The sequence below is a fragment of the Brenneria izadpanahii genome (assembly GCF_017569925.1).
GTDB lineage: Bacteria > Pseudomonadota > Gammaproteobacteria > Enterobacterales > Enterobacteriaceae > Brenneria > Brenneria izadpanahii.
On record NZ_CP050854.1, the window covers coordinates 4,665,955 to 4,723,625 of the forward strand.

Sequence of the window (57,671 nt, forward strand, 5' to 3'; positions counted from 1 at the left end):
AGCTAGCCTTGTCAGTAAGCAAGAATGTACAGCTTCCGCCACGTCTGCCGTCATGCCCACGAAACCGATTGAGTGGAGGCTTTCAAAGTTACTCATCACCTCTTTCACTTTGTCTTTGGTAATAAATCTTCATAAATCGGCGTGTGCAACACCGCCGGAGAAACGGTGATAACGTGGGTGCCAGTGGTTCCCACCTCCAGCGCCAGATTTTTGGTCAGCACATGCGGCCATTTTTCGCCATATAGTAGATCGAGAAAGGCATTCTGCCTACTATGCCCACATGGATTCGATTTTGACGATGGCACCTTTAATGCCAACGTTCATCATGTTGCGAGCTACATCACGGGATGAGCTGCCTAATACGGATGCCACCGAGGCTTTAAAGTGGTTAGTGACGCCATTAGGTGACTCTAAAGGCTACGCGCTTACTTTAACTTTTGGTTTGCTGAACATTATATTATCTGCGGGATTCTTTGGTAGTGATGAAAGCTTATCGAATTACGATTTTCAGGTATCATAGGGAATCGAACCAAAGGAACGAACCGGGTATTTCTTTATCGCATGTGACACATCATTCTGATCTATCTATAAAAACTCTGGTCAACCTACGGGTCTTGACAACTGGCACGATTAAAATTTATGCTACATTTCAACTTAATAGAAAGCTGAATGATTCCGAGTCCGGGCACCACTAATTTAAAGAAACCAGCCTAACGGCTGGTTTTTTGCTTTCTGGGATGTGGACTCTCCATCGAACTGCGTTCGATTACTCGCCTCATCCATGAGGCTCGCCCCGTCCGCACAATCATTATCTAACTCGGATAATATTTTCTTTTATCATCCCACGCGTTAATTTATTTATCGCAACCAGACAGCCAATTTTCTTTTATTATTCCTTTTCGAGATATAAATCGCGATAATTAATATATATTTCATGCATCATATTTTTATATCTTTCATCTTATTAGAAAACCAATACTCCATTTGATGTCACCTTGTGTCCTTTTTCGATTTACTTACTCAATTTTATTATTTTACATTACCTTCCCCACAATGGAACAGTAGAGCTAATTTCCAAAAAAAATTTCGTCATTCTAATTAATGATGCGCAGTGGATTTGGGGATAATAACGATGATAACTCATTCAATACCCACTGTATTATTCTCTTTCTTGTGACAATAAATATAAATACGCAGTTCTTCTATTTTCTAATCAGATGACTGAGAGCGGCGCATATCAATTTAACTGATGATATGAATTGCACAACCGGCTGAATGATAAAAGGTTCCGCTGTTATGAATTTTATGGAGAAGAGATAAAAGCAATGAAAATCAGATCCATTAATCTACATTCATCGACTATCCGTACCCGGGAAAACCGGCTGGGTTCCATCAGCGGCTATCATGGCGATCTGGCTCATCTATCGCGCCAAAGCCGGTGCGGGCAGGTAAAGAATCGGGAGCGATGTTTCAGCCAGTCAAGCACTTGTCTGTCCAGTTGCGCTATTTCACAACTGACGCGCATTATGGATGTGGCGGTGGTTTATCACACCCCGGCCGGCTGTACCGCCGTTGCTCCCAGCTCCGTGGCCATCGGCGAACAGTTGGCGGTGAAAGTCGGCAAGAAATATGAAACGGTCATTATCGGCAGCGATATGAATGAAGTGGACACCATTTTCGGCGGCCTGAATTCGCTGCGCGAGATCATCATAAAAACCATTGAAACCTACCGGCCCAAAGCGTTGTTTATTTCCTCATCCTGCGTAAGCGGCGTTATCGGCGAAGACATTGACGGACTGGTTTCCGATTTGAAAACTGAATTGGATATTCCCGTTGTCGCCGTACACTGCGAGGGATTCAAGTCCAGAATTTGGGCGTCCGGCTTTGATATCGCCGATCATGCCGTGTTACAAGGCATCGTCAAACCTCCCAGGGCAAAACGGCAGGTCATTAATTTCAAAAACTTCTACGAAAGTCAGCGCGAAGAAATTACCGAACTGTTTGCCGAATTCGGGGTGCAAACCCAATTTTTATATACCAATGCCTCGGTGGAGGATCTCTCCCACTTATCCGAATCTCTGGCGACGGTCTGCATTTGCGGCGCACTTGGCACCTATTTGGGCAACGCCCTGGAATTGTTATACGACGTGCCCTACGTGCGAACGATTAACCCGATGGGCGTTACCGGCTACGAAACCTGGCTGCGTGAAATCGGCCGGGTTATTAATAAATCCGCCGAGGTGGAAACGTACATCAAACGCGAAAGCGCGATCTATATGCCGCAGATAGCCGCGCTGGTTAAAGAACTTAGCGGGCTGCGGGCGGTGATTGGCATGGGACCGGGTTACACCTATGAAGTGGCGCGGGTCTTGCAGGAGCTCGGCATCAAGGTGGTCTGGGGCGCCGCCTGGCACTATGACTACCAATACGATAACGGAAAGCAACCGCCAGCGATGGATTTCCTGGAAAAGCACTCGGTGAACAATTTCCCGATAAGCGTGGCGGATCAGCAAAACTTTGAGGTTATGAACATCCTGAAACAGCACCAGCCTGATCTGTATTTTTCGCGCCATCCAGGATCCACGGTATGGGCGGTAAAACAAGGGATTGCCGCCGTGTACGTTGCCGATGAATACATGATTTTCGGCTATAAGGGCATGCTTTCATTCGCCAAGACCATCCTCGACACCGTACGTAACCGCAGCTTTGAAAAGAATTTGGCGGCCCACACCACCATGCCCTACACGGATTGGTGGTATCAACAGCCTGACGATGCGTTACTGCTGGAGAATGAATAGGTTATGGCAAAAATTCTGGATCAGCCGCGATATGTTTGCGCCCTGGGCGCCATGCGCACCGTCCAATCGATCCCCGGCGCCATCCCTATTCTGCATTCCGGACCGGGATGCGCGGAAAAGTTGAATAACAACGGAGCGGGGAATTCGGGGCATTTTTCACCCAACATTTTCCCCTGTACCAGCATCAGCGAGAAGGAGGTGGTCTTCGGCGGCAACGATAAGCTCAAGGCGACCATCGAGAACGCCCTCAAAGTGATTAATGCGGAACTGTTCGTCGTGTTAACAGGCTGTACACCGGAAATCGTCGGCGATCGGGTGGAAGAAATAAGCCGTGAATTCCAGAAGCAGGGTAAGCCGGTCGTCTATGTGAATACGCCGGGTTTCAAGGGCAATAACGTCGTCGGACATGACTGGGTGCTGTCGGGCATTCTTGATCAATTCCTGGACGGCCAGACCGCAGCGGCGCAAAAGGGGTGCGTAAATCTGTTCGCGGGCCCGCCCCTTTATGATCCCTATTGGCTGGGCAATCTGCGGATATTGGAACAGCTGTTGACCAGACTGGGGCTAAAACCCAACACGATTTTTGGTCATGGCCGGGGTATCGGCAACATTAAGAAAATCCCGAACGCGCAACTGAATATTCTGGTTTCCCCCTGGGCGGGCATACAAAGCGTCCGTCTGTTGCAGGATAAATTCGCCACCCCCTATCTCCATTACCCGGTATTGCCCATCGGGGCATTTGAAACATCGAAATTCCTGCGCGCGGTCGCCGAGGCCGCCGGCGTAGCGCCCGATATAGCGCATAACGTCATCACTGAATCTGAGGCGGAATATTATTATTACATCGAACGTTATGCGAATACCTTTATGGAATTACGCATTATGTCCAAGCGTTTTACGGTGGTGTCTGATGCTCAGTACAGTCTGGCGGTGACTAAATTCTTAACCAATGATTTGGGTATGTTCCCTACCAAACAATTTATTACTGATGACACGCCCAAGAAATACCGCGAAGCCATAATAGAGGAATTCAAACGGCTGAACTACGGTATCGAAGCTGATATTGAATTCTCCACCAATGGTTATGAAATCCATGAAGCCATCGCGCAAATAGATTTCGCCGGCACGCCATTAATATTGGGCAGTAGTTATGAAAAGAAAATCGCCGCCCGGCTGAATGGATTGCATATCAATATTTCATATCCGATGCTGGAAAAACTGGTGATGAATAGCAGCATTGCCGGTTACAGCGGCGGCTTAAAATTACTGGAAGATATTTATACGGCAGGCATGTCGAAACTCATGTTGTAATAGATTTTAAAACCGCCTGCGGCCTGAATGGTCAGGGACGAAAGTCTGTATCTCCTGGAGTAACGCAACGTTTATCTATCAATTATTAAAGGAGAAATCATAATGCCCGCAAATATAAAGCGTTCGATTACCGATCTGGTTGGCTCGACGCCGTTGTTGGCGCTATCCAACTATGAGCGAGAATTTTATTTACAGGCGCATATTATTGCAAAACTTGAATACTTTAATCCCAATAATAGCATAAAAGATCGTATCGCCCTGGCCATGATAAACGACGCGGAGAAACGCGGATTATTAAAAGAGAATTTTACGCTCATTGAAACAACGAGCGGGAACACCGGGATTGCTTTAGCGGCGATTGCGGCCTCTCGCGGCTATAAATTCAGAACCTATATCCAGGACTGGGTAAGTATCGAAAGAACAAAAATCATTCAGGCATTTGGCGGTGAGGTGATCAAGTTCTCGGAAGTCGAACCCTATAACACCGTAATGGAAGAAACCGGCGGTGACTTTGTCGCGGCGACCCGCGCCCTGGCAGACAAAGTATTATCGAAGGAACAGGATATTTTCTTTACTAATCAGCTCGAAAATAAAATCAATCCTGAAATTCATGAGCAGACTACCGGCCCGGAGATCTGGCGTGATACGGATGGTGAAATCGATATCTTGGTGGCTGCCGTCGGCACCGGCGGCACCATATCGGGTACCGGCGCTTATCTGCGTCAGAAAAATCCGGACATAAAAATCGTCGCCGTCCAACCTGGCCCAGGCTCTATTCCCACCGAAGAAAATCCGGAACCCGATGAGATAACCGGGGTGCATCGTTTTTCGGACGTCCTGCGTGAACGCATTCCCCCACCCTCGATTTGTCCGTTTATGATGAATCCATCGACGTGGAAACTCACGAGGCGCGGGCCGCGGCGAAAGCGGTGGCAAAAACCGATGGAATTCTGGTCGGAACGTCATCGGGAGCCGTGTTGCACGCCGCGGCGCTATTGGCCCGGCGCCCCGAAAATGAAGGGAAAAATATCGTCGTGATCCTCCCCGACTCCGGACTGAATTATTTATCCACCGATCTTTTTACATCGGCGGCATAAAGAACGGCGGCGTTAAAAGCTGGCGCTGAGCCCCAGGTTGTAGCGGGTCTGTTCGCCGTCGCCAAGTCCCCCGGTCTGGGAAACGGCGGCGAAAGCCCAAACGCGCTTGTTCAACGGCACGCTGGCGCCAAGCGTGATATCCACCCAGTTCGTATCCTGTTTCGCGCCATCGCGGCTAAACGTCAGCGACGTAGACTTCAGCCCGCCCTTGGCCCGCCAGACATCATCGCCGAACTGATGCCGATAGACGACTTCCGCCCAGGGGGAGATCCCGTCGAACCGGGCGTCGAGCCGCCATCCTATGCTGCCGATTTGCGAATGAACGTTTTGGTCGCGAAAACGCATGGCGGTGCTGCTGTCCCCTTTCTCCGCATAACCGTCGACATGACTGTAATCCCAGGCGTACTGCAACACCGGGCCGGTGGTAAGCCAGGCGGCGATGGGCACATCCCATCCCGCGGTAAGCCTGGCGCCCCAAAGGCGGGCGTCGGTATCCCCTTCCTCGATGCGATTCTGCGGCCCCAGCGCCATGCCGCGCTGAATATTGCGGTAGTCCGCCGTCAGGTAGTGCACGTCCCCCGCCAGCCACGCCGGCCCGAAGCGCAAATGACTGAAAGCCGCCGCCTGATAACCGCGCGTATCGTAGCGCAGGCGATCGTCCGGGCGCTGTCTGTCCAGCGAACCGGAAACCAGCCCGCCGATAAGCCAGCTATCCGTCAGTTGATAGTCCACACCCAGCGTGAAATTATTGGTATTGGCGCTTCCGTCGCCCCCGGCTTCATTATCGCCGTAGCGAAAATACTGACCGCTGTAACCGCCGAATATCCCCAGCGCGCCTTGCGTATTATCCGCCCGGCGCAGTTGCTGGTAACGGTTGTCCAGGGTTGCGCGGCTGTCCCGCGCCATCGCCAGCGTCCCCTGGTTCAAGCTGGCGATGCGCGCCGGCGCGTCCAGAATCGACCGGATGTAATCGGCGAGAATGGCATGAACCGCCGGACTGGGATGAAAGTGATCGGCGAACAGCCATGCCTGTTCATCGCTGAAACCGGGCGTGGATGATAAGCACTGCGATGAAGAAACGCCCGGCGGACAGGCCATCCCCGCCGTATTGGTAATGCCGAACGAGGCTGGATTGGCGATGATCTCGTTGAATATTCCATTCACATCCGCATAGACAATATTGCCGCCGCGCTGCGCCAGAGCCTGTTCTTCCGCCGAATTGTAAAACGCGGTGAGCTGCGAACCCTGCGCGGACAGCGTATCGTAAGCGGCGACCAACTGCGCGCCGATAGCCTGTTGCGTCTGCGGATCGGCGCTTGCCGCAGCGGCCGCGGCGTACAGCGCCTGATGAATCGCCTGCCGGCGGCTGGCCAGATCCGGCGTGGCGACGGCGTTCAGCGACGCATACGCCGCCTGCAGCGCGTCCGACTGCACCGCGGCCAGCCCTTGCGTAATCACCGCTTCCATCAGCGTCGGCGTCGCGCCGATGTCAGGCACGGAGGGAACGATGATCGTGCCCGCGCCGGCATCCAGCAACGCGCCCACCTGAGCCGCCGCCGCCGCGGCGCTGTTGGCGGCAATGGACAATGCCTGTTCAGGCGACAGGGCGGCGACGGCCAGATCGTTGCCGCCGACCCAGTGGATATAAAGCCCGTCGCCATCCGCCTGCCCTTGTGTCTGAGCCAGATAACGCCGCACTTGCGCCTGCGTGTTGAAGGACGGGTCAAGCGCCTCGACCGCCACGCTGCCCGCTTCGGCATAGTTGGTGCCGCCAGCGCTCGACGGAGCCAGCGTAATACCGTAATCGCCCGCCAGCCGCTCATCGTATAACAGCTCCTCGCCGCTGTTATACGTGAAACGCCCGTTGTTGCCGGTATCGCTCAGACTATCGCCGAATAAATAGAAATTGTCATAAGCGTGGGCGCCAGCGCTAACCCCGGCCAATACGGCCGCAGCGCAAAGTGAATACATAATGCGTTTACACACCTTGAGGCCTCCAGAAATCGCCGGGGTAAGTTCATCCCCGTAAGGGAATCCCATATTCAGCGCGCCATCTCATTTATGGGCGTCGGCCCATTGGAGATAACCCACTGTTAAACATGATTTTTACCCCGTAACTGTAACCCCGAATCATGACATTCATGTTATTCCGCGCTTTCGCGGCAACAAAGAACGCGAATATCCCATCCGACTCACCCGACACTTCTTGCGTGTGTTAAGATAAAGGCGCGCTAATTAAATAATGTAATGACAAGTTGATAATTAACATGAAAACATATGTTTTTGATTTGGATGGTACTATTGTTGAAAACGGAAAGCCGATAAAAAATGTAATTGCACGAAAAATAGAATGGGTATCTAACAATAATAAAATAATATTTGCATCCGCCAGACCAGTAAGAGATATGTTGCCTTTAATTCCTGACTATCTCCAAAACTGCCTTATGGTAGGATGTAATGGCGGCATGGTATGGCAGAATAAAAAATTCATTTTTTCAAACTTCTTTGACCCGAATTTTTCTGACAAAATAGTCACCTTCCTAAGAAAAGAGAATATACCTTATATATTAGACAGCGACTGGAGTTATTCAGTATCTCAAAAACATCATGATTTTCACGCATATATAAGAACATTATCAGATGATGAAGTAGCAGAAGATACGCTATTGGAGACCGGCGTCAGCAAAATACTCATTCTGGATGGTGCAAGCAGAAAAGCCGTCGATGACTTTTTAAGTATGAATGGTTATAAATTCAATATCCATCACCATAAAAGCGATAATTTATTTGACATCACTCCGCAGAAAGAAAACAAGTATCTTGCTCTGGCCAGATTGGGATTAGACTTCAATAAAGTCGTGGCTTTTGGTAATGACGCCAATGATTTCGCCATGTTAGATAATGCGCAAACGTCTGTTTTCATCGGCTCGGCGTCTGATTATCCGAATGCGGACTACTATTGCACAACGGATAATATTCCATCGCTTTTACAACAACTGCAAACAAAATAGCCATAAAAATGTCAATCACTTAGCATGATTGACATTGGAGTCTGGCTGGCGGATGTTCTGCTTGCCGGAAAATAGGTTATCCAGCGGACGTGCCCATTTTCACGGCCGGCAGCCATATGCTAGAAGAACCGTTTTAATAACCGTTCGGCCTCTTTTGGAAATGCCGTAGAGATTTCATCCAGAGAAATTTTTCCTTGTTCCAACCGTTCAATATACGTGGTCATAACCGTTTGAAATTTCGCATCCTCCAGAAAAGTGGATACGTCGATGTCGCCGATTAACCCTTCCATCTGATGCAGAGAGTTTAATTGTAAATTATCAGCATCAATCATCTTCTGTTCCTGGAGAATCTGTACCGCTTTTTGGCTTAACGGTATCCCCCGGTGCAATCCCATTGGCGTGACGCCTCTGGGATCGTTGAGTAAAAAATTCACCAATTGCGCCGTTTCTTTGGGATGGCGCGTATTTTTCCCGATGGAAAAAATCAGCCCCGGTTTGAAGAATAGCCCTGATTCTTTAGCGCCGGGCAGTAAAATGAACGGGCCAAGAACATAATCGGCAGGATCTTTCAAATTAGGCGCATAGATGCCATCCGTGGTCCAAAGATATTTTCCTCCTAGCTGGCCGTTCATCCAGGGTTTTATTTCCCAGGGATTGGACTTCCCGAAAGAGGCATAATACGAAACGGCCGGCGGAATAACATGCTCATCTATTAATTTTTTATAGAAACCAAAAAAGTCCATCCATTGTTCTTTGGTGTAATTAAATGTCTTTTTGTCCTCATCCACCATAGGAATATTATACTTTTGAACCATATAGGTGTTCAGAATGGCCACAATCTCGGAGTTGGGATAAATGGATAGCGGATAATAATCCGGCCCCAGCTTTTCTTTAAACACCTTCCCGGCCGCAAATAGTTCATCCCATGTTTTTGGGTAGCTTAAGCCCGCTTTTTTCCACGGTTCCGCATTGTAGTAAAAAAGACGGGCGGTAAGAGAAACCGGAACGCCATTGAGTATTCCCTTACGCATCGTCATACTTTTCCCGCGTTCGCTGAATTGGGATAGGTCAAGATCCTTGTCCAGTTTATTCAGATCATAAAAGCCATCGCCATTTTTGGAAAAAACCGGCAGCCAGTTCCAGTTGATTTGCATGACATCCGGCTCCGAATTGCCGGCGACCTGCGTCGCCAACCGCTGTAATTGTCCGTCAAAACCTCCCGGTTCGGATCTTACCTTTATACCCGGATACGCCTGTTCAAAAGCATCAAGCGCCTGGCGCGTAGCCTGGTGTCTCTGATTGCCCCCCACCATGACATACGCAGCTCAATGGTTTCCGCCAGGCTGGTCAACGGAAGCGACAACGTCGCCATAATTAATAGAGTGGAACGAATTATTGAATTCATACTATTACCTACCCTCATTTTCGGTTTAGGTCGCCGGGGCTTATCCTGCTGATGGCAATAAAAACCCTCCCCAAATTCTTATTAAATCGAACAGGGTGGGTTTAGTGACGACAACACTATCTAATAGTTAATATTTAATTCATAAAGACATTAAATATAAACTCTAAAGTATTCCGTCAGCGCCAGTATTGCCATTGATTGTCCATAAGGCATTGGCGTAATAGGAATATTGCGATAAAAGTCCAGATCCCGGCCGACGGCGGTGCCAAAAGAAACCTTATTTAGCTGCCCGTTATCATCAATATTATCCAATATTCCTTTAATCGCCTTTTCGCCTATTTCCGCATAATCTTTGCTAATGTAACGTTTACGAACGGCTTTCAATATTCCATAAGCGAACCCCGCCGTAGCGGAACTTTCCAGATACGACGACGGATCGTCGAGCAAGGTATGCCATAGACCGCTTTCATCCTGACATTCCGCCAATGTTTTGATTTGACGTTCAAGAACCTGCTGCAAATAACGCCGCGTCGCATTTTCGGGTGGTACGTCAAGAAGCTCAAGAAGATCGGGGATGGCGATGGTAATCCAACAGTTACCTCTGGCCCAGAGCGCATTGGCGAAATTATGATTCCCGTCAAATGTCCAGCCATGGAACCATAACCCGCTTTTCTTATCCATCAGCTGCTGCGTATGGAATAAAAACTGGTAGACGGCTTCCTCAACAAATTCAGGCCGATCCAGTAAACGGCCTATTTTCATTAAGGGCAAAGCGCACATCATTAAGGTATCGTCCCACAGCTGCTGGTGATTTTCCCGGTTGGAATTAATATGCTGCAATCCCTGATAATCCGTCCGCGGCATTGCATATAATACCCATTCCGCCCAGGATTCCAGATAACCCCGCCAACGAGAACACGGATTTTCCTCATAAAGATAAGCAAGCGTTAACAATGGGCAAACCGTATTGACATTTTTTATCGGCACGTCTTCTTTGGCGAACTGTTCGGCGAACCATTGATCCATAATCTCTTTGATATCCGGATCATTCGTTTGGTTATAATATTGGTAAATTCCGTACAGACCGACGCCTTGCGTCCATTCCCAGCTATTCCAGCTTTTCGAATCAACAACCCGGCCATCGTCAAGATGAATGAGAAATTCCCCTGTTTCATCACGTATATTTATTAAATTGTTAATAACAGCTAATATTTTCTCATTTAACGTATTTTTGGGAAGCAGAACGTCTTTCTTACATAACAATTTGTTGTGTTTCACAGGAAAAACCGTCATACAAATTCCTCTTGATTTTTTATGGCTTTTAAATCCGCCTGGCATTAAAAATAAAAACATTACTTCTTAAGCAAACAAAATGATCGTTAACATAATGATGTTCTAACCAGATAAACATTCCAAAATACTGGACTCAAGTCTCAATCCATAAAAACAATCTCTATGGAAAAGGGAATCATTTTTGTGATACCTATCAAAATAATCCAAGTTTGAAGAAAAAGACGGCGATGAAAAATATTAATTGTGGTTTTGAGCACGGTTTTTTAAACCCGAAGTACAATGGGCTGGATTGCGGCTTTTTAAATTTATGGATATTCCGTTTCATCGCACGAATTTAATATATTGTACTCGCGATATGAAATACATCACATTCTTCGCATTCGCCTTCGGAAGTGCCGGGAATAAAACCTTTGATTTTGAAGTCGGTCGCATTTCCTGATCCGCATCGGATTAAAACTGTCTCCATATTATCAAACCGGAGTCCAGTATGTTGGAAACGACGTCTGTTCCAGCGCTTACTCGCGCTATCGCCATTCTCCACTTTATTTCTCAGCGCGGCCCCTGTACGGCGGCTGAAATTATTGAGGGACTCGCCTTACCGAAAAGCAGCACCTATCTGCTGCTGGCGGAGCTGAAACGGCAGCGTTTCATTACCATGGATATTTATGACAACTACTGCCTGTGGACACGGTTGGTCGAATTGGCCGGCCATGCGCTGGAACGCATGGATATCCGCGATATAGCCCGCAAACGCCTGACGCTCCTGATGCAGGAGACCGATCTGCTCTGTCACCTGGGGATCATCGACAACGGCAACGCCTATTACATTCTCAAAATCGAATCGACATCCACCATCAGCGTTCGTTCGCATGAAGGGAAAAGCCTGTCGCTTTATCGTTCCGGCATCGGCAAATGCCTGCTGGCCTGGCAATCGGAGGAAGAACAGGAACGGATTATCGCCGGCCTGCGCTTTGCCGCGGTAACGCCGCATACGCTCAAGAATGCGGACGCCCTTAAAGCGGAATTGACGCGTATCCGCCGCCAGGGGTGGAGTTTCGATAACGGTGAAGACTATCCCGATGTGCGCTGCGTCGCCGCGCCTATTTTCAATGCCCGCAACGAACTGACGGCGGCAATCTCATTAGTGGGCACAAGTCTGCAAATCAGCGAGGACAATCGTGAATATCTCGCCAGCCGGGCCATCGCCTGCGCCAGAGATATTTCCCGCCTGCTGGGCTGGCGCAGTCCGTTAGATCAACACGCTTCATAAAGGAGTATTTAGATGACCTTGCCAAAAATTAAAACAGTCCGAGCCTACTTCGCCGGCGGCGCTACCGCAGACAACGCCGGCGGCGGCGGGGATTACCACGATCAGGGCGCCGATCACTGGATCGACGATCACATCGCCACGCCGATGAGCAAATATAAAGAGTATGAACAATCGCGTCAGTCGTTCGGCATCAACGTGCTCGGCACCCTGATTGTGGAGGTGGAAGCCGACAACGGGCAGATCGGTTTCGCCATCTCGACCGGCGGCGAAATGGGTTGTTTTATCGTCGAGAAGCATCTGAATCGCTTTATTGAGGGGAAATGCGTCAGCGATATCAAACTCATCCACGATCAGATGATGAATGCGACCATGTATTATGCCGGTTCCGGCGGTCTGGTGATGAATACGGTTTCCTGCGTCGACCTGGCGCTGTGGGATCTATTCGGCAAAGTCGTGGGATTGCCGGTATACCAGCTGCTGGGCGGCGCGGTACGCGACGAGATCCGCTTTTACGCGACGGGCGCGCGCCCCGATCTGGCGAAGGAAATGGGATTTATCGGCGGCAAAATGCCCACGCACTGGGGACCGCACGACGGCGATGCCGGTATCCGGAAAGATGCCGCCATGGTGGCGTCCTTCCGTGAGAAATGCGGCCCCGACTTCTGGCTTATGCTGGACTGCTGGATGAGCCAGGATGTGAATTACGCCGTCAAACTGGCGCACGCCTGCGCGCCTTACAACCTGAAATGGATCGAAGAGTGCCTGCCGCCGCAGCAATACGAAGGCTACCGTGAGCTAAAACAGCGCACGCCGCCGGGCATGATGGTAACCAGCGGCGAGCATCACGGCACGCTGCAATCCTTCCGCACGCTGTGCGAAACCGGCATCGACATCATTCAGCCCGACGTTGGCTGGTGCGGGGGCTTAACCACGCTGCTGGAGATCGCCGCCCTCGCCAAATCCCGCGGTCAACTGGTGGTTCCTCACGGCTCCTCCGTCTACTCCCATCACGCCGTAATTACGTTCACCAACAGCCCGTTTAGCGAAATTATCATGACCAGCCCGGATTGCAGCGAACTGCGGCCGCAATTCTATCCGCTGCTGCTGAACGAACCGGTGCCGCAAAACGGCCGTTTGCATAAATCGGCTCTCGATAAACCCGGCTTCGGCGTGGAACTCAATCCCGATGGCGTGATTAAGCGGCCATATACCCATTAAGAAAATACCCAATAGATTTCGGGTTGCAGGACAAAACGCTGTCGTTTTGAACAACGCAACGCATCGGCCCGTTATGGGCGAGGTTCATTCATAGGCCTGTAACGCCGCTTGCGGCGGCCCCAGGGGGTGAGACCAGGGATGGGCCGAGGAATTAAACGCAGCCAACGCGCCTGCGGCTTGAAAGATGAAGGGTATAAAAGGTCGCGGCCTGATGCCGTGACCGCTCAACACGCTTACAGGAAGATATTATGCACGATCCGTTACACAATCCGTTTAAAGCTGGTTTGGCGCGCGGCGACACGCAAATCGGGCTATGGTTAAGCAGCACGTCCTCATATCTGGCGGAAATCGCCGCCACCAGCGGTTACGATTGGCTATTGGTGGATGGCGAACATGCGCCGAACACCGTTCAGGATCTCTATCATCAGCTACAGGCCATTGCGCCGTACCGCAGTCATCCGGTGATCAGGCCGATTGAGGGCCAGCGCGCGCTGATAAAACAGATCTTGGATATCGGCGCGCGTACGCTGCTGGTGCCGATGATCGATACCGCCGATCAGGCCCGCGAGCTGGTGGCGGCGACCCGCTATCCGCCGGAGGGCGCTCGCGGCGTCGGCGCCAGCGTGGCGCGGGCGGCCCGCTGGGGACGAGTGGATAACTATATGGCGCGGGCGAATGAAGATCTTTGCCTGCTGATCCAGGCCGAAAGCAAAACCGCGATAGATAATCTGGATGCGCTGCTGGAGGTCGACGGCATCGACGGCATATTTATCGGTCCGGCGGATCTCTCCGCGTCGCTGGGATATCCCGACAACGCCGCGCATCCAGAGGTACAACGAATGATTGAGCAAAGCATCAAACGCATTCGTCATGCCGGTAAAGCCGCCGGTTTCCTAGCCGTCAACACGGAGATGGCGGAAAAAGCGATTTCCTGGGGCGCCAATTTCATTGCCGTCGGCGTGGATACCATGTTGTATACCGAGGCGTTAGATACCCGGTTAATACACTTCCGGCGCAATTTGAATCTTGCAACGGCAAAAACGACCTATTGATTATCGCATTTTCCGCTGAGATAACCTCAAGGCCAGCAGCATCACCGACAGACTGATGATAACGGCAACGCTGGCCATCGCCATCCCATCGCCGACCGAGCCTTGCTCGAACTGCCGCCAGACAAAAATAGAGACCGTTTGCACGCCCGCCGGCGATAGCAGCAGCGACGTGACCAACTCCCGCGTCGCAACGGCGAACACCAGCATCATCGCCGCCAGCAGGCTGGGGAACACCAATGGCAGCACGATCAGCCGCAACGCCGCCACCGCGCCGGCGCCGTGCACGCGGGCGGCGGACTCCAGATTGCCGCCAATCTGCGCCAGCGCCGCGTTGCTGTAGCGAACGGGATAAGGCAGCAGCAGGCAACAGTAGGCCAGCAGCAAAATCCCCCAGGTATTATAAGGCGTCACCGGCCAAAAACTCTGGTTCCAGGCCAGAATCAACCCGACCCCGATCACGATCCCCGGCACCGCGGCGGGCAACATCGACAAACCATCAATCAGCGCCGCGCCGCGAATACGTTTGGCGACCACCAGCCATGACGACATAAAGCCGATGCAACCGGTGATTAATGCGCTGCCCAACGCCAGCGACAGGCTGGTCGTCAACGCCGGCAAGGCTTCATTCTGCGTATCAAACAGCATCGCGAAATGCCGCCAGGTTAAATTCTGCCAGGATATGCTGCTGGAGATGGTGGCGGAAAACGCGGTGACCAGCATCGATGCGATCGGGATCTCGACGGCCAATAGTCCGACGCAGCCAAACAGCGCCAACGCCGGCCAGCGCCAGATCCCCAGCGGGCGGGCGACGATCGCGGCGGGTTTGCCCGTCGTGGTTTCAACGTTACGCCCCGCAACAATGGCGCGTTGCAGGGTAAACGCACAAAGCGCGATAGCGACCAACAGCAAAGACAACACGGCGGAACCGGGCAAATCGATAGGCCAATCCGCTAAACGCTGCTCGATATTAGTGGTCAATACCTGAATACCCGCCCGCGAGCCCAGCGCTTGCGGGATGCCGAACTCTTCAATCGCCAACGTAAAGGCCAATAGCAGGCTGGCCGCCGTAGCCGGCAGCGCCAACGGCAACGTCACCCGCACAAACGCCTGCCAGCCGTTGGCGCCATGAACGCGCGCCACATCCGCCAAACGGCTGCCGCTGGCGGACATGCTGCGGGAAACCGCAAAATAGACCACCGGGAAAATATTGAGCGTCATCACGCCGATCATGCCGGGCAATGAAAACAGCGCATCGCCCGGTTGTATCGGCAATAGCTGTTCGGCGTATCCACGAGGCTGCAAAGCCAGCATCCATGACAACCCGGCGATATAAGGCGGAACCAGAAAAGGCACCAAAAACAGCAGATCCCAGAATCGGGCCAGCGGCAGCGCAAATAATCCGCGCAAGGCGCCGAGAGGAATGGCGACTAACGCGCAGCACAAGGCGACCCCGAATCCAAGCCACAGCGTATTCTTCAATAAAGCGAACAGGCGCGCCTGCGCCAAAATCTCGGCGAAAGCGCTAAAAGGCGCCGCAAACGAACCGGCCCCCAAATGCGGAAAAATCGCCTGCAGCACAACGAACAATACCGGAATGCCGACCAGAGCAAAGAGTACCGCCACCACGAGCGGCGGCAGTAACGTAAACTTGTTCATCAGATACTCCTCAGGCTGTTGACAACCTTCGCAACATTGCCATTAATGCCCCCCACCCGGCCTCCCCCTTGTCAGCTGTCTCTTAGTCACATTCTTATGCAGACTCAGAGACAGTTTCGTGCGCGATAAAGCCGCCATTTCCCTGCTACGTCGTAGCACGCGCCCGACGCAGGGTGGTTCAAACGCCACCCCCCTACGAACCCAGGCTTCCGGCTAAATTACGCCGGGTAACGGCCAACCCCCGTCAGAGTCCCTAGATTTGTGTATAAGAGACCGCCCCTTGTCAGGGGGAGGCGCTAATCCATTAAAAAACAGCGGGCTTTCCCCCTCCCCTGCGAAGGGGAGGGTTGGGGTGGGGTTAGGTTTGTCATCAAACGCATTAGTCCGTAAATGAATGAACCGGCTTAGTGCTGGCCAAATAAGGCCGCAAAGCGATTCAGGATAGCGGCGCGGGAAGTGGAGGCGCTATCCCCTTCCGGCAACAGTTTCAGTTGCTTAAACAGAGGGCGTTTTGCATCGATATCCTCACGCGCCGGCATCAGCCAGGATTCGGCCACCGCTTTCTGCCCTTCGGGAGAGAGCATATAGTTGACGAAATCTTTGGCCTGCTGCTGATTTTTGCTGCTTTTCAAGATCATCATCGGCCGCGGCGCGATTACCGTGCCGCTGGCGGGGAAGATCACTTTGATTGATTCGCCCGCGGCGATGCTGCCATACGACACATAATCGACAGCGCCGAAAACCGCGGCTTTGGCGCCCTGCAATACCGGCGTTAACGCCTGCGCGTTAGGACCGGCGATAATCATGCCGTTGGCTTTCAACCGATCGAACATCGCCCACGCCTGCTCCTGTTGAGCGTTCTGCAGGCCGATAAGCAGATCGAGCGACGCGCCCGAAAGGGCGGGATCGGGGGTGGTCACCTTATCCTTAAACTCAGGTTTGGTCAGATCGTCCCAGTCTTTCGGCTCCGGCGTACCGCTCTTGCTGTTCCATACGATACCCAGGGCGGAAATGCCTTGCGCCACGTAGTAAGGCGTTTTGAATTGGGCCGGCACCGTGGCCGCATTCGGGCTATCGAATTCCAGCAGCCAGCCGCGCTGCTGTAGATCCGTCGCCGTATCCCAGGAGGCGGAAATCAGCACGTCCGCGCGCGGATTCGCCTGTTCGGCTTCCAGCCTGGCCATCACTTTACCGGTGGTGGCCTGAAAAACATCGACTTTCACGCCGGTCTGTTTTTCATAGCCCGCCGCCAGTTTTTTCGCCAGCGCTCCCGGCCCGGCGGTATAGAGCGTCAGCGCTTGCGCGCTGCCCGCCGCCGCTAATGAGAGAGCAATACCCATAATTACGCCTCGTTGAGTCATTTTGAACAAAGTGTTTTTCATTGTGTTTATTCCCCGGTGTTAGAGCATGGTGATATCGGTAATCTGACCCTGTGACATGTAGGCGACACGATGAGCCAGAGCATTTGCTTCGCCGCGATCGTGCGTGACATACACGGCGGTGGTGCCTAATTGGCGTAAAAGCGACGCCATTTCCTGACAAAGCGATTCGCGCAGATCCCGATCGAGATTGGATAACGGTTCGTCGAACAACAGGATGTGCGGCTCTGCGACAATCGCGCGCGCCAGGCCGACGCGCTGCTGCTGACCGCCGGATAAATCGGCGGACTTGCGATCGGCAAAACCGTCCAGGCCGACACGGGCCAGCACCTCGTCAACCCGCTGACGGCATTCGGCGCGCGGCACCTTACGCATCCGCAAAGGGAAGCCGACGTTTTGCGCCACGGTCATGTGCGGCCACAGCGCATAGTCTTGAAACACCATGCCAAGATTGCGTTGTTCCGGCGGCAGAGATTGCCGATGGTCGGCGACCAGACGATCGCCGAAATGGATGGAGCCGGCGTCCGGCTGCAACAAACCGGCCAATAACTTTAATAAGGTGCTTTTACCGCAGCCGGATGGCCCCAGCAGCGCCAGAGTCGTTCCTTGCGGAACGTGCAGGCAAATTGAGTTAAGCACCGTCTGACCGGCAAAGGATTTTGATAATCCTTCAATCGTAATCGCCGCGGGAGAAGAAGATTCGAGTGACGTCATCGTCCCCTCCCGTTCGGCAACGGCGGACAATGCGTACTCTGATATCGGTACATATCATGATCTGGCGGAGCGCCTGGCGTATGGCTGACAAAATGGCATAGACCGGCGCCCCGCATACGACGCAGGGAAAAAAACATTGGGGTATCCTCTTTGGGACTCTATATCGGAGTGGAAATTTTAGGCAGTAAATAAGTCGGTTTAATGACAAGCGGGAAATCCCGCCAGGCAGACGGAACCATGCGACGCTTCAACGCAGCGGCCAGCTTTTGCTGGCAATGCCGGATGGCGCAAGAGCGTCAGTGGAAAACCGGAAAATCACTATTCGTCTTGTCTGTCAGATATTTTCAGTCAGTAATAAAGTGAGAATGTTCTTAATATCCATTTTTCATCTGGTTTATTCCTTTTTCTTTGCTAAAAATGTTCGACGCACAAGGAATGCTCAGCCCTAAATGGAGAAAATAATGGCAGTTATTCCCCTTATGCCTTCAGGCGGTTTCCCCCTTCTGCATCAAAACATGAGAGAAGCCCGCAGAAATGGAATGCCGCGTGGTATGGCAACACCGCAAACGTATTACTGGTTTTACCAACGAGTTCGCAACGGCGGACCATGGGATTACAAACAGCAAGATCGCGCGTGGGCCAACTTTGGCAATTTTAATTACGGCGCTACCGGAACTGCCGCAGGGATCCCGCCCAATATATTGTTTATGGGAGCAGGCTGGGCGCAAAGCCGGGCAGGAACGTCACAACCTGCGTGGGGGCTCTGGTATCAAAAGCCGCCTTATGGCGATGACCCCCGCGATCAATTTTGGATTCAACAAGGGATAGACTATGCAAATAAGCACGGCTATTAAATGGGGCCACCGGTTGCTAACCGCCGCGCTATTGGCTACCGTCGCCGGATTCTGCGTTATTCAGTATATGTCGTCAGGTTCTTACAACGATCGGCTTTACAGTAAAACGTCGCTTACCGACAGCATCTGGCTTTATGTCACCCAATACCAGGACGCCGGTGCGACGGATTCTGATATCTATCGCTATTATCTCTACCACCGTATTGACGGTGACCCAATGGAAGCCCTAGGCAATTCGGCGCCATTTCTGACGGCGGATCGCGGCGATGCTTCTGTATCCGGTATGGGAAACCATATTACGGTCAGGCTGACAGGCAAAATCTATTCATTCAGCAATTCAGCGTTTTTCTATGATGGGAAAATAGCGGTAATGCCGACAATTGATATTGATGCAAAAGGGATAAACGCCTGGAGAGAATAGTGACCTGCCGCACAGAAGTATGAGTATGGCTGCCGCCACAGAATCCCAATATCCGATTCCAACTCTCCATCACGATAACCCGTTAAATAACGCGTTAATTAGCGGCATCCCGTTGCGCCAACGGCGCGATCGTCCAACCGCCGGGAGAACGGCCGGGCATGATCCACATCGGCGCCGCGTTGCCGATGCGCGGCCCGTAAGGCGAACCGGCGGCCAGCAGGCTAAGCACGCGAAACACGCCGGAATGGGCGACGATCAGCGGAGTGTCGTATTGTTGCAGCAGTTGATTAAGCGCGCCGGTAATGCGCGCGCAAAAATCGGCCCAGGACTCGCCGCCGGGCGGCGTCTGTTCATAAGGCGGCTGTTCCGCGTAGGGCCGGAGTTCCAGATCGCCCCAATCCCGTTCGCGCAGATCGGGAACGATCAGTTTGGGTAATCCGGGCACCGCCAGCGCCGCCGTTTGCCGGGCGCGCAGCTTATCGCTGACGGCGATACAGCTCCAGGCATGATTCGCCAAGAGAGGCGCCGCGTCCCGCGCCTGCTGTTCGCCGTTTTCCGTCAGCGGCACATCGGTGCGCCCGCCGATAAGCCGATCGCGGTTAAGCGGCGTTTCGCCGTGGCGCAGAAAGACAAAAGGTTTGCAGATTAGATTCATCGTTCCATCCTGATAACCGGGCGATCCATAATGTCGCATTCCAACGCCCGCCGCCAATCCGCCGTGGCGCCAATAGGCGTGAATAACGGCGCCAGACGGCGGCATTCCAGCATTGCGACCAGTTTTTGCAGGCATTGCCGCGTGGGATGGACATTCCAACGGCAGAAATCGATCTCGCCCGCCTGCCGCTGCCGCTGGGCATGCCGATTGAGGTGGCCGGTGAACAGCACGCGGTGGCCGAAACCGGGCCGGGCGCGCAGTTCGCCGACAGCGCCGCTCTGTCCATCCGGATCGCCCGCCAGCAGTACCGGCATTGCCGGTGAGAAAACCGGCAATGTCTGAGCCAGCCTTTTCAGTTCGTCCTGTACGCCGGGTTGCAGGCTCCCGTCGTCAAACTCCGCCATCCGTTCCAGCATCGCCCGGCAAGGCTCATCCAGCGTGAAGCCGGCGGCATTCCGGCGCGCCAGCAGCAAAGCCATTTCCACCGCCCGGCCGGAAGGCGGCACCGGACACAGCGTAGGCTGAACCAGCCGCGCCAGTATCGTCTCCCGCTGCCGGTTCTGGGCGGCGTCATACAAACCATAGGAAGCATCCACCAGCGCCGTCTGCGCCGCAGGGGGGCGATCAAAACGGAACAGCGCGGATTCCAGGCTGACGTCGCCGCTGTAAAACAGCCCGCCCGCCAAATCCAGATGAAACCAAACCCCGCCGTAGGCATGGCCGCAGCTGCCGGTGGTGACGGTCAACGATCCAAGATGAAATCGCCCGCGCACCGGGATCGGCCGCACATTCGTGCCTGCAGGCAGCGACCGGGCCGTAATCTCGGTGCAGTATACTGGCGTCTGCGGCGGCAAACGCGTCAGGCCGCCGATGTGATCCTCATGATCGTGACTCAGCAAGATCGCATCCAGATCGCCGGGGAGCGGCCAAAGTTCGGCGTCCGGCTCCAGCGCGCCGCCCGCATCAAGCAAAATGCGCTGCGACGGCGTGGTCACCAGTATGGCCGCCGGCGCCTTGCCGTGCAGACCGCTGAGAATATTGATACTGACGCTCATGCCGCCTCCAGCCGCCAGCCCTGGTGCAAACGCACCGCGACCGGCTGCCGCTCATCCACCGGGGAATGGTGGTAAGCGGTGAGCGGCTGACCGTCGGCCAGCCGCAGTTGCAGCAAATAACGCTCTCCCTGATAGATACAGCTCTCCACCTGCGCGGCGGCGCCGCTGGCGGCGATTTCCACATGTTCGGGACGAATCAGAATCGGCCGGCCCAGACCAGCCGCAGAGACGCGTTCCAGCCCGTTATGCAGTTGAGCGCCGTCCAACCGGGCCGCATTATCGGCCACCGGCAGCGTTAATATGCTGCCCTTGCCGATAAAACGCGCGACCCAGGCATTCTGCGGATATTGATACAACTGCTGCGGGGAACCCCACTGCATCAGTTCGCCCTGATGCATCACCGCAATATGGCTGGCCAGCGCCATCGCCTCCGCCTGATCGTGGGTGACGTAAACAAAAGTTGCGCCGGTACGCCGGTGAAAATCGCGGAAGGTCTGTTCCATGGTGGCGCGTAAGTGCCGGTCCAGGTTGGCTAACGGTTCATCCAACAGCATCACCTGCGGTTCCGACACCAGGCAGCGCGCCAGCGCGACGCGCTGCCGCTGTCCGCCGCTGAGATCCTGCGGGGAGCGATCGGCGCAGGCGGCGAGTTCAACCGCATCCAGCGCTTCCATCACGCGTTTTTGCCGGGCGGCGCCATTCACCTTTTTCAGCTTCAATGGATAACCCACATTCTCCGCCACCGTCATATGCGGCCACAGCGCATAGGATTGGAACACCATCCCCATGTTGCGCTCTTCGGGGGGAAGATGCAGCCGTTGGTCGGCCAGCGTTTTATCGCCCAGCGATAGCCGTCCCTGGCTTAGCTGCTCCAGCCCGGCCATGATGCGCAAGGTGGTGGTTTTACCGCAGCCGCTGGGACCAAGCAACGCGGTAAAGGCGCCTGCGGGAATGGTTAAGCTCAGATCGCGCACCACGGTCTGCTCGCCGAACTTTTTACTGACCTGTTCCAGTTTCAGCTCTGCCATGGGATAACTCCTTTGGGAAGATAGCGGCCTAGACCGCTTAGCAACAACATAACCAGCGCCACCAGCGCCACCACCATCACTGAAACGGCGGAGGCCAGCACCTTGTTGCCGCTTTCATCCAGATTGAAAATGACGACGCCGAGCGTTTCGCTGCCGGCGCTCCACAGCAGGGCCGAGACGGTCAATTCGTTGACCGCGGTCAGAAACACCAGCAGCGCGCCGGCGAAGGCCGCCGGCGCCAGCAGCGGCAGGACGATATGGCGCAGCCGCTGCGAAAAACCGGCTCCCGCCAGGCTGGCCGCCTCTTCCATCGCCGGATCCAGTTGCAGCATACCGCTGTGAACCGGCTTGAGGCACACCGTGAGAAAGCGCGCCAAATACGCCAGAAAAATGATCGTCAGCGTGCCGTACAGCGTGATATTCACGATGGGGAGCGGCCGGGCGAACAGCAGAATAAACGCAATCGCCAGCACCACGCCGGGCAAGGTATAGGGAATATCGATCGCGTTATGCAGCCAGCGCAGCGGCCGGCTGGGGTAACGCACCAGCAGATAGGCGAGCGGCAGGCTCAAGATCATCAGCACCCCGGCGGCTGAAACTGACAACAGCAAACTGTTGGTCAGCGCGCGCCAGGTGGCGCTCTGCCCTTCCAGCATGGTGCCGTAAGCGGCGAAGGTCAGCGTCTCGCCGTTCAGCGGCACGCCCAGAGTCGGCACCAGCGAGGTGGCGATTAACGCCAGCAGGGGCGCGGCCAGGATCATAAACAGCACGCTGCCCAGTATCAGCTCCGTCGGCCAACGCCAGGCGCCGAGCCGAAACGCCAGCGCGTGGCCGGCCATGCCGATAAGCGGCAATGCATGCCGCCGCTGCAATCGCCCCTGCAATATGACGATGCCGACCGCTAACACCCCCATCAGTACCGACAGCGCCGCGACCTGATTGATCATGGAAGGGCCGAAGCCAGCCATCGTCTGGTAGATCTGCGTTGGCAGCACAAAGTAGGAAATGGGAATGCCCAGCATGGCGGGAATACCGAAGTTGCCCAGCGCCGAGACGAAGGCGATGGCGCCGCCCGCCCACAGCGAAGTACGGCACAGCGGCAGGACGATATCGCAAAACACCCGCCACAAAGAAGCGCCGTTCAGCCGCGCGGCTTCGATTTGCTCTTTGGGCAGGCAGAGCAACTGGGTGCGCAGCGCCAGAAACACCAGCGGCGCATGCTGGATGCCCAGCAACAGGGCGATGCCTTCAGCGGAATAAAGCGGATTGGGACTGCCGAAAGTGGGCGCCATGCCCAAGCTGTTCAGCAAAATGCTGCTGGGGCCGAACAGTTGCAGCCAGCTCAGCGCCGTGACCTGCGGCGGGATCATCATCGGCAGCATAAACAGAAAGATCCAAATCTGCTTGGCGCGAATATCGGTCAGCGCCAGACAGAAGGCAAAAAGGCAGCCTAACAACAGAGAGAGCAACGTCCCCACGCCGCTGGTATATAAACTGTTGTACAGCGCGACCCAGGTGGATTGGCTGGACAGCACCCGCCACAGGCTGCTGTTCCCTCCCTGGTGCCAGTCGAACAGCGCCGAGATCAACAAACGCATGCTGGGCAGCAGGCTAAGCAGCGTAACCAGGCCGAGCAACAGCCAGAGCAACCCCCTGGGAGGGTTGCCGCTGGAAGGATAACGCATTGTAACGCCACTCATCGCTTAGTGGCTTCCGAACAGTTGGCTAAAGCGTTGTTTGTTCTGCTCGGCTTCGGCCAATGCTTTACCGGCGTCAAACGCCATCAGCTTGATTTGATCGCGCGGCGGGAAACCTTCCGGTACGGGCAGATCGGCGCGCGCCGGCAGATAGCCCTGCTTCAGCACCAGTTGCTGTCCCTGCTCCGACAGCACGAAATCGATAAAGGCTTTGGCGGCGTCGGGGCTTTTGGCTTTCTTCAGCATTGCGACCGGCTCGGTCACGATGCTTACGCCCTCCTGCGGAAACAGAAACTCAATCGGCGCGCCTTTGGCCTTTTCCCGGATCGCCATGAAGTCCACCAGTACGCCGTAGGCTTTGCCGCCGGATGAAATAGCGCTCAGCACCGCGCCATTACCGCCCTGGGGCATGGCGCCGTTCTCTTTCAGCTTCTGGTAATAGTCCCAGCCAAGCTGCGGATTATTCGTCAGCGTCGCCAGATGAATAAGCGCGGCGCCGGAATAGAGCGGACTGGGCATGGTGGTCATGTTTTTCAGTTCGGGCTTGAGCAGATCCTGCCATGAAGCGGGTTTCACCGGCGCCTGACGATGATAGGCGATCCCGGTGGTGATCAGTTTGGTGCCGTAATAATAGCCCTCCGCATCATAGAGCGAGGGGTCGTAGCGGGTCGCTTCCGGCGATTTGTACGGCGCCAGCAGATCCTGTTGTCTGAGCGACTCCATCGTCACGCTGTCGGAGATCAACAGCACGTCCGGGGCCGCGCCGCCGGCGGCCAGCTCGGCCTGCAGGCGCGCGGTGAGTTTGGTGGTTCCATCGCGGATCCAGTTCACTTTGATGTCGGGATGCGCCTGCTCAAAAGCGTTGACGGTCATCTGGGCATCTTCATTAGGCTGGCTGGTGTAAAGCATTAGTGTGGTTTCCGCTATCGCGGACGAGCTAAGCGTCGCCAGCGGCAAAGCGGCAAAGATTATTTTTTTATACATATTGACTATCCCCTGGTTTTCGTTGTGATGATTAAAACAGGGAAATCTGACAAAAATATGACCAGCTAATTTCGTAGTAATAGCTTAATACTTTCGATGTAGTATTCCGCAGGGTATCAGTACAGGGAGAGAGAAATGACACCGGAAGCACGCCGCCGCGCAATCGCCATGATGGTGACCGAACAGGGAGCGCAAAGTATCGAGCAATTGGCCGAGCATTTCGGCGTGTCGCTGCAAACCGTGCGCAGCGATGTACGGGAACTGACCGAGCAGGGTCTGTTGCTGCGCCGGCACGGTCTGGTGGCGCCTTTCGCGCGGGAGAATATCGGCTATCAGCAACGGGAAATCGTCAATGTCGAGGGCAAACGCTGGATTGGAGAACGCGTCGCCGCGCTGCTTGGCGAATATCCAAGCTGTTTCCTGGGGACGGGCACCACCGTTGAGATGGCGGCTCGCGCCCTGCCCCCCGATACCCGATTGACCATATTCACCAATAACCTGCATGCGGCGCAATCGCTCAGCCAACTGCCCTACTGTGAACTAACCGTAGCCGGCGGACGGATGCGAAAACGGGATCTGGATATCATCGGCGGCGATGCGTTGGCGTTTTTCAGCCGCTATCGGGTGGCGATAGGCGTGGTGTCGGTAGGGGGAATCGGGGAAGCGGGAGAGCTCTACGATTTCAACGATGACGAAGTGATGGCGCGCCATGCGCTGCTGGCCGGCGCCGCGCTGAAGGTGCTGGTGGCGGACAGCACCAAGTTTGGCCGTTCGGCCCTTTGTCAAAACGGCACCATGGCCGATTTTCACTACGTGGTCAGCGATCGACCGCCCTCCAGACAGCAGCGGGAAATTTTGCAGAACGCGCCGACGCGCTGGCTGTGCCGGGAAAAAATTGAGGCATGACGGGGTTTCGGCGCGAAAAAACTACAGACGCCGCCCGGTGCTCTTATCGAAAACGGCGACGCCCCGCGATTCAAACCATAAGGTAATAACCTCATCCGGCTGCGCCTCATGGCTGCGGAATGCCAGCGTGAAATCCTCGCCCCGGCACCACGCCAGCGTGTCCGCCCCCATGGGTTCAATCAGTTCGACGGTCAGATTCGGCAAACAGCCGTCCGTACCCGGCTTTGACAAAAGCATCTCCGGGCGGATCCCCAATACCAGCGGCTGACTCTCTTGCGGCATCTGCTGGAAGGGATAATTTTCGAGCGAAACCAACCGGGAGCCGCAGGCAAACGCGGGACGGCCGTCGCTCAGGGTAAAGCGGCCCGACAGGAAATTCATCTTCGGCGATCCGACGAATCCGGCGACGAACAGGTTCGCCGGACGGTGATATATTTCAGCCGGCGTGCCGATTTGTTGAATAACCTGCTCTTTCATTACCGCGATACGATCGGCCAGCGTCAACGCTTCTATCTGATCGTGGGTGACATAAATCATCGTCGTTCCCAGCTGTTTATGCAGCCGTTTGATTTCCAGCCGCAGCTCATTACGCAACTGGGCGTCAAGGTTGGAGAGCGGCTCGTCGAACAGGTAGACATTGGCGTGGCGGACCAGCGCCCGGCCGATCGCCACGCGCTGGCGTTGCCCGCCGGAAAGCTGCTCCGGCCGGCGATCGAGCAGATCGGTAATTTGCAATGTTGCGGCGGCTTCGGCCACCCGCGCCGCGATCTCCTTGCGCGCCACCTTCGCCAGCTCCAGACCGAGCGACATGTTCTGTCTGACGGTCATGCGCGGATAAAGCGCGTAAGACTGAAACACCATGGCGATGTTGCGATCGCGCGGCTCTTCCCAGGTGACATTGCGATCGCCAATCCACACCTCGCCGGACTTAACATCGGTCAGGCCGGCGGTGGCGTTAAGCAACGTAGACTTACCGCACCCGGAAGGGCCGAGCAGCACCAGGAATTCGCCGTCGTTAATCTCCAGGCTCAGATCGCGGATGATATCCTGAGAACCATAGGTGACCGTAAGATTTCTGAAAGAAAGCGATGCCATGTTTATCCTTTTACCGAGCCGGATGCGATGCCGCGAACCAACCAACGGCCGCAAACCAGATAGAGAACCAATGGCACCAGCGCGGTTAATAGCGTGGCCGCCATATTCACGTTGTACGCCTGCCCGCCTTCCGCGCTATTGACGATGTTATTAAGCTGCACGGTCATGGGGTAGTTGTCGCGCCCGGCGAATGTTAAGCCAAACAAAAAGTCATTCCAGATCCCGGTCGCCTGCAGCAGCGTCGCCACCACCAGCATAGGCGCCGACATGGGTAGAATAATCCGCCGGTAGATGGTCACGATGCCCCCGCCGTCAACCCGTGCGGCATTAAACAGCTCCACCGGCAGTGAAGCATAAAAGTTACGGAATAGAAGCGTGACGATGGGTAAGCCAAAGATGACATGCACGATCACGACGCTGGCGAGCGAGTTGTAAATGCCGCTGTAGGAAAAGACCCTGACCAGCGGATATAAAAACACCTGATAAGGGATAAAGGCGCCGGCGAGCAGCACCGCGAAAAAAAGCTCCGACCAGCGATAGCGCCAGAAGGTCAGCGTATAGCCGATCCAGGAACCCGCCAGCACCGAGAAGAATACCGATGGCGCCAGTATTTTTATCGAATTGATAAAACCGCCCTGTATGCCGTTGCAGGTCAAACCGGTACAGGCGCTCGACCAGGCGGCGCGCCAGGCGTCGAAAGAGGGCTGTAACGGCGGTATCAGCAGGCTGCCGGGCCTGATTTCATCCAGCGGTTTCAGCGAGGTGTTGATCATCACCAATACCGGCAACAGAAAAAACAGCGCGGAAACCGCTAAAAACAGATAGATGCCGATGCGCGCCGTGGAACGCTTTTTCGGCCGGCCGGCGTAAACAGGGAGGCGAACAGTCATTATCGTTTTCTTTTGAAGGCGCGCAGATAGATCCACGGCGAGAGAACCACGATCGCCATAATCAGCAGCATGGTGGCGGCGGCCATGGCTCTGCCGACATTGGCGCGCTCGAACAGATTATCCATAATAAAGGTCGCCGGCACATCGGTGGCGCCGCCCGGTCCGCCGTGGGTCATGGTTACCACCAGGTCATACAATTTAAACGTCGCGACCACCAGCAAAATCAGCGCGGTCGCCACCATCGGCTGGATCAGCGGCAGCACGATCCGGGTGTAATAACGCCATTTGGGTATGCCGTCGACCCGCGCCGCCTTCCACAAATCCTCATTGATCCCGCGGATACCCGCCAGAAGTATCACCATCACCAACCCGGCGGATTGCCATACGCCGGCAAAGGCGATGGCGTAGATGGCCCAGTCAGACTGCACCAGCCAGTCAAAGCGAAAATCGCTAAATCCCCAATCGCGGACAATCTGTTGAATACCGAAATCCGGGTTAAACAGCCATTGCCATATCACGCCGGTCACCACGAACGACAAGGCGTGCGGCAGTAGAAAAATGGCGCGCAGCGCGCTCTCTCCGCGCACCTGTTGATCGATAAATACCGCCAGTAAAAATCCCAGCGCCAGACAGCCGATAATGTATACGGCGCCAAACATCGTCAGGTGGATAACCGATTGATAGAACTGATCGTTGGCGAACAGACGCCGGTATTGCAGCAGGCCGACGAAATCATCCGTCGGCAGCAGCCGCGAATTGGTCATCGACAGGCGCACGGTCCAGAGTATCGAGCCGATATAAGCGACAAGCACCACGATGAGCATCGGCGACAACGCCAATACCAGGGAAAACTGCTTACGCCATGTCCGCCGCCGATCCATATTGCTTACTCTTCCTGAGCGATAATATCGGCAAAGCGCGCGATAAAGCGCTCGCTATCAATATTTCGATTCCAGAAACGGCTGACGTTGTCCTGTAATTCGCCCAACGTCTGCGGCGACAGCAATACCGGTACGCCGCCCAGCAGATTCCCCGGTTTTTGCAGTACGGCATGCGCCTTTTGCGCACAGATATCCAGCGATGATACATCGGCATCGGCGCGCGGCGGCAATGAGCCTTTTTGCGCGGCGAACGCGACCTGATTAACCGGATCGAAAGCCACATTAATCAAACGCTGCTGGGCCGCCTGTTGCGCTTTATCGGCGGTGCGGGGAAAGACGAAAACATCGCCGCTGAAAATGAACTCCGGGCCAAGCAGGTTGCATTCAAAATCTTTACCCACCTGTTTGCCGGCGGCGAAAAATTCCCCTTTGGCGAAGTCGGCCATAATCTCCATCGCGGCCTTTTTATGGATAATCAGGGCGGTGGTATCGCTCCAGCTGCGGCCGGGGCTTCCGGCATCCACCAATTCATGCAGGGAATCAAATAGCGTCACCACGTCCGCGAACGCTTCGCCTTTTATGGCATCAATATCATGTTCTATATATATTTTCCGATAAAGATCTCCGCCGCCATAACTCGATAGCACGGCATTAAATAAATTCTGCTCATATATTGGCACGCCTGCGACAGCTAAAGGAATAACGCCGCGTTTTTTAAATTCCCGGCCGACCTCAACCAATTCAGACCAATTTTTTGGTATGCTCAGCCCGGCTTCCTGAAATAATTCATTATTGGTCCACAGCCAATTCTGGCCGTGTAGCCCCACGGGAACGGCATAAATATTATCATCGCGGCTAATTGACTGATAAACCGGTTCATAAAGCACTTTCTTCCAGTATTCTTTATCCACAACGCTCTGCAAATCCGTCAGGAGATCGGCTTCGATTAAATCATCGAATCGGCGTCCGATGGAAAATTGCATCGCCATCGGCGGATTGCCGCCCACGATGCGATTAATCCCCAGCGTGCGGGCATTGCTGCCGCCGGCGATGGCGGTATCGACCCAATGCCCCCCGGCACGGTTATATGCTTCCGCATAGACGCGCACCGCGGCGGATTCGCTGGAGGAGGTCCATCCATGAATGACTTCCTCATTCGATTGCGCGGAAACGCCGCGAGCGGCCAATAAAAAGGATACGGCCAATATGCATAAAAGCGACTTATTTATTTCATTTATCATTATATTAAGTTTCTATGAATTAAGTTAATCCTCTGGAGTCGCAATCCTAACATAGGGGTTAGAAATTAAAATTCATATTTGGCATTAGGTTATATAATATAAGCAATAAGAAACCCGCTATAACCGACAAAAAATAATGATACATTGAAAATTGTAGTTTTCATTTCAATACAATCTATTGATTGCCATAATTAACATGCGATCGTTAATTTTTATTTATATTTGATTTTCGGATAAAAATATTTTCTGCGGATAAACACGATGACCAACCCCACCTCGTTTGGCGAAATAAATAACGCTTCTCCGTCACCGCTGCCGGCGTATAAGAATCCCGCACTGCCGGTGGAACAGCGGGTACGGGATCTGCTGGCCCGGATGACGCCGGAAGAGAAAGCGACGCTGCTCAGCGGCAGCGGCTGGATGGAGAGCGCCGCCATTCAGCGTCTGGATATTCCCGCCATCAAGATGGTCGACGGGCCGGTGGGCATCCGAGCCTGGACGGGCAGCTCGGCGGAAACCAATAATCCCGATGCCGGCGCCGTCAAGATCTTATCGACCGCCTTCCCGGCCGGGATAGCGCTGGCCGCGACCTGGAATACCTCTCTGGCGGAACGGCAGGGACAGGCCATCGCCCAGCAGGTAAAAGCGCTCGGACGCAACATGCTGCTGGCGCCGACGGTCAATATCAGCCGTCTGCCCCTGTGGGGGCGTAACTTTGAAAGCTATGGCGAAGACCCCTATTTGACCAGCCGGCTGGGAGTGGCCTATATCCGCGGCGTTCAGGACGAAGGCGTGATCGCCTCGGTCAAACATCTGGCGGTCAACAATCAGGAGTTTCAGCGCCGTCGCGTCAATGTCACGGTGGACGAGCGCGCGCTGCATGAGATCTATCTGCCCGCCTTCAAAGCCGCCGTTCAGGAGGCCGGCGTATGGAGCGTGATGTCGGCCTATAACAAGGTCAATGGCGCGCATGCTTCCGAAAACAAACCCTTGCTGCACGCTATTTTACGACAGCGGTGGGGATTCCGGGGATTCGTCATTTCCGATTGGGGCAGCACTTACTCCACGCTGGCGCCGCTGAATGCGGGCCTTGATTTGGAAATGCCCGGCGGCGGCGCGCGGCAAAAGTTTCTCGATAGCCCGCGTGCCGAAGCCGAATATGCCAAAGGCGGCTGGCTCACGGCCGAGCGGGTGCTGGCGGAGATTGACGCGGGAAGGCTATCCCAGGATCGGGTGGACGAGCATGCCGGCAATATCTTGAGAGCGATATTCTTAAGCGGACTGTTTGATCATCCGCCCGCCGGCGGCGGTGAGTTGGATACGCCGGCTCAACAGGCGCTGGCGCGTCAAATCGCGACCGAAAGCATAGTATTGCTGAAAAATGAACGGGGAATATTGCCGCTGGATCCGGCTCGCATCAAAACGATTGCCGTCATTGGGCCCAACGCCGGCGTAGCTCGTGCCGGAGGCGGCGGCAGTTCGCTGGTGAAACCGAAAACGGCGATCGCGCCGCTTGATGCCATCCGGCGACGCGCCGGCGCGGAGATCAAGGTAGATTATGCGCTGGGCGCGTCCATGGCGGGAGAGGATCCGCGTGAAGATAACTCGCCGGCCAGAGCGCGGCAGTTGCAGCAAGCGACGGATCTGGCCGCGAATGCTGACGTGGCGATTGTGGTGGTTGGCCGCTATCCCAAACTTGAAGGGGAAGGCTTTGACATCAACGCGATGGATCTGCCCTCAGGTCAGGAAGCGCTGATTCAGGCGGTCGCCAGCGTCAACCCGAATACCATTGTGGTGCTGAATACCGGCAGCCCGGTGACGGTGAGCCGGTGGCTGCCGAATATATCCGGCCTGGTGAATATGTGGTACGGCGGACAGGCGGGCGGCGAGGCATTGGCTTCGATTCTGTTCGGCGATGCCAATCCGTCGGGAAAGTTACCGCTGACCTTTCCCATAAGCTGGGAGGACTCGCCGGCCTATGGCAATTATCCCGGCGAGAATCTACAGGTGAACTATGCGGAAGGGATTTATGTCGGCTACCGCTATTTCGATAAAAATAACCTGCAACCACAGTTTCCTTTCGGCTTCGGCCTTTCCTATACCACCTTCGAGTACGGCCAATTAGCCGTAACATCCGTCAATAAAGGAGAGCAGATCGCCGACGTCACGTTACAGATCCGCAATACTGGCTCGCGCGCCGGAGCGGAAGTCGTCCAACTCTATGTGCATGATAGCCATTCCCGCATCGAACGGCCGCTGCGCGAATTAAAAGGGTTCAGTCGTGTTGAATTACAGCCGGGGGAAGCGAAAACGGTTAGTTTTGCACTTGATTTGAGCGCGCTGGCCTATTACAGCGCCGAGCAGGCGGAATGGGTGGCGGAACCAGGGAAATTTATATTGCAGATAGGTTCCTCGTCGCGGGATATCAGGCTTGAGGCCGCGCTGGAACTGAAATGATGATAGGGGGGAATAGATAGGATAATCGATGGGAAAAGGAGCCGCCGCAGCGGCTCCGGGGTTGATGACAAAACACAGTTCGAAACGTCGCCATTACGACCCCCTCCCAACCTCCCCCTTGTCAGGGGGAGGAGTTCAACCACGTAAACGCGGAATTTGCTCCCCCTTGTCAGGGGGAGGAGCTCAACCACGAAGACGCGGAATTTACTCCCTCCCCTGAGAAGGGGAGGGCTGGGGTGGGGTTAGAACCAGAAGGTTTGTCATCGGTTTGAGAGCCGCCGCAGCGGCTCCGGGGAAGGTTATTTCACCTCAACGTCAATCATCGGGGGGATATAACCATAGTCAAACTCTTCCACTACGAAGGTTTGCTCGCCTTTCAGCTTGATTTTCACCGTCGGGGCTTCGGTGCCGCCGATACGGTAGGCATCATCATCTTCATCCTCACCCGTTGGTACGGAATCGATGAAGGAAGTTACCAGGCCGTTAGGCATAACGTAGTGGGAGTAAGTCTGGAAAGGCTGGGAAGATGGGTTGCCCAGCACCAAACCAGAACCATTCAACGGCACATAAGGCCCGAACAGCTCTTCGCTGACAAAACCGTACACGCCGTCAGGCCCGGTCAGACCATCGCCATAGGTATATTTGTGGCTGATGGTGAACAGGTAGTATTTTCCATCCTGGAAAACAAAGTGCGGGCGCTCCGTCTGATCGTTAACGCCAACCGCGGTAACCAGCGGAGGCAGCATTTCCCAATCGTCGCCATCCTCATCACGGCATACCGCGATACCGATGCAGCCGGTCTGATAACGGGAATTGCCGACATCTTCATAGCCCGGAGGCACATCCCCAATCTCATCGGGACCGACGACATGGGAACCGCGTTCACCGGCAACGTTGCCTTCAAACAGCATATACAGCTTGCCGCTTTTCGGATCGCGGAACGGGCAAGGATCGCGGAAGCCCCAGTAAGGGTTCTGGCTTTCGGTCTGATACATTTTGCCATCCGCTTCAAACAGGCTTTTAACCTTATTGAAGCCGACCATTTCCACCGCATTTTCCGTGGTCACCACGCGACCGCGCACTTTGACGATGGTCGCGCCCGGCGTCACCGCGGTGTAATACAGATCGATTTCACCGTTGTCGTTCAACAGAATCGGCGTACCCGCCCATTCACGCGTTGTCGGCGATACCCCATCGGCCATCACGCGGCCGCCCATGATCCAGTCTTTACCGGTGCGCGAGTACCAGAAGTACATTTTTGCCCGGCCGTGACGGTCGTTCCAGTCGCTGGTGATATCGTAATTCCCGTCTTCATCCAGGTACTGCGGATCGGTTGGGTTACGGGAAGCCGTCAGCGTGAAGATAACCGACCAGCCGTTAACCGAGGCGATATTGCCGTCAAGATCGCGCAGCGGCATGGTATCCCAGATAAACACCTCATCGCTCATTACCGGGAAATCTCCGCTGACCAGCGGTTGGGTGGTGGTCGGATCGTCTTCCGTGACTTTCAGCGCATCAGCCCGCGACCAAATAGAGGGCTTAAACGGTTTCGTACTTTTAAGGGAGGATTTTTTCTCTTGATTAAATGTATTCATAATATTTCTCTCTTTATAAAAAAATAAAAGCAGCCCAGAACATTAAAATTAATTTTCTGGCGACTGCTTTCTTTAGATCGGATGATTTTTACATAATGATTAGGCGCAAAAACGCCCTTCCGTTGATATAACAGAAAAGATTCATTATGGGATTCAACAAAAAAATGACTTTATTTCAAACAGGTTGTTATCAGATAAACAATTTCTTACACCTCCTTTATAAAAACAGATAAAACATCGCTATAAGAAAATAACTCATCATGTAGCGCCATTACCTGATGAGTTTATTTCTTGTTTTTTTTATCGCTTTCAAAACGGTCATTTAAAAATTGCAATATCCCGCGGCGAATATGCTCGACGCCGATAAAGCCGATCATGCCGCCCAGTGCCGGCGTTAACGTTTTAGGCAGCGAGAAATACTCCAGCGACGAAACCGCCGTCAGCGTCAACGCCCCGCACAGCGCGCCTTCCAGCAGCATACGCTGCCAGCCTCCGCCGGTATAGGCAACGCGAAGTATCGCAATAAAAATGGATAGCAACACACCCCCAGTAGGGACATCACCGTGCCACCAGGCATGTATTAACTCGTAAACATCGGCCCAACTGAAGATATTGATTTGCATATTTACCCTTTTGAAAAAAATTGATTAAGCCAATAAGAATTCTCTTATATAAACCGTCAACAATAAATTAAGACATAAAAAAAGCCCCGGTTTTATCCGGGGCTTAAATAAAAAAAGCCTGCAAAAAGCAGGCTTTAAAAGTGTTTTATTTTCCGATGAGCTAATCGCTACATCTCCATCATGGAAATTAATTTAACCAATTTTGGACAAGAGTGCAAGCCTTAAATTTAAAAAAGTGGATTTTATTTTTTGGACTTTATTGTTGCGGCGCTGTAACCATGGAAAATAATTTTTCTGCTGCCGTAGATTCCTGATAACACTGGGCAACCAGGGAATCATAAAACACTTTCCAATTCCGTGACCACGTGCGTTGGGTTAAATCTGGCACTACGGTTTTAATGACTTTATATACGCTAGCCGATTTGACCGGCTTCATTCCGGAGCCGCCGCAGCGGGGACAGACCTTCTCGATGGTTTTACCCGCGGCGCGGGACGCATCCTGATCGATCACTTTCCCCCGGCCTTTGCACCGGCAGCGGTTCAGCGGGTCGTCCGCGGTCCTGCCGTACTCTTCCACCGCCATCTTCGCCATCAGCACGATGCACTGCGCCATCTGCCGTCCGGCGGCCTTCCCCACCAGCTTTGGCGCCTGCTTCATGGCGAAACGGGCTATGCCTTCTATCGCTTTGCTTTTTTCATCAGGATCTTTGTTGTATTTGGTCAGAATAAGGCTAAGCCCCAGCGCTTCATGCGATTGGACAACGCCCAGCGCCAGCAGAATATCGCTATAGCCGTCCCGCGAACCGCGTGGGGACGCGCCGCCTTTTTTAGCCTGGCCGCTCGGCCTGTTGCTGCTTTGCGGCCGGTAAACATACGAAGGTGAAACATCCCGACACGCAAATATTGACGAGGCTGATCTGGGCCCGCACAGGCTAAGCGCGTGTTCAATCTTCATCGTAAAACCTCCGCATAACAAACTGAAACGCCATATCGCTCAAACGCGCTAAACCGCGTCGATAAACCGGGTGCTGATGACCGTGACGACCGCCGCACTGACGCGCTCAGATGATACTTCCCCTCTTCCCGCCATAACGGCCAAGGGGGAAGAATTTCTGTTTGTGGCCGGTTCGAAGAGGCGGCCCTTACTCGAAACGGACGTATTTTCGGCTTACGTTCCATAGAGTCTTTCCTTTAAATCTAACGGTTAAATCATGCCGAACAGCCGCATTCAGCGGCCATTCCGTCTGGGTGCGCCGTTGCGCGCCCAGTCAATAATCCAGTCATTTTCTTGTTGATTTTATCATCCTTAAAGCAGACTATAGACAACGTAGATCAACAATACAATGAATAAATCCACACCATGTTTATTTCTTAAGTTGGTGCAAATGACAGAGCTAACCGAACGCCTGCGCTATCTGATGCGCGAAGAGGGAATGAAACAAAAGGATTTAGCTGAAATTGTGGGCACATCACCTCAAACCGTGAACAATTGGTTAAAACGAGGAACGCTGAGCCGTGAGTCAGCTCAGGCCATTAATGAGAAAACCGGTTATTCACTGGACTGGTTGCTCAATGGCAATGGTCACCCGAAACCGGAGAGCAGTAATTTCAAGTCATCCCGCCTGCATGTTACCGAGTGGGAAGGCATTAATAATGATGATGACGAATTTGTGGAGGTTCCATTGTTAGGCGTCAGGCTATCCGCCGGAGGAGGAGCGTATGATATCGACGAGGATGAAGTGTATGCGCTCCCCTTTCGTACTCATACCTTAAGGCGGCTTGGTATCCGGGTGGAAGATACCCGCGTGGTTACCGTAATGGGCGATAGTATGGAGCCCAAGCTATCGGACGGAGACAAGGTTGCCGTCAACCTGTCCGACAGACAAATCCGCGACGGTAAAATGTACGCCATCCGCATGGGGGAGCTACAACGCGTAAAGGCGCTGATCAAACGTCCCGACGGCAGTATCATCGTGCGCTCTTACAACCCGCTTTACGAAGACGAAATTGTCACCAAAGAGCAGATCATCAACGGCGAGCTGGTCGTCATTGGACGCGTGTGGTGGGTTTCCGCGCTGGTGTAAATAACCGAAGATCCGGGCCTTACCGATCCCTCAACCGCGATTTCCGCGCGCAAGCGATAGCGGCAAAGCGGCGGCCGGCCTTATCGCTAAAAGCGTGGTTCTGGCCCACCGGCGCGCGGCTACCCGTCAATTTCTACGCGGCGGGAAGCGGCAATCTGGACGCCGTTTGCGCGCGAACAGGCCCGTGGCGCGTGCGTGCCGCCGTTAACCGGCCCCGCTCAGCAGCAGAGGAAAGTCGTGATATCGTCGGCCCTTTTCAGGTAACTTCCTTTGAAGCGGCGTCCGGCACGAAATTCCGGCGTCAAATCGTTCAGTAACTTCAGTTCAAAACTCTGCCTGGCGCTATCCAACGCGACCATTCTTGCATCAAGAAAATCGAAATAGCGTTTAACCCGTGGATACAGCGCCTTAAACAGACTCTCTTTGGCGGAAAAGTTTAACGTCAGTAAACAACGAAACTCGTCATTCTGCGCGCCGAGCCAGTGGTATTCGTCTTCATCTACCAGACCGGGCCAGAGCGATTCGGCGCGTTTCGCAGACATAAAATTCTCGATGTCGACGCCAACGCAGGCAAACGCGCTACTGTGGATATGTGCGGCGCACAGCACGCTGCCGTCGCTATGGCTTAGGGAGCCGGAAACGTTTTTAGGCCACTGCGGCGAGCGATCCTCCGCGCTGTTGAGGACGAAGTTCTCATATCCGAGCTTACTCAGCACCTGTTTGGCCAGACAGCGGCCGGCCAGAAACTCAGCCCGGCGCTTCGGCACAGAGCGCTCAAGCGCATCATTGAATGGGATCTCGGCCTCGGCAAACAGCCTGTCGGAATAGGCGGCCAAATGGAAACGGCTGCGGGCGCTAAAGCCGGGGTAAACGGCGCCATCCTTGGTCTGTGGGAAGGTTATCCACTCAACTTCATCAATAAAAGCAGCAAGCATGTCACTTTACTCTTGAAGGATAAATATAAGGCAATTCAGCTCCTCAACCTTCAATGAACAACGGGCGTCTCCCGCCCATTACCACGCGATCCAGAGCCGCTAAAGCGCTAAAAAGAATCCGGCGATGCTGGCGCTCATCAGGTTGGAAAGCGTTCCCGCCGTTACTGCTTTCAAACCGAGCCTGGCGATATCTTGACGCCGGTTCGGCGCCATACTGCCCAGTCCTCCAATAAGAATAGCTATCGATGACAGGTTAGCAAATCCGCAGAGCGCGAATGAAATAATCGCTTTGGTATGGTCGGACAATACCTGTAATCCCGCGGCGGCCACCACATCGTCGGCTTTCAGGTACTCGCTGAAATTCATGTAGGCGACAAACTCATTGACGATCAGCTTTTGACCAATAAACGAGCCGGCAATCGTCGCTTCATCCCAGGGCACGCCAATTAAAAACGCCACGGGCGAGAATAGCCAGCCTAAAATCAGCTCCATCGACAACTGCGGATAGTTGAACCAGCCGCCCACGCCGCCGAGGATCCCGTTAAGCAAGGCAATCAGCGCGATAAACGCCAACAGCATGGCCCCCACGTTCAACGCCAGTTGCATCCCGGAAGCCGCGCCGCTCGCCGCCGCGTCAATAACGTTGGCGGGGCGATCGTCTTCATCGATAAACCCGGCTATTTCCTCACGATCGTGCGTATTTTCCGTCTCGGGGATCAGCAGCTTGGCAAACAACAGTCCGCCGGGCGCCGCCATAAAGGAAGCGGCGATCAGGTATTCCAGCGGCACGCCCATCTGCGCATAGCCCGCCATAACAGAGCCAGCGATGGAGGCCAAACCGCCGCACATCACGGCGAATAGCTCCGACTGCGTCATATTGGCGATATAGGGGCGAACCACCAGCGGCGCTTCTGTCTGCCCCACGAAAATATTCGCGGTGGCGGACAGCGATTCCGTGCGCGATGTGCCCAGAATCTTCTGTAATCCGCCGCCCAGCAAGCGAATCACCCATTGCATAACGCCCATGTAATAGAGCACGGCGATCAGCGATGAGAAGAAAACGATAATCGGCAGTACGCGCAGCGCGAAAACAAAGCCTCCGCCGCCGAAGACTTCAAACATTTGCTCGGAAACCAGACCGCCGAACATAAAAGAGATGCCCTGATTACCATAGGAAATAACGTTAGCCACCCCTTCCGTCATGGCCCCCAAAATCCGGCGTCCCAACGGGACATACAACACCAGAGCGCCGATGCCGATCTGGATCAGAAAAGCGCCCAGCACCGTACGGCGCTTGATGGCTCTACGATTGCTGGAAAGCAGAGCGGCAAACAAGACGAGCGCGGCCATGCCGATGAGACTCATGATGAGTTGCATGTGAAGTTCCCTTAGTTCGAGCCAATTACAATTAGCAATAAAATCATTTTATAACAATCAGTTGTTATAAAAACAGGCGCCGAGCCTCCGGCAAGGCCGGTGAGGTCAGTCGGGCCGATTATAGAGATACCCCCAGGGTAGGAACCAACTTATGTCACAAATATATACAACATCAAACAACTGAAAATACGCAATAGTGATCAACATCACATATTTACCGCCATTATATGAAATAGCGATGGCTATTTTGGCGTTACATCGGTCAAAACAGCCAGGAAATCACATCTGCGGTCTTCAGATGTTATGCAAATGTTCCGCTCGGTTATGACCATCCGAACAGACGGAGAGTGTTGCGGTAGATGGCGCCGGCAATATCGTCGGCAGATTCGGGCCGCAGTTGGCAAAGCGACTGAAAAACCGCGGCGATCCGCTCAGGGCGATTGGGCTCCCCCTGATAGCCGCTGACCGGCATGTCCGGCGCGTCCGTCTCCAGCAGCAGGCGGTCGAGAGGCAAGCGGGCGATCGCCTGGCGCGTCTTGTTCGCCCGGGGATAGGTAATGGTTCCGCCAACGCCAATGTAATAGCCCAGCCGGATAAAAGCCTGCGCCTGTTCCAGACTTCCGGCAAACCCGTGGATCACGCCGGTACGCGGCACATCGATTCGGCGCAATAGCTGCGCAAGCCGATCATGGCTACGGCGTGAATGCAGAATGACGGGAAGATCGTGCTGCCGGGCCAGCTTAAGCTGAGCCTCAAGCAGTGCGCATTGCCGCGCTAACTGCGGCGTTTGCATATAGAAATCCAGCCCTATCTCTCCCACCGCCGCCAGCTTTGCCGGATGCTGATGCAGACGATCTTGCAGTAATTCCAGATCGGCGTCACGGTGGCGGGAAATATAGAGCGGATGTAGCCCAAGGGCGGCATAAAGGGAAGGATGGTGATGGGATAAAGCGAGCACGCGTTCGAAATAACGGGATTCAACCGCCGGAATGACAATACGCTCAACGCCAGCCGTTGCGGCCAACCGCAAACTTTCCGATACGTTCTCGCTGAACGGCGGGAAATCAAAATGGCAGTGCGTATCAATAAATGTCCGGGTAATGCTGCTCCCGGCAAGCCCGCTTGCAATGGTCGTCATCTTGACCGGTATAATAGATTTATTGAATAAAACAGCCCCTGGCGCCAGTAAACCGGCAACAGAAACGCATATCGTCAAGTTTTAATCTCAGTGCAAGATCGTTTTCTCTGCAGAGGCCTTTTCGTACTCTTTGCCGTAGTCTTCCTGCAGCACGCCGGACAAATAGCCGTTGTTTCCTTCCAGCCATGCGCAGTCACTATCAAACCATTCGGCCCACATCGCCCAGAAATTCCCTTTCAACTGCTTCCATTTACCGACAACAATATCGCTATTCATCACACACACCTCCCGCTCCAAAAATACCTAATAGATTTCAAGGTGTAGCCAATCAGCAACGAAACTCCCCCCTGACGGCTGGTCCGCAAAGCGACCAGCGTGAGGCCGGGAGATGAATCAAAGCGTTCAACAAGCCAACACCGCTGCAACTTGAAAGATGAAAGGTATAATCACAGTGTGCTGGTTAAATATGACAGCCAAATGGCATTGCTGTCCATCATTCATTTTCTTTGATTTATCCGTTTATCTAAAGCCGTTTACGGCCGGTAAACAAACTCACCAGGAACAGAATGATGCCAACGACAAAAACGATTTTAGCCGCCCCAGTCGCTGCGCCGGCCAGTCCGCCAAAACCCAGAACGGCGGCGATCAGCGCGATAATTAAAAAGATAATTCCCCAACGAAACATATGCTCTCCTTACCAGAAATTAAAAAAATCATGGTGGTTTCCTGATGCCGGGAATAAACCCGGCTGCGTATTCCGGTGGGATACAGCATTTTTCAGGCGTGGGACAGGTTGTTCACCCAGGTGAACAACCTCAAACCTTTAACAAAACAGCTTGCTTAACACTGAATCCTAATCCGTCATTCCTGCGTAGGCAGGAGTCTTTCTGATATCAACGCATGACCTGAAAGCAGATCCCCGCCTGCGCGGGGATGCCGATGGAAGAGAACGTTTATCAGTAGTTTCAGGCTGTTATGATTTGATTGTCAGATCGTTTTTAACGCTTTTGACGCCGTTAACCGCTTTGGCGACGCTCTCAGCGCGCGCGGACTGCGCCTGGTTATCAACTTCACCGGTCAGTTGTACGATCCCCTCATGGGTTTCTACTTTGACCTTACGTGAAGGAACGATGTCATCCGCCAGCAATTTCGCCTTAATCGAGCTGGTCACCAGGGTGTCATCGGCATAAGAGCCGACTGACTGCGTGCTATCGTCTTTGACCTGCAGCTTGTCGCTGACAGACTTCACGCCTTCGGTTTTACTCGCTACCTGCACCGCGTGGGCGGCCACGTCCTGACTACTGACGAACCCGCTCAGGGTCACTACCCCGCTGGTGGTGGCGACGGAGATATCGCCGCTCTCGATAGCTTTATCTTCCAACAGCGCGCTTTTCACTTTTGCCGTGGTGGCGCTATCGCTCATGTAGCCTGAAGCTTTATTGACGGAGCTATCGACTTTCTCACCAGTAGTATCTGCGATGCTTTGTACTTTCCGTCCCAGCGTACCTTCGGCCAGGGCGTTGCCGCCGGCCAGAATGGAACCCAGAACAACCGCGAGCAGAGATTGAGTCAGTTTGGTCTTTGTCATCGATTTCTTCCTTTTCTATTTTTATATGCCCGGAGAAACAACCGCACCGGGCGAATTAACGCAGATGATTACGAATGAAACTCCAGTGATTCATCGTATTTCTTACTCAATACATTCATTCACTAACGTCATACAAATCAGCGAACTATCTTAAAAATTGGTAAAACAACAATACAATGAACCATCTGTAATCGCGTTAATAGTTAAACAAACCAAAAATGATTAACACATTGTTAACTATAGACCACTGAGTCGAAAATCATAGGAAGATAAAGAGAAAAGAGCCGGAACCGCTGATAATTAAGATTTGTCTGTGGCTTGCTTTTCAGGCGGAACACGTTGTCGGAATGAGTGTAATTAATTGATAAATAAACAAAAATAAAAAAAGACGCCCGGCGCAGCCACAGTTTTCCCATAACGGCGCCGGTGTTTTTCTTTCAATAAAAAGATGTGACTGCCGACAAAGCTCGGAACATTGCCTTAATGCCCGCCTCCCGGCCGCCGGCAAAATCCGCCATGAGTCCCGGCATTTGGGTGTAAGCGACAGCTTGTCGGGGAGAAGAACTAATGCATTGAAAAATAAGGGGATTCCCCCTCCCCTGCGAAGGGGAGGATTATCATCAAACGCAAAAATCGGCTTAATTAATGCTCGCGTGTTTGATGAAACGCCACGTCCGGGTAACGCTCCCGCGTTAGGTTCAAATTGACCATCGTCGGGGCGATATAGGCCAGATTATCGCCGCCGTCCAACGCCAGATGCTGCTCGTTCTTGCGTTTGAAATCCTCAAATTTTTTCACGTCGCTGCCTTCAACCCAGCGCGCGGTAGAGACGTTGACGGACTCATAGACGGCTTCCACGTTGTACTCGGTCTTCAGACGGGCGACCACCACATCAAACTGCAACACCCCCACGGCGCCAACGATAAGATCGTTATTGGTCAACGGGCGGAATACCTGTACCGCGCCCTCTTCGGATAGCTGCACCAACCCTTTCAGCAATTGTTTCTGCTTCAACGGATCGCGCAGACGGATGCGGCGGAACAGTTCCGGCGCAAAGTTAGGAATACCGGTGAATTTCATATCTTCACCCTGAGTAAAGGTATCCCCGATCTGAATAGTCCCGTGGTTATGCAACCCGATGATATCGCCGGGATAGGCCTCTTCGACATGTGAACGGTCGCCGGCCATAAAGGTCAGGGCATCGGAAATCACCACGTCTTTGCCGGTTCGCACCTGACGTAATTTCATTCCTTTCTCGTATTTACCGGACACCACGCGCATAAACGCTACGCGGTCGCGGTGTTTCGGGTCCATATTGGCCTGAATTTTAAACACAAAACCGGTGAACTTCTCTTCAGACGCCGTCACTTCGCGGATATCGGTTTTACGCGGCATCGGCGTCGGCGCCCAGGCGACCAGACCGTCCAGCATGTGGTCGACGCCAAAGTTACCCAGCGCGGTCCCAAAAAAGACCGGCGTCAAATCGCCCGAGAGGAAGGCGTCCAGTTCGAACTCGTGCGACGCCCCTTTCACCAGCTCCAGCTCTTCACGCAGTTGCAGCGCCAGTTCTTCGCCAATCGCGGTATCCAGATCCGGATTATTCAGCCCTTTTACGATACGCACTTCCTGGATCGTGTGGCCCTTACCCGTCTGGTAAAGATAGGTTTCATCCTTATAAAGGTGATAAACGCCTTTGAACAACTTGCCGCAGCCGATTGGCCAGGTGATCGGCGCACAGGCGATGTTTAATTCGTTTTCCACTTCATCCAGCAACTCCATCGGATCGCGGATGTCACGGTCAAGTTTGTTCATGAAAGTCAGGATCGGCGTATCGCGCAGACGGGTCACGTCCATCAGTTTGCGGGTACGATCTTCGACCCCTTTCGCCGCATCAATCACCATCAGGCAGCAGTCCACGGCGGTCAGCGTGCGGTAAGTATCCTCGGAGAAGTCTTCGTGCCCAGGGGTGTCCAGCAGGTTTATCAGACAATCATGATAGGGAAACTGCATCACGGACGTGGTGATGGAAATACCACGCTGTTTTTCCATCTCCATCCAGTCGGATTTGGCATGCTGATTCGAACCGCGGCCTTTTACCGTACCGGCCGTCTGGATCGCCTGTCCGAACAGTAATACCTTTTCAGTAATGGTGGTTTTACCGGCATCGGGGTGAGATATAATGGCGAAAGTTCTTCTTTTCGAGACTTCGCGGGCGTATTCACTTGGAGACATGATTTTCAGGCTTCTTCTGTTAGCCACCCGGCGTCAGCATCAAAGCACAGCGATGTCAGCGTCAGGCAAAGCGAAAGTAATAGCGTATAAGCCGGGTATTTTCCCTGATTTAGCGGTTATACACAATCAGTGGCTGACAGCGGTGAAAAAGCGCCAGCGCATCATTGTCTTTGTGGCGATAGAGGATATCGTTCAGGGCTTGTCGATCCAATAACCACGTTCACGATAATACTGTTCCAGATCCTCGGGTCAGCGATTGAACTCAATCATCATTTGATACACTCCCGATCATCAGTTATCCCGAAGGCATGCAGCATGGCGTTCAGCTTCACGCCGGTTTCATTTCATTCGGAAACCGGCTGTGAATCCGGCACGATGCCGGCGCCGCGTAACATCCGCGGGCATGCAGACTTTTGTGCGGCGACAGAAAAAGAAAATCGTCACTCGGCAGGTCGCGGGTATTCGGACCTGGAAATGCGGCAGATAACGTAGACAAGATGTATTCCTTATGTTCCTTGAACAATAACCCGATGATTGGATTATTAATTCTGTTAATAAGGATACGGCTGCTAACGCATACGCGCCCCGGCAGTGGTAGCACGGGTATGGGGCGGAAACACGCCCCGTACCCGTGGATTCGCCAGCGATTACCAGCTATAGCTGACGCTGGCGATAATGCTGCGACCGACGCCATAAAAGCAGGCTGAGGTACCGCTACAGGAAGCGACATAGTGCTTATCGGTAAGATTATTGACGTTGAGCTGCACCTCCGCCCCCTTCAAACGTGACGACGCTTCACCCAGGTCGTAACTCGCCATCGCGTCATACAGGGTATAAGCGGGAACCTTAAAGCTTTCCTTATTATCACCGTAACTGGCGCCGATATAGCGTACGCCGGTACCGACGGTAACGCCTTTCAGCGCACCGCTCAGGAACCGGTAACTACCCCAGGCGGACGCGCTATGTTTCGGAATGGCGGCGGGTGTCTTGCCCACAGGATTGTTGTCGCTGACGCTTTCCTTCGTCTCGGCGTCGGTATAGCTATAGGCCGCCATCAGGCTGATTTCCGGCGTTAGCTGAGTACGCAACTCGCTTTCCAGACCTTTGGATTCCACTTCGCCGATCTGCTCGCTGTACCTGGTCACGCTGTTAGTAGAAGTAATGTTCTTCTGGGTAATATCAAACAGCGACAACGTCAGGATTGTGTCGCTGCCTTTAGGTTGGAATTTCACCCCGACTTCTTTCTGCTCGCCGGTAGTGGGTTTAAAGGGATCGGTCCCCGGCGCGCCGGAATCCAGATTAGGTTCAAATGACGTGCTATAACTGATATAGGGTGAAATACCGTTGTCGAAAGCGTACAGCAGGCCGGCGCGACCGGTGAATTTGTTATCGTTCTGCTGCTTGGTGGTGTTGTTGGTACGGTCCAGCGTGCGTACCTCGCTCCAGTCCTGGCGGCCGGACAGCAGCAGGTTCCAGTTATTCCACTCCATCTGATCCTGCAAGTAGACGCCCACCTGATCGAGCTTTTTCTTGGTACTATCAAACAACGGCAATTCGCCGATCGTAATACCATATACCGGATTGGCCCAGTCGAATGAACACCCGTCGCAAGAGAGGCGCCAATATTTGTAGTCGCGGTTTTGCCACTTATAATCCAGACCGCCGATGGCGCTGTGCTTAACCACCCCCGTATCGAACTGCGCTTTCAACTGGTTATCCAATCCCAGTTCATCAATCTTGGTTTGCTCTTTGGCGGGACGGCGGCCCAAAATGGTATCGGTATATGTCTCGCTGCCCGCGGTATAAACCAGATATCTATAGGTTTCATCCAACTGCGAGTAACGCACGTTCTGCTGGAACGAAAACACATCGTTAAAGGTGTGATCGAAAATATAACCGATTGCCGTCTGTTCCCGTTTCGACTGGTTATAGCTCGGTTCGCTGACGTTCATATCGTAAGGAATATAACCAGCGACGCTCTCCTTGACGGTACCGTATACCGGCAAGAAATTACGGAATCCGGCCTTCGGGTCGTTCTGATAGCTTGTCAGCAGGGTAAAGCTGGTATCGGCATTCGGCAGCCAGGTCAGCGCCGGGGCGATGGCAACACGTTCCCGTTTAGAATCTTTGATGAATTCATGTTTAGTACTGGCGATTCCGTTCAGACGGTAAAGCAGGGACTGGTCGTCATTCAGCGCGCCGCCGAAGTCAAATGCCGCTTCAGCCAGATGCTGATTACCGCCGCTAAACTTCACCTTGCGGATATCCTGCGCCGTCGGGCGCTTGCTGGTCATGCTGACCAATCCGCCGGGGTTGACCTGACCGTACAGCACCGAAGCCGGACCATGCACCAGTTCCACCCGTTCCAGCAGCCAGGGATCAAACGTTCCTAGCGCCGCCCCTTGCCCGCTCAGCCCATAGCTTAGGCCGTCCAGAAATTTAGGCGCGAAGCGAAAGCCGCGCACTACCACCTCGTCATTGCGGTTGGACGAACCACGATAGTTGGTAAAAGCGCCGCTGGAATAACTCAGCGCGTCCGATACCGAGGAAACCGCCTGGGCATCCATTTGATCGCGCGTGATAACGCTAATGGTTTGCGGGGTTTTTACCAATGGCGTGCTGGTCTTGGTACCGGCGGCGCTTTCTTTGGCGACGATGCCTTTCAGCGGCGCGGTAACGCTTTCACCGCCTGCCGTCACGACGATCGTATCGCTACGTGTTGTATCGTCTGCCGTGGCGGCATAGCTCAGTGGCGACGCCAGTAACACAGAGGCGATAGCCAGCGGTATGCGGTGATTATCGGTATTGAGACTAATTAGATGGGTTAATGGTTTTTTTGTCGTTTTAAACATGAACTCATTCCTTCAGAAAACAGCCTTGTCTTAGAACATTCGGAATGTTTTGAGCTTATAAAACCCCCACAAAGGCTGGATGGATCTCCATTACCTTTGAGTAATAACAAGTTTTATTACGATGTAATGCGATAACAAACAGTGAAATACCTGGCTCAAAACACACGTTTAAGTGATGAAATAAATATCTAATTGAAAATGCAAACACATATCAATATTATTCGCATTAATAATACCATTTGTAAAGTAATCGCTTCATATCATTATTTATGTAATTAAGGGTAAAGAACCCAACACGGCAGGCACCATCAGGGAGGTTCTCATGCCAGAAAAACAGCCATCTGGTACTGCGGTAACGTTTCTTTCATCCTCTTCGGCGGGGGACGATCGCTGGTGGCGGCAGGTAGCCCGAATCGGCACGCCGCTGATGGAAGACCTGAGTGAAAAACAGGTCGGCGTGACCTTTTTCTGGCGCGATCCGGCCGGGGATGAACACCGTTCGGCTATTCAGCGCGTCTATGTCGATATCAATGGCATTACCGATCATCACAGCCTTACGCCACAAAGCCTGCAACGCCTGCCCGGCGCCGATGTCTGGTTCTGGTCGCTGAATATCGAATCGGAATGGCGTGGAAGCTACAGCCTGATCCCAATTACCCGTGAACAGTTGCCTCCCGAATTTCATGGCGATGAGAAACAGCGCAACCAACAGCAACGCGAATGGTGGTGCTCGTTGTTTCCTTATGCCATCGCCGATCCCCTTAATCCGCTGGCATCCTATAACACCCATTGGGGCGCCTCGCTCTCTATCGCCCATATGCCCGCCGCTCCTGCGCAACAGGCATGGCAGCGGTGGGATAGCGGTAAAGCGCCTGAGCCGAATCCCTGGCAATTGCAGGCTTTCCACTGGACAAGCGCTCAACTGGGAAATCGGCGTCGGATCTGGCTGTATACCACCGCAATAAGCGAGAGAGCGTCGCGGCGCCCATTGGTGATTGTGCTGGATGGACAAAAATGGACGCAGGAACTTCCTCTGTTCTCCGCGCTGGATGCGGAAACGGCTAATGGCGCGTTGCCGCCGGCGGTGTGGTTGTTCATTGATGTGATTGACATGCGGCACCGAGAGCGGGAACTGACCTGCAATGCGGATTTCTGGCTGGCGGTACAGGCGGAGCTGCTGCCGCTGGCCGCACGCTATGCCGCCTTCAGCGACGACCCCAATCTCACCGTGGTAGCGGGACAGAGCTATGGCGGGCTATCCGCGCTTTATGCCGGCCTGTTCTGGCCCCAACGGTTTGGACGAATACTCACACAGTCAGGCTCTTTCTGGTGGCCTGACCTGAAAAACCTTACGCATTCCCCCTCCGGGCGGACCCAGAATATCGGCTGGCTGACGGAACACGTTCAGCAGAGTTCCGGCAATCCGGCGCCGCTGACCATCTTTCAGGAAGCCGGTAGCCGCGAAAGCGATATCGCCGCGGTGAACCGGCAAATGTATCAGGCGCTGATTGCCGCCGGCCACCGGGTGAGCTACCGAGTGTATGACGGCGGGCACGACTCGCTGTGCTGGCGCGGCGGATTAATTGACGGATGCCGCTGGCTGTTGTCCGGCGGGCATCACACCAACAGACCATGAATTGACGGGTGAACGTGATGAGCCAGGAACAGTTGAACCCTTTTGACGACGACGGCCTTACGTTTTTCGTACCTTATTGTCACATGAAACAGATCTGTCCTCTTCCGACGAAGACACAGAACCCGCCAGCCAGCCCTGATGCAACAGTCCCCGCAGGCTATCTCTGAGAATCCATGTGCGGCATCACACGGAGACGGGCCGCACCGCTAGCCTTTCTTCTGCGGTTGCTCTGGCGCATCGCCGTCAGAGGCGTCGCCGTTTTCCGTCTCATCGCCGTCATCTTCTTTTAGCGGCGTGCTGGCGGTCAGCAGATAGGGAGACTGCTGCCAGCGGGTGCGTCGATTCTGCAGCAGCGTACGCGTCAGAACGATGCCGATAGCCAGCGACAACAGGATCATTAAACGCAAAATATTGGTGGTGTTATCCACCTGTTTGGCTTCCGTCGCCAGCACATGCGTGTCAAGCGTGACGCGCAGGAAACCTATCGGCCCGTCTTTGCCTTCAATCGATTGCACCAGTTGATGGTTAAAATAGCTGCCGACCCGGTTGCCGTCCAAGGCCAGCCGATCGCGCAGCGGAACCTGTTCGCCGGCGCGCGCCACCAGAGCTCCATCCTGCTGATAAATACCGGCATCCAAAATACGGCTGTGATCGGTAAGCTGCCTGAGGATACTATTGATTTTCTGGCTGTTATCATCAGCGTTTTCCATCAGCGGAGAGAGACTGAACGCGACTTGCCTGGTCAGCGTGCGCGCGAGTTCTTCAACCTGTTCAGAGCGCGCCATCTGATGACTCAGGCTGAAATAGGAGGCGCCCTGCATCAAAATTACCAGCAGAGCTAAGCAAATCAGCACGATGGCTGTACGATGTAGGCGGAATTTTACCCGGGCCCGAACCATGATTATCCTTACGCGATTTGGATACTTTATGTTGCCAGAAGCGCCGGCGATAGGATAGCTTGTTGCCCTGTTTTCCGGCCAATATGTTTGCGGCAACGAACGCACACGCCGAATCGGCCGCCCCCAGCCATGTTATTACCGTTAGTAGAGGAACTGCCCATGTCGAATAGTCTGACCTATCGCGATCTCCCGGATGAGATTAACCGTTGGCCCGGACTGCCGCTATCACTGAGCGGTAATGAAGTTATGCCGCTCGATTATCGCGCCGGCGACACCGGCTGGGTGCTGTACGGCAACATACTCGATAAAAATTTGCTTTCCCGTTATCAACGTCGCCTGGGCGTGGCGATGGTCATTGTCAGCGCATGGAATGTGGGCGATTATCAGGTGGTCCGGCTGGCGGGCACATTGACGCCGAAAGCGACAAAGCTGGCGCATGAGCTGGATATGGATGTCGCGCCGATGAGCAACGCCCCCACGCTGCGCTCGCCAGGTTTGCTGGTGATGGATATGGATTCCACCGCGATTCAGATTGAATGTATTGATGAAATCGCCAAACTGGCGGGCACCGGCGATTTGGTTGCCGAGGTGACCGAACGCGCAATGCGCGGCGAGCTGGATTTTGCCGCCAGTCTGCGCGAGCGGGTGGGAACCTTAAAAGGCGCTGATGCGAATATTCTGCGCGAAGTCCGCAAAAACCTGCCGCTGATGCCGGGGCTGACCAATATGGTCAGTCAGCTTCAGGAAGCGGGCTGGCATGTGGCCATCGCTTCCGGCGGATTCACCTATTTCGCCGATCATCTGAAAGATAAGCTGGGCCTGGTGGCCGCCGTCGCCAACGAAATGGGCATGCGGGATGGTAAACTGACTGGCGAAGTCGTCGGCCCGATCGTCGATGCGAAATATAAAGTCGCCACGCTGCATAAGCTGGCGAAAAAACTGGAGATTCCCCTGGAGCAGACCGTCGCTATCGGCGATGGCGCCAACGATCTGCTGATGCTCAAAGGCTCGGGCTTGGGTATCGCCTATCATGCCAAGCCTAAAGTCAACGAGCAGTCGGCCGTGACGATTCGCCATGCCGACCTGACCGGCGTGCTGTGCATCCTGAGCGGCAGCATGAGACACGAAAAACGTTAATTTAACCGAGGTAATCCGTGGCAAAAGCAGTCAAACGCGCCTTTGTATGTAATGAATGCGGGGCAGACTACCCGCGCTGGCAGGGACAATGCAGCGCCTGTCATGCCTGGAACACCATTACCGAAGTCCGGCTGGCCGCGGCGTCCTCATCATCACGGTCCGACCGGCTGACCGGCTATGCCGGCGAGAGCGCCGGCGTCAGCCGGGTGCAAAAACTGTCGGAGATAAGTCTGGAGGCGCTGCCGCGTTTTTCCACCGGCTTTCAGGAATTTGATCGGGTGCTCGGCGGCGGCGTGGTTCCGGGCAGCGCCATTCTGATCGGCGGCAACCCCGGCGCCGGTAAAAGCACCCTGCTGCTGCAAACGCTGTGCAAGCTATCCGAGCAGATGAAAACCCTGTACGTCACCGGGGAAGAGTCGTTGCAGCAGGTCGCCATGCGGGCGCACCGTCTCGGTTTACCCGCCCACAACCTGAATATGCTGTCCGAAACCAGCATTGAGCAGATTTGCCTGATCGCCGAGCAGGAACAGCCGAAACTGATGGTGATTGACTCTATTCAGGTCATGCATCTCGCCGATATCCAGTCATCCCCCGGCAGCGTCGCGCAGGTGCGCGAAACCGCCGCCTACCTCACCCGTTTTGCCAAGACGCGCGGCGTCGCCATTATTATGGTCGGCCACGTCACCAAAGACGGTTCGTTGGCCGGGCCGAAAGTGCTGGAACACTGTATCGATTGCTCCGTGCTGTTGGACGGCGACGCCGACTCCCGTTTTCGCACCCTGCGCAGCCATAAAAACCGCTTCGGCGCCGTCAACGAGCTGGGCGTATTCGCCATGACCGAGCAAGGGCTGCGTGAAATCAGCAACCCTTCCGCTATTTTTCTCAGCCGCGGCGATGAAATCACCTCCGGCAGTTCAGTGATGGTGGTATGGGAAGGCACGCGTCCGCTGCTGGTGGAAATTCAGGCGCTGGTGGATCAGTCGATGATGGCGAATCCGCGCCGGGTGGCGGTAGGGCTGGAACAGAACCGCCTGGCGATCCTGCTGGCCGTGCTGCATCGCCACGGCGGCTTGCAGATGTCCGATCAGGATGTGTTCGTCAATGTGGTGGGCGGCGTCAAGGTTACGGAAACCAGCGCCGACCTGGCGCTGCTGCTGTCGCTGGTTTCCAGCCTGCGCGATCGCCCGTTGCCGCAGGATCTGGTGGTATTCGGCGAAGTGGGGCTGGCAGGCGAGATCCGCCCGGTGCCCAGCGGGCAGGAACGCATTGCGGAAGCGGCCAAGCACGGCTTTAAACGCGCCATCGTGCCCCATGCCAATATGCCGAAAAAACCGCCGCTCAACATGCAGGTTTTCGGCGTCAAAAAGCTGGCCGACGCGCTGGATATTCTCGACGATTTATAAAAAATCGTCAGGAACGATTTTCAACGTCGCATCGCGATGGCACGCCAAGCCCCCAATTCCGAACTTTTTCAGCAGCCCGAGACGCTCTGTGGTATTTTGTTTAGTACGCTAAACAGGAGTGTCGGTACATGTCACCATTCGATTATCTGAAATCCGCCATCCGGAAAAAAGGATGTACCCTGCAACAGGTCGCCGATGCGACGGATATGACCAAGGGCTACCTCAGCCAGTTGCTCAATGCCAAAATAAAAAGCCCCAGCGCGCAAAAACTTGAAGCGTTGCACCGTTTCCTCGGCCTTGAATTTCCCCGTTACGAAAAAAAGATCGGCGTGGTATTCGGCAAGTTTTATCCGCTGCACACCGGGCATATCTATCTGATCCAACGCGCCTGTAGCCAGGTGGACGAACTGCACGTCATTCTGGGCTACGACGAACCGCGCGACCGCCTGCTGTTTGAAAATAGCTCGATGTCGCAACAGCCGACCGTCAGCGATCGCCTGCGCTGGTTATTACAGACCTTTAAGTATCAGAAAAACATTCGCATTCATGCATTTAATGAAGAAGGAATGGAACCTTACCCGCACGGCTGGGACGTGTGGAGCAAAGGCATTCAAGCCTTTATGCAGGAGAAAGGCATTCAGCCCAATTTTGTCTATACCAGTGAAGAGCAGGATGCGCCGCAGTACCGCGAGCATCTAAACATTGAAACGGTATTGGTCGATCCTAAACGCTCGTTTATGAGCATCAGCGGCTCGCAGATCCGTCACGATCCCTTCCGCTACTGGGATTACATCCCAACCGAAGTCAAACCCTTTTTTGTGCGCACCGTCGCCATTCTCGGCGGCGAATCCAGCGGTAAATCCACGCTGGTCAACAAGCTGGCCAACATCTTCAACACCACCAGCGCCTGGGAGTACGGCCGCGATTATGTATTCTCCCACCTGGGCGGCGATGAAATGGCGCTGCAATATTCCGACTATGACAAAATCGCGCTGGGACAGGCCCAATATATTGATTTCGCAGTAAAATACGCTAATAAAGTGGCGTTCATCGATACCGATTTCGTCACCACTCAGGCATTCTGCAAAAAATATGAAGGTCGCGAGCACCCGTTCGTGCAGGCGCTGATTGACGAGTATCGCTTCGATCTGGTGATTCTGCTGGAAAACAACACCCCGTGGGTGGCGGACGGATTACGCAGTCTGGGCAGCGCCTCTGCGCGCGCGGAATTTCAGAATCTGTTGAAAAGCATGCTGGCCGCGAATGATATCCCGTATGTCCATGTCGAAGAGTCGGATTACGACTCGCGTTTTCTGCGCTGCGTTGAACTGGTGCAGCAAATGCTGGGACACGTTAGGTAGGCGAAACGGCCAGGGAAAGGCCGCCCCGAATGCAACATCGAACTAATTCAATCCTCCCAGCGCCAGCAGCGGGAGGGAGTAATGATTTCCGGCAGCGGGATGTCCCAGCTCTCGACCGGCAAAGCATCGACCCGCTGGCAATCATGCGCCAGGCCGATGGGATAAGGCCCGCGCAGCGACCAATGCCGCAGGGTGCGGTCGTAGAAACCGCCGCCCATTCCCAGCCGCTGCCCCTGGCCGTCAAACGCCACCAGCGGCGTCAGCAGCACATCCAACTGCTGCACGGGCAAGACCTGTTGTACATTGAGGCGGGGCTCTAAAATTTTCAGCCGGTTCACCACCAGTTCGGTATCCGGCTCGTAGCGCAGAAACAATAGATTTCCGGCGCTGAACGGGTGTAAAACCGGCAGATACACCCGTTTGCCCTGTTGCCAGAACCGTTGAATCAACGGCTGAGTATCCAGCTCGCCATCAAACGATAAAAACACCGCGATAGTTTCGGCCTGCTGTATTTTCTGATGCGCCGATATCTGCTCCAGCGCCTGCCGGGCGAATAATGCCTGCTGCTCCGCGCTGAGCTGACGGCGTCGCCGCCGCATATCCTGACGGATTTGCTGCCGAAGCTGAGTTGCAGAAAGCGATGTTGCGGATGATGGAGTCGGCTGCATACAAAACGCCGTAATTGATCGCAAATGAAAAGAAAGGGAATCTCCGAGATGCCGCCGCAGGCTGTAACCCTTGAACCCTTGGTTCAAGGTGAACATAACGTCGCTGCCTTAAGGCTTCTCGGACTAGCCGAGCATGCTCACCAGCTGCGGAGCGTTACATTCTATTGGTTTGAAATATCGGCTCAGGGGACTGGCCCGCTGACAAACACCTCAGAGAAATTTTATTCGTTACTCGCTATAAACCTTATCACGTCTTACCGCGCAAGAACACCGTACTTTTATCAAAACTCGACGTCATTCAAACTGAACGCCCTGACGATCGGTGATGCGGCCTTGCTCCAACAGCGCCTGTTCGATGGTCTGTTGCAGCATACGGATACGCTGCTCCATATTGGCTGCATAGTCACGCGTTTTCCCCCGCTCCTGCGCCAGTTCATGGCACACATTCAGCGCGGCGATAAACACCAGTTGCTCAGTGTTGGTGACTCTGGTTCGAACTTTAAGATCTTGCAACCGCTGGTTAAGATCTTCTGCTGCCTGATTCAACGCATCCTGTTGTTCTGGCGGACAATTGACTCTTAACGAACGGCCAAAAATCTGAATATCTACTGGTTGTGCAGACATACCACCTTCCTGCCTTATCTCAATTTTCGCGCCCGCATAGGATAAATCCTGCGCTGCCTGGCAGCGGCCGGTTAAAGCGGGCGTCACTATATATATCCCGAATATAAGATACAAGCCCTTTCTGGTATACCCCAAATAATCGGAGTTACGGTCAGGCGGCAAACGGACACATCCCGAAGCGCATACTCTGGTAAGCGATCCGGGTAAGAGAGAGCCGCTAACAACGCTGCGACTTCAAGTTAAGAAGGGTATATAGCAGCGGAGCTTGGTGGTAGCATAACATGAACTAATCCTGCCAACGATGACGAATGCGCATGTCTATAGAGAATACGTTTCCAGGCTATGAAGCCATTGACCAATTGCTGCACCAACAGCAGATCGCACTAACCGCCGCGGAAATGCACGGGCTAATCAGCGGTATGCTGTGTGGCGGCAACCACGACGACAGTTGGAGAACACTGGTTTCCGAACTGACAAATGAAGGGATGGCTTTTCCGCAAACGCTATCTCAGCCCCTCCAGCACCTGTATCAGGTTACGCGAGAGACGCTCGAAGACGATGGTTTCATGTTTCAGCTTTTCCTGCCGAATGATGATAACGAATCCGTCACGGTGTTTGACCGGGCCGATGCATTGGCCGGCTGGGTAAACCATTTCCTGCTGGGTTTGGGCGTGGTTCAGCCCCGGCTGAACAAAGTTCAGGGCGAGCTGAAAGAAGCGATTCATGATTTACGCAACATCGCCCAGTTGGGCTATGACGAAGATGAGGATCAGGAAGAGCTGGCGCAATCTCTCGAAGAAGTTATCGAATACGTGCGCGTTTCCGCCATTCTGTGTCATAACGAATTCTCACACCCACAGGTTATAGCGCCAGAACAGAAGAAACCGACGCTGCATTAACAGAATATTTTCAGGAGCTAGGTGATGAACCAACAAGAATTCCTTCGCCGTCGTCAGACACTGCTGGAGAAGATGGCTCCTGCCAGTGCCGCGATCTTTTTTGCGGCCCCCGAAGCCGCGCGCAATGCCGACAGCGATTATCCCTATCGGCAAAACAGCGACTTCTGGTATTTCACCGGGTTTAACGAGCCTGAAGCCGTGCTGCTGTTGATTAAAAGCGATGAAAAACATCATCATAGCGTGATTTTCAACCGGGTTCGCGACCTGACGGCCGAAATCTGGTTTGGCCGGCGTCTCGGTCAGGAAGCCGCGCCGGCCGCGCTGGGCGTCGATCGCGCGCTGCCTTTCGACGACGTCAACTCCCAGCTATCTGTCCTGCTGAACGGCCTGGATGTGGTCTATCACGCGCAGGGACAATACGACTATGCCGACAAGCTGGTGTTTTCCGCGCTGGAAACGCTGCGTATGGGAACACGTCAGGGTTTCATCGCCCCGCCGACGCTGACGGACTGGCGTCCGTGGGTGCATGAAATGCGCTTATTCAAATCGCCGGTGGAAATCGACATCATGCGCCGCGCCGGCGAGATCACCGCGCTGGCGCACACCCGGGCGATGCAGACCTGCCGTCCCGGCATGTTCGAATATCAGCTCGAAGGGGAAATTCATCACGAGTTCACCCGTCACGGCGCGCGTTATCCCTCTTACAACACCATCGTCGGCAGCGGTGAAAACGGCTGTATTCTGCACTACACCGAAAATGAAACCCAAATGCGCGACGGCGATCTGGTGCTGATCGACGCGGGCTGCGAATATCAGGGATATGCCGGCGATATCACCCGAACTTTCCCGGTCAACGGCAAATTCACCGCCCCGCAGCGCGCTATCTATGACATCGTACTAAGCTCTCAGCGCCGGGCGTTGGAGATGTTTGCTCCCGGAGTCAGCATCCGCGAGGTTACTGAGGAAGTGGTGCGAATCATGGTCGCCGGGCTGATCAAGCTGGGGATTATGAAGGGTGAAGTGGAGCAGTTGATCGCGGAACAGGCGCATCGTCAGTTCTTTATGCATGGGCTGGGACACTGGCTCGGGCTGGACGTACACGACGTCGGCGACTATGGTTCAACCGATCGCGGCCGTCCGCTCGAACCGGGCATGGTGGTCACGGTGGAACCCGGCCTGTATATCGCGCCCGACGCCAACGTCCCGCAGCAATACCGTGGAATCGGCATCCGTATTGAAGATGACATTCTGATAACGGAAAACGGCAATGAAAATCTGACGGCGGGCGTAGTAAAAGACGCCGATGCCATTGAAGCCTTGATGGCGCAAGCCGCCGGATAATAGCGGGCGATAAATTGAAAGATAAAGGGTATTCGGGACAATAAAACATGACGGTAATGATTGTCGGCGGCGGCATGGCCGGCGCGACGCTGGCGCTGGCGATATCAACGCTTTCACAAGGAAAAGCGCCAGTTGAGCTGATTGAAGCGAAGCCGCCGCGCGATCGTCGGCATCCGGGTTTTGACGGACGGGCGATAGCTTTATCGGAAGGAACCAGCCGGCAGTTGGAAAATATCGGCATCTGGCAGGCGCTGGCGGGCTGCGCAACGCCGATAACCAATATCCATGTCAGCGATCGCGGTCATGCCGGTTTTGTCAACCTCAAGGCATCGGACTACTGCGTTCCGGCGCTGGGCCATGTGATCGAACTGCATGAAGCCGGACAGCGGCTATTTTCGTTACTGCAAAAAGCGCCCGGTATTCGCCTGCACTGTCCGGCGAAAGTTGTTTCCGTCGCCCGAACGCAGAACGACGCCACGCTAACGCTGGATAATGGCGACGAACTGACGGGGCAACTGCTGGTGGCCGCCGACGGTTCTCTTTCCAGCCTGGCGCAATCCTGCGGTATCCAGTGGCGGCGGCAGGATTACGATCAGATCGCCGTCATCGCCAACGTCGCCACATCGCAGCCGCATCAGGGCCGGGCATTTGAACGCTTTACCCCGCACGGGCCGCTGGCGCTGTTGCCGATGAATAAAGAGCGAAGCGCGCTGGTCTGGTGTCATGCGCAAAATCAGCAGACCCAGGTCGACGGCTGGAGCGAGTCCGAATTCCGCCGGCAGCTACAGTTGGCGTTCGGTTGGCGTTTAGGCGCCTTTACCCATGTCGGCGAACGCCGCAGCTATCCCCTGCGGTTATTGACGGCCAACCAGCACATTCATCACCGGCTGGCGCTGGTGGGAAATGCGGCC

Annotated in this window: 48 protein-coding genes, 1 other RNA gene and 2 pseudogenes (1 of these 51 running past the window's edge); 21 read left to right on the plus strand and 30 right to left on the minus strand. The window is 54.1% G+C overall.

Annotated features, from left to right (window positions below; all coding sequences use genetic code 11):
- Positions 1-1,325: 1,325 nt before the first annotated feature.
- The 4 genes and pseudogenes from HC231_RS20865 (at position 1,326) to HC231_RS24190 (ending at position 5,206) form a co-directional block, all read left to right on the plus strand.
- Positions 1,326-2,798 (plus strand): nitrogenase component 1, encoded by a 1,473-nt coding sequence (locus HC231_RS20865; protein ID WP_208228584.1) that lies wholly within the window; start codon positions 1,326-1,328, stop codon positions 2,796-2,798.
- 3 nt (positions 2,799-2,801) lie between these two features.
- Positions 2,802-4,109 carry a nitrogenase component 1 gene (locus HC231_RS20870; protein WP_208228585.1) on the plus strand — a complete coding sequence of 436 codons (1,308 nt, stop codon included), beginning with the start codon at positions 2,802-2,804 and terminating at the stop codon, positions 4,107-4,109.
- Positions 4,110-4,211: 102 nt separating this feature from the next.
- Positions 4,212-4,898, plus strand: a pseudogene (locus tag HC231_RS24185) (PLP-dependent cysteine synthase family protein); the annotation flags it as partial.
- A 104-nt stretch (positions 4,899-5,002) separates the two neighbouring features.
- Positions 5,003-5,206, plus strand: a complete 204-nt coding sequence (locus HC231_RS24190) for a hypothetical protein (protein WP_281397354.1) — start codon at positions 5,003-5,005, stop codon at positions 5,204-5,206.
- A 12-nt stretch (positions 5,207-5,218) separates the two neighbouring features.
- On the opposite strand, the gene HC231_RS20880 is transcribed toward HC231_RS24190, so the two are convergent.
- Complete coding sequence (locus HC231_RS20880; protein WP_208228586.1) at positions 5,219-7,177, minus strand: autotransporter outer membrane beta-barrel domain-containing protein; 1,959 nt, start codon at positions 7,175-7,177, stop codon at positions 5,219-5,221.
- Between the two features lie 296 nt (positions 7,178-7,473).
- Between HC231_RS20880 and HC231_RS20885 the strand changes: the two genes are divergently transcribed.
- Positions 7,474-8,217 (plus strand): HAD-IIB family hydrolase, encoded by a 744-nt coding sequence (locus HC231_RS20885; protein ID WP_208228587.1) that lies wholly within the window; start codon positions 7,474-7,476, stop codon positions 8,215-8,217.
- Between the two features lie 119 nt (positions 8,218-8,336).
- Here the strand turns inward: HC231_RS20885 and HC231_RS20890 are convergent.
- A pseudogene (locus HC231_RS20890) lies at positions 8,337-9,622 on the minus strand (ABC transporter substrate-binding protein).
- A 150-nt stretch (positions 9,623-9,772) separates the two neighbouring features.
- Entirely contained in the window at positions 9,773-10,915 is a 1,143-nt protein-coding gene (gene bglB / locus HC231_RS20895) for a beta-galactosidase BglB (RefSeq protein WP_208228588.1), read from the minus strand.
- 487 nt (positions 10,916-11,402) lie between these two features.
- Here bglB and HC231_RS20900 point away from each other — a divergent pair, with 487 nt between their 5' ends.
- The 3 genes from HC231_RS20900 to yfaU all read left to right on the plus strand — a co-directional run bounded on the left by HC231_RS20900 (position 11,403) and on the right by yfaU (position 14,455).
- Positions 11,403-12,185, plus strand: coding sequence for an IclR family transcriptional regulator (locus tag HC231_RS20900; RefSeq protein ID WP_208228589.1), 783 nt, complete (start codon positions 11,403-11,405; stop codon positions 12,183-12,185).
- A 12-nt stretch (positions 12,186-12,197) separates the two neighbouring features.
- Positions 12,198-13,403 (plus strand): L-rhamnonate dehydratase, encoded by a 1,206-nt coding sequence (gene rhmD, locus HC231_RS20905; RefSeq protein ID WP_208228590.1) that lies wholly within the window; start codon positions 12,198-12,200, stop codon positions 13,401-13,403.
- 248 nt (positions 13,404-13,651) lie between these two features.
- The gene (yfaU, locus tag HC231_RS20910) at positions 13,652-14,455 is read left to right on the plus strand and encodes a 2-keto-3-deoxy-L-rhamnonate aldolase (RefSeq protein WP_208228591.1); all 804 of its coding nucleotides are present in this window, start codon (positions 13,652-13,654) and stop codon (positions 14,453-14,455) included.
- Here the strand turns inward: yfaU and HC231_RS20915 are convergent, their stop codons facing one another.
- The 3 genes from HC231_RS20915 to HC231_RS20925 all read right to left on the minus strand — a co-directional run bounded on the left by HC231_RS20915 (position 14,456) and on the right by HC231_RS20925 (position 18,204).
- On the minus strand, positions 14,456-16,111 hold the full coding sequence (locus HC231_RS20915) for an ABC transporter permease (protein WP_208228592.1): 1,656 nt from the start codon (positions 16,109-16,111) through the stop codon (positions 14,456-14,458).
- 404 nt (positions 16,112-16,515) lie between these two features.
- Positions 16,516-17,493, minus strand: a complete 978-nt coding sequence (locus tag HC231_RS20920) for an ABC transporter substrate-binding protein (protein ID WP_208228593.1) — start codon at positions 17,491-17,493, stop codon at positions 16,516-16,518.
- Between the two features lie 18 nt (positions 17,494-17,511).
- The gene (locus tag HC231_RS20925; RefSeq protein ID WP_208228594.1) at positions 17,512-18,204 is read right to left on the minus strand and encodes an ABC transporter ATP-binding protein; all 693 of its coding nucleotides are present in this window, start codon (positions 18,202-18,204) and stop codon (positions 17,512-17,514) included.
- A 461-nt stretch (positions 18,205-18,665) separates the two neighbouring features.
- On the opposite strand from HC231_RS20925, the gene HC231_RS20930 reads away from it, so the two are divergent.
- Entirely contained in the window at positions 18,666-19,058 is a 393-nt protein-coding gene (locus HC231_RS20930) for a polymorphic toxin type 44 domain-containing protein (protein WP_208228595.1), read from the plus strand.
- Positions 19,036-19,479 carry a hypothetical protein gene (locus tag HC231_RS20935; RefSeq protein ID WP_208228596.1) on the plus strand — a complete coding sequence of 148 codons (444 nt, stop codon included), beginning with the start codon at positions 19,036-19,038 and terminating at the stop codon, positions 19,477-19,479. The genes HC231_RS20930 and HC231_RS20935 overlap by 23 nt, the downstream gene beginning before the upstream one ends.
- 94 nt (positions 19,480-19,573) lie before the next feature.
- On the opposite strand, the gene HC231_RS20940 is transcribed toward HC231_RS20935, so the two are convergent.
- Genes HC231_RS20940 through HC231_RS20960 form a run of 5 tightly spaced genes read right to left on the minus strand, consistent with a single transcriptional unit; the run spans position 19,574 to position 24,898 of the window.
- Positions 19,574-20,134: a histidine phosphatase family protein gene (locus HC231_RS20940; RefSeq protein WP_208228597.1), complete on the minus strand. Its 561-nt coding sequence runs from the start codon at positions 20,132-20,134 to the stop codon at positions 19,574-19,576.
- Positions 20,131-21,189, minus strand: coding sequence for an MBL fold metallo-hydrolase (locus tag HC231_RS20945; RefSeq protein WP_208228598.1), 1,059 nt, complete (start codon positions 21,187-21,189; stop codon positions 20,131-20,133). Before HC231_RS20945 ends, HC231_RS20940 begins: the two co-directional genes overlap by 4 nt.
- Positions 21,186-22,217, minus strand: a complete 1,032-nt coding sequence (locus HC231_RS20950; protein WP_208228599.1) for an ABC transporter ATP-binding protein — start codon at positions 22,215-22,217, stop codon at positions 21,186-21,188. The genes HC231_RS20945 and HC231_RS20950 overlap by 4 nt, the downstream gene beginning before the upstream one ends.
- Positions 22,205-23,917 carry an ABC transporter permease gene (locus HC231_RS20955; RefSeq protein WP_208228600.1) on the minus strand — a complete coding sequence of 571 codons (1,713 nt, stop codon included), beginning with the start codon at positions 23,915-23,917 and terminating at the stop codon, positions 22,205-22,207. The genes HC231_RS20950 and HC231_RS20955 overlap by 13 nt, the downstream gene beginning before the upstream one ends.
- A gap of 3 nt (positions 23,918-23,920) precedes the next feature.
- Complete coding sequence (locus tag HC231_RS20960; protein WP_208228601.1) at positions 23,921-24,898, minus strand: ABC transporter substrate-binding protein; 978 nt, start codon at positions 24,896-24,898, stop codon at positions 23,921-23,923.
- A 135-nt stretch (positions 24,899-25,033) separates the two neighbouring features.
- Here HC231_RS20960 and HC231_RS20965 point away from each other — a divergent pair, with 135 nt between their 5' ends.
- Positions 25,034-25,804, plus strand: coding sequence for a DeoR/GlpR family DNA-binding transcription regulator (locus HC231_RS20965; RefSeq protein WP_208228602.1), 771 nt, complete (start codon positions 25,034-25,036; stop codon positions 25,802-25,804).
- 21 nt (positions 25,805-25,825) lie between these two features.
- Here the strand turns inward: HC231_RS20965 and HC231_RS20970 are convergent, their stop codons facing one another.
- The 4 genes from HC231_RS20970 to HC231_RS20985 are packed head-to-tail and all read right to left on the minus strand — an operon-like array spanning position 25,826 to position 29,911.
- Positions 25,826-26,899, minus strand: a complete 1,074-nt coding sequence (locus tag HC231_RS20970; RefSeq protein WP_208228603.1) for an ABC transporter ATP-binding protein — start codon at positions 26,897-26,899, stop codon at positions 25,826-25,828.
- 2 nt (positions 26,900-26,901) lie between these two features.
- Positions 26,902-27,789 carry a carbohydrate ABC transporter permease gene (locus HC231_RS20975; protein WP_208228604.1) on the minus strand — a complete coding sequence of 296 codons (888 nt, stop codon included), beginning with the start codon at positions 27,787-27,789 and terminating at the stop codon, positions 26,902-26,904.
- The gene (locus HC231_RS20980) at positions 27,789-28,670 is read right to left on the minus strand and encodes a carbohydrate ABC transporter permease (RefSeq protein WP_208228605.1); all 882 of its coding nucleotides are present in this window, start codon (positions 28,668-28,670) and stop codon (positions 27,789-27,791) included. Before HC231_RS20980 ends, HC231_RS20975 begins: the two co-directional genes overlap by 1 nt.
- Before the next feature lie 5 nt (positions 28,671-28,675).
- The gene (locus HC231_RS20985; protein ID WP_208228606.1) at positions 28,676-29,911 is read right to left on the minus strand and encodes an ABC transporter substrate-binding protein; all 1,236 of its coding nucleotides are present in this window, start codon (positions 29,909-29,911) and stop codon (positions 28,676-28,678) included.
- 261 nt (positions 29,912-30,172) lie between these two features.
- On the opposite strand from HC231_RS20985, the gene HC231_RS20990 reads away from it, so the two are divergent.
- Entirely contained in the window at positions 30,173-32,368 is a 2,196-nt protein-coding gene (locus HC231_RS20990) for a glycoside hydrolase family 3 C-terminal domain-containing protein (RefSeq protein ID WP_208228607.1), read from the plus strand.
- Positions 32,369-32,667: 299 nt separating this feature from the next.
- On the opposite strand, the gene HC231_RS20995 is transcribed toward HC231_RS20990, so the two are convergent.
- From HC231_RS20995 to HC231_RS21005, 3 genes are all read right to left on the minus strand, one after another.
- Positions 32,668-33,963, minus strand: coding sequence for a glycoside hydrolase family 68 protein (locus HC231_RS20995; protein ID WP_208228608.1), 1,296 nt, complete (start codon positions 33,961-33,963; stop codon positions 32,668-32,670).
- Positions 33,964-34,247: 284 nt separating this feature from the next.
- On the minus strand, positions 34,248-34,586 hold the full coding sequence (locus HC231_RS21000) for a phage holin, lambda family (RefSeq protein WP_208228609.1): 339 nt from the start codon (positions 34,584-34,586) through the stop codon (positions 34,248-34,250).
- A 256-nt stretch (positions 34,587-34,842) separates the two neighbouring features.
- Positions 34,843-35,541: an antitermination protein Q gene (locus tag HC231_RS21005; protein WP_208228610.1), complete on the minus strand. Its 699-nt coding sequence runs from the start codon at positions 35,539-35,541 to the stop codon at positions 34,843-34,845.
- 430 nt (positions 35,542-35,971) lie between these two features.
- Here HC231_RS21005 and HC231_RS21010 point away from each other — a divergent pair, with 430 nt between their 5' ends.
- Complete coding sequence (locus tag HC231_RS21010) at positions 35,972-36,670, plus strand: LexA family transcriptional regulator (RefSeq protein WP_208228611.1); 699 nt, start codon at positions 35,972-35,974, stop codon at positions 36,668-36,670.
- Between the two features lie 218 nt (positions 36,671-36,888).
- Here HC231_RS21010 and HC231_RS21015 read toward each other — a convergent pair whose 3' ends face one another.
- The 7 genes from HC231_RS21015 to prfC form a co-directional block, all read right to left on the minus strand.
- Entirely contained in the window at positions 36,889-37,605 is a 717-nt protein-coding gene (locus HC231_RS21015; protein ID WP_208228612.1) for a 4'-phosphopantetheinyl transferase family protein, read from the minus strand.
- A 99-nt stretch (positions 37,606-37,704) separates the two neighbouring features.
- Positions 37,705-38,982, minus strand: a complete 1,278-nt coding sequence (locus HC231_RS21020) for a NupC/NupG family nucleoside CNT transporter (protein ID WP_246494596.1) — start codon at positions 38,980-38,982, stop codon at positions 37,705-37,707.
- A gap of 322 nt (positions 38,983-39,304) precedes the next feature.
- Positions 39,305-40,120 (minus strand): TatD family hydrolase, encoded by an 816-nt coding sequence (locus tag HC231_RS21025; RefSeq protein ID WP_208228613.1) that lies wholly within the window; start codon positions 40,118-40,120, stop codon positions 39,305-39,307.
- A gap of 87 nt (positions 40,121-40,207) precedes the next feature.
- Entirely contained in the window at positions 40,208-40,396 is a 189-nt protein-coding gene (locus tag HC231_RS21030) for a CsbD family protein (protein WP_208228614.1), read from the minus strand.
- Between the two features lie 247 nt (positions 40,397-40,643).
- On the minus strand, positions 40,644-40,805 hold the full coding sequence (locus HC231_RS21035; RefSeq protein WP_208228615.1) for a DUF1328 family protein: 162 nt from the start codon (positions 40,803-40,805) through the stop codon (positions 40,644-40,646).
- Between the two features lie 288 nt (positions 40,806-41,093).
- Positions 41,094-41,708, minus strand: coding sequence for a molecular chaperone OsmY (gene osmY, locus HC231_RS21040; RefSeq protein ID WP_208228616.1), 615 nt, complete (start codon positions 41,706-41,708; stop codon positions 41,094-41,096).
- 642 nt (positions 41,709-42,350) lie between these two features.
- The gene (gene prfC / locus HC231_RS21045) at positions 42,351-43,940 is read right to left on the minus strand and encodes a peptide chain release factor 3 (protein ID WP_208228617.1); all 1,590 of its coding nucleotides are present in this window, start codon (positions 43,938-43,940) and stop codon (positions 42,351-42,353) included.
- A 315-nt stretch (positions 43,941-44,255) separates the two neighbouring features.
- Here prfC and HC231_RS21050 point away from each other — a divergent pair, with 315 nt between their 5' ends.
- Positions 44,256-44,432, plus strand: a complete 177-nt coding sequence (locus tag HC231_RS21050) for a hypothetical protein (protein WP_208228618.1) — start codon at positions 44,256-44,258, stop codon at positions 44,430-44,432.
- A gap of 155 nt (positions 44,433-44,587) precedes the next feature.
- On the opposite strand, the gene HC231_RS21055 is transcribed toward HC231_RS21050, so the two are convergent.
- On the minus strand, positions 44,588-46,792 hold the full coding sequence (locus HC231_RS21055; protein WP_208228619.1) for a TonB-dependent siderophore receptor: 2,205 nt from the start codon (positions 46,790-46,792) through the stop codon (positions 44,588-44,590).
- Between the two features lie 322 nt (positions 46,793-47,114).
- Between HC231_RS21055 and fes the strand changes: the two genes are divergently transcribed.
- A complete protein-coding gene (fes, locus tag HC231_RS21060; protein WP_208228620.1) occupies positions 47,115-48,428 on the plus strand; it encodes an enterochelin esterase in 1,314 nt (437 codons plus the stop codon).
- 206 nt (positions 48,429-48,634) lie between these two features.
- Here fes and HC231_RS21065 read toward each other — a convergent pair whose 3' ends face one another.
- On the minus strand, positions 48,635-49,327 hold the full coding sequence (locus tag HC231_RS21065; RefSeq protein WP_208228621.1) for a YtjB family periplasmic protein: 693 nt from the start codon (positions 49,325-49,327) through the stop codon (positions 48,635-48,637).
- 159 nt (positions 49,328-49,486) lie between these two features.
- On the opposite strand from HC231_RS21065, the gene serB reads away from it, so the two are divergent.
- The 3 genes from serB (at position 49,487) to nadR (ending at position 53,228) form a co-directional block, all read left to right on the plus strand.
- Complete coding sequence (serB, locus tag HC231_RS21070) at positions 49,487-50,464, plus strand: phosphoserine phosphatase (RefSeq protein WP_208228622.1); 978 nt, start codon at positions 49,487-49,489, stop codon at positions 50,462-50,464.
- A gap of 17 nt (positions 50,465-50,481) precedes the next feature.
- Complete coding sequence (gene radA / locus HC231_RS21075; protein ID WP_208228623.1) at positions 50,482-51,867, plus strand: DNA repair protein RadA; 1,386 nt, start codon at positions 50,482-50,484, stop codon at positions 51,865-51,867.
- Between the two features lie 128 nt (positions 51,868-51,995).
- Positions 51,996-53,228, plus strand: coding sequence for a multifunctional transcriptional regulator/nicotinamide-nucleotide adenylyltransferase/ribosylnicotinamide kinase NadR (gene nadR, locus HC231_RS21080; protein WP_208228624.1), 1,233 nt, complete (start codon positions 51,996-51,998; stop codon positions 53,226-53,228).
- 47 nt (positions 53,229-53,275) lie between these two features.
- Here the strand turns inward: nadR and HC231_RS21085 are convergent, their stop codons facing one another.
- The 3 genes from HC231_RS21085 to zapA form a co-directional block, all read right to left on the minus strand.
- Positions 53,276-53,896 carry a 5-formyltetrahydrofolate cyclo-ligase gene (locus tag HC231_RS21085; protein ID WP_208228625.1) on the minus strand — a complete coding sequence of 207 codons (621 nt, stop codon included), beginning with the start codon at positions 53,894-53,896 and terminating at the stop codon, positions 53,276-53,278.
- Between the two features lie 36 nt (positions 53,897-53,932).
- Positions 53,933-54,116, minus strand: a non-coding RNA gene (gene ssrS, locus HC231_RS21090) — 6S RNA.
- A gap of 74 nt (positions 54,117-54,190) precedes the next feature.
- Positions 54,191-54,520: a cell division protein ZapA gene (gene zapA, locus HC231_RS21095; protein ID WP_208228626.1), complete on the minus strand. Its 330-nt coding sequence runs from the start codon at positions 54,518-54,520 to the stop codon at positions 54,191-54,193.
- Positions 54,521-54,834: 314 nt separating this feature from the next.
- On the opposite strand from zapA, the gene HC231_RS21100 reads away from it, so the two are divergent.
- The 3 genes in view from HC231_RS21100 to ubiH are tightly spaced (at most 47 nt apart) and all read left to right on the plus strand, a layout consistent with a single transcriptional unit that may run on beyond the window.
- A complete protein-coding gene (locus HC231_RS21100; RefSeq protein WP_208228627.1) occupies positions 54,835-55,419 on the plus strand; it encodes a YecA/YgfB family protein in 585 nt (194 codons plus the stop codon).
- A gap of 24 nt (positions 55,420-55,443) precedes the next feature.
- Positions 55,444-56,760 (plus strand): Xaa-Pro aminopeptidase, encoded by a 1,317-nt coding sequence (gene pepP, locus HC231_RS21105; protein ID WP_208228628.1) that lies wholly within the window; start codon positions 55,444-55,446, stop codon positions 56,758-56,760.
- A 47-nt stretch (positions 56,761-56,807) separates the two neighbouring features.
- On the plus strand, positions 56,808-57,671 hold the 5' portion of the coding sequence (gene ubiH / locus HC231_RS21110; RefSeq protein ID WP_208228629.1) for a 2-octaprenyl-6-methoxyphenyl hydroxylase. Its footprint extends 315 nt past the window's final position; only the first 864 of its 1,179 coding nucleotides appear in the window; its start codon is at positions 56,808-56,810; the stop codon falls past the right edge of the window.

Excerpts from the sequence above, each read along its gene's own strand:
- HC231_RS21025 (WP_208228613.1), bottom strand. The coding sequence starts at position 40,120 with ATGACGACCATTGCAAGCGGGCTTGCCGGGAGCAGCATTACCCGGACA.
- HC231_RS21015 (WP_208228612.1), bottom strand. The coding sequence starts at position 37,605 with ATGCTTGCTGCTTTTATTGATGAAGTTGAGTGGATAACCTTCCCACAG.
- HC231_RS20870 (WP_208228585.1), top strand. The coding sequence starts at position 2,802 with ATGGCAAAAATTCTGGATCAGCCGCGATATGTTTGCGCCCTGGGCGCC.
- HC231_RS20970 (WP_208228603.1), bottom strand. The coding sequence starts at position 26,899 with ATGGCATCGCTTTCTTTCAGAAATCTTACGGTCACCTATGGTTCTCAG.
- HC231_RS20995 (WP_208228608.1), bottom strand. The coding sequence starts at position 33,963 with ATGAATACATTTAATCAAGAGAAAAAATCCTCCCTTAAAAGTACGAAA.
- yfaU (WP_208228591.1), top strand. The coding sequence starts at position 13,652 with ATGCACGATCCGTTACACAATCCGTTTAAAGCTGGTTTGGCGCGCGGC.
- HC231_RS21020 (WP_246494596.1), bottom strand. The coding sequence starts at position 38,982 with ATGCAACTCATCATGAGTCTCATCGGCATGGCCGCGCTCGTCTTGTTT.
- HC231_RS20920 (WP_208228593.1), bottom strand. The coding sequence starts at position 17,493 with ATGAAAAACACTTTGTTCAAAATGACTCAACGAGGCGTAATTATGGGT.
- HC231_RS20880 (WP_208228586.1), bottom strand. The coding sequence starts at position 7,177 with ATGTATTCACTTTGCGCTGCGGCCGTATTGGCCGGGGTTAGCGCTGGC.
- prfC (WP_208228617.1), bottom strand. The coding sequence starts at position 43,940 with ATGTCTCCAAGTGAATACGCCCGCGAAGTCTCGAAAAGAAGAACTTTC.
- HC231_RS20940 (WP_208228597.1), bottom strand. The coding sequence starts at position 20,134 with ATGAATCTAATCTGCAAACCTTTTGTCTTTCTGCGCCACGGCGAAACG.
- HC231_RS21010 (WP_208228611.1), top strand. The coding sequence starts at position 35,972 with ATGACAGAGCTAACCGAACGCCTGCGCTATCTGATGCGCGAAGAGGGA.
- osmY (WP_208228616.1), bottom strand. The coding sequence starts at position 41,708 with ATGACAAAGACCAAACTGACTCAATCTCTGCTCGCGGTTGTTCTGGGT.
- HC231_RS21030 (WP_208228614.1), bottom strand. The coding sequence starts at position 40,396 with ATGAATAGCGATATTGTTGTCGGTAAATGGAAGCAGTTGAAAGGGAAT.
- HC231_RS20925 (WP_208228594.1), bottom strand. The coding sequence starts at position 18,204 with ATGACGTCACTCGAATCTTCTTCTCCCGCGGCGATTACGATTGAAGGA.
- HC231_RS20885 (WP_208228587.1), top strand. The coding sequence starts at position 7,474 with ATGAAAACATATGTTTTTGATTTGGATGGTACTATTGTTGAAAACGGA.
- HC231_RS21085 (WP_208228625.1), bottom strand. The coding sequence starts at position 53,896 with ATGCAGCCGACTCCATCATCCGCAACATCGCTTTCTGCAACTCAGCTT.
- HC231_RS20950 (WP_208228599.1), bottom strand. The coding sequence starts at position 22,217 with ATGGCAGAGCTGAAACTGGAACAGGTCAGTAAAAAGTTCGGCGAGCAG.
- HC231_RS21000 (WP_208228609.1), bottom strand. The coding sequence starts at position 34,586 with ATGCAAATCAATATCTTCAGTTGGGCCGATGTTTACGAGTTAATACAT.
- HC231_RS21055 (WP_208228619.1), bottom strand. The coding sequence starts at position 46,792 with ATGTTTAAAACGACAAAAAAACCATTAACCCATCTAATTAGTCTCAAT.
- bglB (WP_208228588.1), bottom strand. The coding sequence starts at position 10,915 with ATGACGGTTTTTCCTGTGAAACACAACAAATTGTTATGTAAGAAAGAC.
- HC231_RS21100 (WP_208228627.1), top strand. The coding sequence starts at position 54,835 with ATGTCTATAGAGAATACGTTTCCAGGCTATGAAGCCATTGACCAATTG.
- fes (WP_208228620.1), top strand. The coding sequence starts at position 47,115 with ATGCCAGAAAAACAGCCATCTGGTACTGCGGTAACGTTTCTTTCATCC.
- nadR (WP_208228624.1), top strand. The coding sequence starts at position 51,996 with ATGTCACCATTCGATTATCTGAAATCCGCCATCCGGAAAAAAGGATGT.
- HC231_RS21005 (WP_208228610.1), bottom strand. The coding sequence starts at position 35,541 with ATGAAGATTGAACACGCGCTTAGCCTGTGCGGGCCCAGATCAGCCTCG.
- HC231_RS20990 (WP_208228607.1), top strand. The coding sequence starts at position 30,173 with ATGACCAACCCCACCTCGTTTGGCGAAATAAATAACGCTTCTCCGTCA.
- zapA (WP_208228626.1), bottom strand. The coding sequence starts at position 54,520 with ATGTCTGCACAACCAGTAGATATTCAGATTTTTGGCCGTTCGTTAAGA.
- HC231_RS20915 (WP_208228592.1), bottom strand. The coding sequence starts at position 16,111 with ATGAACAAGTTTACGTTACTGCCGCCGCTCGTGGTGGCGGTACTCTTT.
- HC231_RS20930 (WP_208228595.1), top strand. The coding sequence starts at position 18,666 with ATGGCAGTTATTCCCCTTATGCCTTCAGGCGGTTTCCCCCTTCTGCAT.
- HC231_RS20980 (WP_208228605.1), bottom strand. The coding sequence starts at position 28,670 with ATGGATCGGCGGCGGACATGGCGTAAGCAGTTTTCCCTGGTATTGGCG.
- HC231_RS20965 (WP_208228602.1), top strand. The coding sequence starts at position 25,034 with ATGACACCGGAAGCACGCCGCCGCGCAATCGCCATGATGGTGACCGAA.
- HC231_RS20975 (WP_208228604.1), bottom strand. The coding sequence starts at position 27,789 with ATGACTGTTCGCCTCCCTGTTTACGCCGGCCGGCCGAAAAAGCGTTCC.
- HC231_RS21065 (WP_208228621.1), bottom strand. The coding sequence starts at position 49,327 with ATGGTTCGGGCCCGGGTAAAATTCCGCCTACATCGTACAGCCATCGTG.
- HC231_RS20900 (WP_208228589.1), top strand. The coding sequence starts at position 11,403 with ATGTTGGAAACGACGTCTGTTCCAGCGCTTACTCGCGCTATCGCCATT.
- HC231_RS20935 (WP_208228596.1), top strand. The coding sequence starts at position 19,036 with ATGCAAATAAGCACGGCTATTAAATGGGGCCACCGGTTGCTAACCGCC.
- HC231_RS21035 (WP_208228615.1), bottom strand. The coding sequence starts at position 40,805 with ATGTTTCGTTGGGGAATTATCTTTTTAATTATCGCGCTGATCGCCGCC.
- HC231_RS20865 (WP_208228584.1), top strand. The coding sequence starts at position 1,326 with ATGAAAATCAGATCCATTAATCTACATTCATCGACTATCCGTACCCGG.
- HC231_RS21050 (WP_208228618.1), top strand. The coding sequence starts at position 44,256 with ATGGCGTTCAGCTTCACGCCGGTTTCATTTCATTCGGAAACCGGCTGT.
- HC231_RS20955 (WP_208228600.1), bottom strand. The coding sequence starts at position 23,917 with ATGAGTGGCGTTACAATGCGTTATCCTTCCAGCGGCAACCCTCCCAGG.
- HC231_RS20960 (WP_208228601.1), bottom strand. The coding sequence starts at position 24,898 with ATGTATAAAAAAATAATCTTTGCCGCTTTGCCGCTGGCGACGCTTAGC.
- HC231_RS20945 (WP_208228598.1), bottom strand. The coding sequence starts at position 21,189 with ATGAGCGTCAGTATCAATATTCTCAGCGGTCTGCACGGCAAGGCGCCG.
- rhmD (WP_208228590.1), top strand. The coding sequence starts at position 12,198 with ATGACCTTGCCAAAAATTAAAACAGTCCGAGCCTACTTCGCCGGCGGC.
- HC231_RS20985 (WP_208228606.1), bottom strand. The coding sequence starts at position 29,911 with ATGATAAATGAAATAAATAAGTCGCTTTTATGCATATTGGCCGTATCC.
- pepP (WP_208228628.1), top strand. The coding sequence starts at position 55,444 with ATGAACCAACAAGAATTCCTTCGCCGTCGTCAGACACTGCTGGAGAAG.
- serB (WP_208228622.1), top strand. The coding sequence starts at position 49,487 with ATGTCGAATAGTCTGACCTATCGCGATCTCCCGGATGAGATTAACCGT.